At 65.1% G+C, this 54,989-nt stretch carries 45 protein-coding genes; 30 read left to right on the top strand and 15 right to left on the bottom strand.

Going from position 1 to position 54,989, the window contains the following annotated elements; all coding sequences use genetic code 11:
- Positions 1 to 177 precede the first annotated feature (177 nt).
- Entirely contained in the window at positions 178 to 654 is a 477-nt protein-coding gene (locus tag HK108_RS17340) for a hypothetical protein (RefSeq protein WP_181272438.1), read from the bottom strand.
- A gap of 9 nt (positions 655 to 663) precedes the next feature.
- Here HK108_RS17340 and HK108_RS17335 point away from each other — a divergent pair, with 9 nt between their 5' ends.
- On the top strand, positions 664 to 1,893 hold the full coding sequence (locus tag HK108_RS17335) for a UPF0158 family protein (protein WP_181272437.1): 1,230 nt from the start codon (positions 664 to 666) through the stop codon (positions 1,891 to 1,893).
- A gap of 40 nt (positions 1,894 to 1,933) precedes the next feature.
- On the opposite strand, the gene HK108_RS17330 is transcribed toward HK108_RS17335, so the two are convergent.
- A complete protein-coding gene (locus HK108_RS17330) occupies positions 1,934 to 2,965 on the bottom strand; it encodes an NAD(P)H-dependent flavin oxidoreductase (protein ID WP_181272436.1) in 1,032 nt (343 codons plus the stop codon).
- A gap of 267 nt (positions 2,966 to 3,232) precedes the next feature.
- Between HK108_RS17330 and HK108_RS17325 the strand changes: the two genes are divergently transcribed.
- Positions 3,233 to 4,813 carry an acyltransferase family protein gene (locus HK108_RS17325; protein ID WP_181272435.1) on the top strand — a complete coding sequence of 527 codons (1,581 nt, stop codon included), beginning with the start codon at positions 3,233 to 3,235 and terminating at the stop codon, positions 4,811 to 4,813.
- Here HK108_RS17325 and HK108_RS17320 read toward each other — a convergent pair.
- On the bottom strand, positions 4,782 to 5,273 hold the full coding sequence (locus HK108_RS17320; RefSeq protein WP_181272434.1) for an SRPBCC domain-containing protein: 492 nt from the start codon (positions 5,271 to 5,273) through the stop codon (positions 4,782 to 4,784). The genes HK108_RS17325 and HK108_RS17320 overlap by 32 nt on opposite strands.
- Complete coding sequence (locus HK108_RS17315) at positions 5,270 to 5,635, bottom strand: ArsR/SmtB family transcription factor (RefSeq protein ID WP_135810474.1); 366 nt, start codon at positions 5,633 to 5,635, stop codon at positions 5,270 to 5,272. Before HK108_RS17315 ends, HK108_RS17320 begins: the two co-directional genes overlap by 4 nt.
- Positions 5,636 to 6,147: 512 nt before the next feature.
- On the opposite strand from HK108_RS17315, the gene HK108_RS17310 reads away from it, so the two are divergent.
- The 14 genes from HK108_RS17310 to HK108_RS17245 all read left to right on the top strand — a co-directional run bounded on the left by HK108_RS17310 (position 6,148) and on the right by HK108_RS17245 (position 23,414).
- The gene (locus tag HK108_RS17310) at positions 6,148 to 7,782 is read left to right on the top strand and encodes an ABC transporter substrate-binding protein (protein ID WP_181272433.1); all 1,635 of its coding nucleotides are present in this window, start codon (positions 6,148 to 6,150) and stop codon (positions 7,780 to 7,782) included.
- Positions 7,782 to 8,852 (top strand): ABC transporter permease, encoded by a 1,071-nt coding sequence (locus tag HK108_RS17305; protein WP_181272432.1) that lies wholly within the window; start codon positions 7,782 to 7,784, stop codon positions 8,850 to 8,852. Before HK108_RS17310 ends, HK108_RS17305 begins: the two co-directional genes overlap by 1 nt.
- On the top strand, positions 8,849 to 9,787 hold the full coding sequence (locus tag HK108_RS17300) for an ABC transporter permease (RefSeq protein WP_181272431.1): 939 nt from the start codon (positions 8,849 to 8,851) through the stop codon (positions 9,785 to 9,787). The genes HK108_RS17305 and HK108_RS17300 overlap by 4 nt, the downstream gene beginning before the upstream one ends.
- Positions 9,784 to 11,625, top strand: coding sequence for a dipeptide ABC transporter ATP-binding protein (locus HK108_RS17295; protein ID WP_181272430.1), 1,842 nt, complete (start codon positions 9,784 to 9,786; stop codon positions 11,623 to 11,625). The genes HK108_RS17300 and HK108_RS17295 overlap by 4 nt, the downstream gene beginning before the upstream one ends.
- A complete protein-coding gene (locus HK108_RS17290) occupies positions 11,618 to 13,048 on the top strand; it encodes an NtaA/DmoA family FMN-dependent monooxygenase (RefSeq protein WP_181272429.1) in 1,431 nt (476 codons plus the stop codon). The genes HK108_RS17295 and HK108_RS17290 overlap by 8 nt, the downstream gene beginning before the upstream one ends.
- A gap of 1 nt (position 13,049) precedes the next feature.
- Complete coding sequence (ssuE, locus tag HK108_RS17285; protein ID WP_181272428.1) at positions 13,050 to 13,667, top strand: NADPH-dependent FMN reductase; 618 nt, start codon at positions 13,050 to 13,052, stop codon at positions 13,665 to 13,667.
- Positions 13,664 to 14,629 carry an LLM class flavin-dependent oxidoreductase gene (locus HK108_RS17280; RefSeq protein WP_181272427.1) on the top strand — a complete coding sequence of 322 codons (966 nt, stop codon included), beginning with the start codon at positions 13,664 to 13,666 and terminating at the stop codon, positions 14,627 to 14,629. The genes ssuE and HK108_RS17280 overlap by 4 nt, the downstream gene beginning before the upstream one ends.
- Positions 14,622 to 16,652: an FAD/NAD(P)-binding protein gene (locus tag HK108_RS17275; protein WP_181272426.1), complete on the top strand. Its 2,031-nt coding sequence runs from the start codon at positions 14,622 to 14,624 to the stop codon at positions 16,650 to 16,652. Before HK108_RS17280 ends, HK108_RS17275 begins: the two co-directional genes overlap by 8 nt.
- 263 nt (positions 16,653 to 16,915) lie before the next feature.
- Complete coding sequence (locus HK108_RS17270; protein ID WP_268236679.1) at positions 16,916 to 18,202, top strand: trans-sulfuration enzyme family protein; 1,287 nt, start codon at positions 16,916 to 16,918, stop codon at positions 18,200 to 18,202.
- A gap of 276 nt (positions 18,203 to 18,478) precedes the next feature.
- Complete coding sequence (locus HK108_RS17265) at positions 18,479 to 20,386, top strand: sensor histidine kinase (protein WP_181272424.1); 1,908 nt, start codon at positions 18,479 to 18,481, stop codon at positions 20,384 to 20,386.
- Complete coding sequence (locus HK108_RS17260; RefSeq protein WP_139909223.1) at positions 20,374 to 21,018, top strand: response regulator transcription factor; 645 nt, start codon at positions 20,374 to 20,376, stop codon at positions 21,016 to 21,018. The genes HK108_RS17265 and HK108_RS17260 overlap by 13 nt, the downstream gene beginning before the upstream one ends.
- Position 21,019: 1 nt before the next feature.
- Positions 21,020 to 21,955, top strand: a complete 936-nt coding sequence (locus HK108_RS17255) for a DUF4097 family beta strand repeat-containing protein (RefSeq protein WP_181272423.1) — start codon at positions 21,020 to 21,022, stop codon at positions 21,953 to 21,955.
- Positions 21,956 to 22,023: 68 nt separating this feature from the next.
- Positions 22,024 to 22,773 (top strand): SDR family oxidoreductase, encoded by a 750-nt coding sequence (locus HK108_RS17250; protein WP_181272422.1) that lies wholly within the window; start codon positions 22,024 to 22,026, stop codon positions 22,771 to 22,773.
- A gap of 101 nt (positions 22,774 to 22,874) precedes the next feature.
- Complete coding sequence (locus HK108_RS17245) at positions 22,875 to 23,414, top strand: DUF421 domain-containing protein (protein WP_181272421.1); 540 nt, start codon at positions 22,875 to 22,877, stop codon at positions 23,412 to 23,414.
- A gap of 3 nt (positions 23,415 to 23,417) precedes the next feature.
- Here the strand turns inward: HK108_RS17245 and HK108_RS17240 are convergent, their stop codons facing one another.
- The gene (locus HK108_RS17240; protein ID WP_308423782.1) at positions 23,418 to 24,428 is read right to left on the bottom strand and encodes an amidohydrolase family protein; all 1,011 of its coding nucleotides are present in this window, start codon (positions 24,426 to 24,428) and stop codon (positions 23,418 to 23,420) included.
- 86 nt (positions 24,429 to 24,514) lie between these two features.
- On the opposite strand from HK108_RS17240, the gene HK108_RS17235 reads away from it, so the two are divergent.
- A complete protein-coding gene (locus tag HK108_RS17235) occupies positions 24,515 to 25,357 on the top strand; it encodes a ribonuclease FAU-1 family protein (RefSeq protein ID WP_181272420.1) in 843 nt (280 codons plus the stop codon).
- Between the two features lie 75 nt (positions 25,358 to 25,432).
- Entirely contained in the window at positions 25,433 to 26,455 is a 1,023-nt protein-coding gene (curA, locus tag HK108_RS17230; protein ID WP_139469112.1) for an NADPH-dependent curcumin/dihydrocurcumin reductase, read from the top strand.
- A gap of 97 nt (positions 26,456 to 26,552) precedes the next feature.
- Here curA and HK108_RS17225 read toward each other — a convergent pair whose 3' ends face one another.
- Genes HK108_RS17225 through HK108_RS17215 form a run of 3 tightly spaced genes read right to left on the bottom strand, consistent with a single transcriptional unit; the run spans position 26,553 to position 30,388 of the window.
- Entirely contained in the window at positions 26,553 to 27,599 is a 1,047-nt protein-coding gene (locus HK108_RS17225) for a lactonase family protein (RefSeq protein ID WP_181272419.1), read from the bottom strand.
- Positions 27,596 to 28,948 (bottom strand): GntP family permease, encoded by a 1,353-nt coding sequence (locus tag HK108_RS17220; protein WP_181272418.1) that lies wholly within the window; start codon positions 28,946 to 28,948, stop codon positions 27,596 to 27,598. The genes HK108_RS17225 and HK108_RS17220 overlap by 4 nt, the downstream gene beginning before the upstream one ends.
- A gap of 51 nt (positions 28,949 to 28,999) precedes the next feature.
- On the bottom strand, positions 29,000 to 30,388 hold the full coding sequence (locus tag HK108_RS17215) for a CitMHS family transporter (RefSeq protein ID WP_181272417.1): 1,389 nt from the start codon (positions 30,386 to 30,388) through the stop codon (positions 29,000 to 29,002).
- 99 nt (positions 30,389 to 30,487) lie between these two features.
- Between HK108_RS17215 and HK108_RS17210 the strand changes: the two genes are divergently transcribed.
- Positions 30,488 to 31,216 carry a GntR family transcriptional regulator gene (locus HK108_RS17210; RefSeq protein WP_181272416.1) on the top strand — a complete coding sequence of 243 codons (729 nt, stop codon included), beginning with the start codon at positions 30,488 to 30,490 and terminating at the stop codon, positions 31,214 to 31,216.
- Between the two features lie 4 nt (positions 31,217 to 31,220).
- Here the strand turns inward: HK108_RS17210 and HK108_RS17205 are convergent, their stop codons facing one another.
- The gene (locus HK108_RS17205; RefSeq protein ID WP_181272415.1) at positions 31,221 to 31,523 is read right to left on the bottom strand and encodes a putative quinol monooxygenase; all 303 of its coding nucleotides are present in this window, start codon (positions 31,521 to 31,523) and stop codon (positions 31,221 to 31,223) included.
- Between the two features lie 87 nt (positions 31,524 to 31,610).
- Between HK108_RS17205 and HK108_RS17200 the strand changes: the two genes are divergently transcribed.
- The 3 genes from HK108_RS17200 to HK108_RS18710 are packed head-to-tail and all read left to right on the top strand — an operon-like array spanning position 31,611 to position 34,823.
- Positions 31,611 to 32,672 carry an Ldh family oxidoreductase gene (locus HK108_RS17200; protein ID WP_025778865.1) on the top strand — a complete coding sequence of 354 codons (1,062 nt, stop codon included), beginning with the start codon at positions 31,611 to 31,613 and terminating at the stop codon, positions 32,670 to 32,672.
- Between the two features lie 40 nt (positions 32,673 to 32,712).
- On the top strand, positions 32,713 to 34,086 hold the full coding sequence (locus HK108_RS17195) for an NAD-dependent succinate-semialdehyde dehydrogenase (protein WP_181272414.1): 1,374 nt from the start codon (positions 32,713 to 32,715) through the stop codon (positions 34,084 to 34,086).
- Entirely contained in the window at positions 34,083 to 34,823 is a 741-nt protein-coding gene (locus HK108_RS18710) for a cupin domain-containing protein (protein ID WP_219922530.1), read from the top strand. The genes HK108_RS17195 and HK108_RS18710 overlap by 4 nt, the downstream gene beginning before the upstream one ends.
- Before the next feature lie 110 nt (positions 34,824 to 34,933).
- Here the strand turns inward: HK108_RS18710 and HK108_RS17180 are convergent, their stop codons facing one another.
- The 5 genes from HK108_RS17180 to HK108_RS17160 form a co-directional block, all read right to left on the bottom strand.
- Positions 34,934 to 36,388 (bottom strand): rhamnulokinase, encoded by a 1,455-nt coding sequence (locus HK108_RS17180; RefSeq protein WP_181272413.1) that lies wholly within the window; start codon positions 36,386 to 36,388, stop codon positions 34,934 to 34,936.
- Positions 36,389 to 36,417: 29 nt separating this feature from the next.
- Positions 36,418 to 38,454 carry a bifunctional aldolase/short-chain dehydrogenase gene (locus HK108_RS17175; RefSeq protein ID WP_181272412.1) on the bottom strand — a complete coding sequence of 679 codons (2,037 nt, stop codon included), beginning with the start codon at positions 38,452 to 38,454 and terminating at the stop codon, positions 36,418 to 36,420.
- A 103-nt stretch (positions 38,455 to 38,557) separates the two neighbouring features.
- On the bottom strand, positions 38,558 to 39,727 hold the full coding sequence (rhaI, locus tag HK108_RS17170; RefSeq protein ID WP_139909213.1) for an L-rhamnose isomerase: 1,170 nt from the start codon (positions 39,725 to 39,727) through the stop codon (positions 38,558 to 38,560).
- 86 nt (positions 39,728 to 39,813) lie between these two features.
- Positions 39,814 to 40,167, bottom strand: coding sequence for an L-rhamnose mutarotase (locus tag HK108_RS17165; RefSeq protein WP_139469116.1), 354 nt, complete (start codon positions 40,165 to 40,167; stop codon positions 39,814 to 39,816).
- 1 nt (position 40,168) lies between these two features.
- On the bottom strand, positions 40,169 to 41,530 hold the full coding sequence (locus HK108_RS17160) for an MFS transporter (RefSeq protein ID WP_181272411.1): 1,362 nt from the start codon (positions 41,528 to 41,530) through the stop codon (positions 40,169 to 40,171).
- Between the two features lie 286 nt (positions 41,531 to 41,816).
- On the opposite strand from HK108_RS17160, the gene HK108_RS17155 reads away from it, so the two are divergent.
- Complete coding sequence (locus tag HK108_RS17155; protein ID WP_139469117.1) at positions 41,817 to 42,824, top strand: LacI family DNA-binding transcriptional regulator; 1,008 nt, start codon at positions 41,817 to 41,819, stop codon at positions 42,822 to 42,824.
- Between the two features lie 3 nt (positions 42,825 to 42,827).
- Here the strand turns inward: HK108_RS17155 and HK108_RS17150 are convergent, their stop codons facing one another.
- Positions 42,828 to 43,829 (bottom strand): asparaginase domain-containing protein, encoded by a 1,002-nt coding sequence (locus HK108_RS17150; protein WP_181272410.1) that lies wholly within the window; start codon positions 43,827 to 43,829, stop codon positions 42,828 to 42,830.
- 53 nt (positions 43,830 to 43,882) lie between these two features.
- Here HK108_RS17150 and HK108_RS17145 point away from each other — a divergent pair, with 53 nt between their 5' ends.
- From HK108_RS17145 to poxB, 7 genes are all read left to right on the top strand, one after another.
- Positions 43,883 to 44,317 carry an MmcQ/YjbR family DNA-binding protein gene (locus tag HK108_RS17145; protein ID WP_181272409.1) on the top strand — a complete coding sequence of 145 codons (435 nt, stop codon included), beginning with the start codon at positions 43,883 to 43,885 and terminating at the stop codon, positions 44,315 to 44,317.
- 55 nt (positions 44,318 to 44,372) lie between these two features.
- Entirely contained in the window at positions 44,373 to 45,836 is a 1,464-nt protein-coding gene (locus HK108_RS17140; RefSeq protein WP_181272408.1) for a DUF3375 domain-containing protein, read from the top strand.
- The gene (locus HK108_RS17135; RefSeq protein WP_373284092.1) at positions 45,833 to 46,642 is read left to right on the top strand and encodes a DUF4194 domain-containing protein; all 810 of its coding nucleotides are present in this window, start codon (positions 45,833 to 45,835) and stop codon (positions 46,640 to 46,642) included. The genes HK108_RS17140 and HK108_RS17135 overlap by 4 nt, the downstream gene beginning before the upstream one ends.
- The gene (locus tag HK108_RS17130; RefSeq protein WP_229664153.1) at positions 46,639 to 50,217 is read left to right on the top strand and encodes an ATP-binding protein; all 3,579 of its coding nucleotides are present in this window, start codon (positions 46,639 to 46,641) and stop codon (positions 50,215 to 50,217) included. Before HK108_RS17135 ends, HK108_RS17130 begins: the two co-directional genes overlap by 4 nt.
- Positions 50,214 to 51,575, top strand: a complete 1,362-nt coding sequence (locus HK108_RS17125; protein WP_181272407.1) for a Wadjet anti-phage system protein JetD domain-containing protein — start codon at positions 50,214 to 50,216, stop codon at positions 51,573 to 51,575. Before HK108_RS17130 ends, HK108_RS17125 begins: the two co-directional genes overlap by 4 nt.
- Positions 51,565 to 52,728, top strand: a complete 1,164-nt coding sequence (locus HK108_RS17120) for an MFS transporter (RefSeq protein WP_181272406.1) — start codon at positions 51,565 to 51,567, stop codon at positions 52,726 to 52,728. The genes HK108_RS17125 and HK108_RS17120 overlap by 11 nt, the downstream gene beginning before the upstream one ends.
- Positions 52,729 to 53,070: 342 nt before the next feature.
- A complete protein-coding gene (gene poxB / locus HK108_RS17115) occupies positions 53,071 to 54,786 on the top strand; it encodes a ubiquinone-dependent pyruvate dehydrogenase (protein WP_181272405.1) in 1,716 nt (571 codons plus the stop codon).
- Positions 54,787 to 54,989 lie beyond the last annotated feature (203 nt).

Genomic DNA, 54,989 nt, shown 5'->3' with positions numbered 1-54,989 from the left:
CGAAGGGCAATCGTGGACGTCTGGGTTGCGAGGTCATTGGGGGTGTTCCTTCGTTCAGTGGAAACACCCGGTCTGATAGTGCTGGTCAGACCGGGTGTTGCACTAGAACTTAGAAACCGCCGCGGAATTTCTTGACCATGTCGACCACCCAAGGGCAGTGAAAATCTGCATGTGAGGCTATGAAACTCCGTGCGGCGCCCTCAACCGGACGAGAGCGCGAATGATGATCCACAGTATGAGGACGATCCAGACTGCCAGTCCGCACAGCACCAGCAGGGCATCTCCGACCGATCCCGCAGATCCACTTGAGTAGAGCAGGGCCGTCCCGAGCGCACAGAGAGCGAGGCCCATGAGGCCGGTGATGAGCTGGCTCTTCGACAACGCGCCGCGGAAATAATGTAGAACCAAAGCCATTCCGGCGACACATTGCGCCACGATTCCGATGACCGTCGAAATCCACAGGTCCGTATGCGAGCTGACGATCGGAACCAGCCATATCTGCCAGGCGGCAAAGGCCAGGCAGGTCAATGACACCCACTTCATGCCGAGCTTCTTTTCACGCTGAACTCCTTCGCCGTGGCGCTCGAACCGACGTTGATGACCGGTGGACTCAAGTGTATGGGCAGCTCTCGCGGATCGGTGGTCACCGTCCATACTGGAGAGATGGCGAAGATATGGCTGTCCATCGACGTGGAACTGCTCAGCGGAAAGGGAAACTCTCTGTGGCCGCGGCCCGGACGAACGTTTGCCGTGGGGCCGGCGCACACCTTTGCGGACTTCGCAGAGGCCATCAATTCGGCCTTCGCGCGCTGGGATCTCTCGCATCTCTCGGTCTTCACCTTGGCCGATGGGCGAGTCATCACCGACGAGGCCAGCGCTGAGGAATTCAGTGCATCGGAATTCGGGCCGGTCCAGGAGACCTTCGATTTCGCACGGGTGAAGGTGGCGCGCGAGGTGAAGCCCGGTGACGAGTTCCAGTTCACCTTCGACCTCGGCGACAACTGGACTCATCGGTGTGCAGTCAGCGAGTGGAAGATCGACCCGAACCTGATCTTCGACGCCATGCCCGACCATCCTGTCGCGATCTGGGGGTGGGGTGCCATGCCCGATCAGTACGGCAGGCGGTGGGCGACCGATGACGGCAGCGAACCGACCCCGCCGGAACCGGACGCTGCAGACCCGATGACGCAAGTGGTCTGGCCGGACGAAGATGAACAGCCGTTCGTCGACGCCCGAGAAATCCGGGCGGCCACTGCGACGAAGGACGCCGACCGTCTCTTCACTGCGGTCCGCGGCAAGCACATCGACGAGGCACTCCACCTCCTCGGTGCAGGCCTGTCCATGGCGCTCGACCAGGACCGCGACAGTGCGAAGCCGATCGTGGTCTCGGTACTCAACCGGCTGACCTGCCGCGAATTTCCCGGCGACAGTGAACTCCTTGAGGCGCTGGCGGCCCGGCTGCGGGGCGAACCGACTCCCGGTATTGACCTGGATGTCGACATCGAAATGCTCTCAATGACTCACGAAGGGTCGTTCGACGAGTCCGACGGAGGCTATCTTGACCTCCGAACCGGTGAGGTCATCGACTCCATGGTGGTCGACTATGGTGATTCGGGCATCGACTTCGACGAGGACACGGACCGGTTTGTGAGGTTCGACGGCGCAGAGACCAAAGACGGTTGGAACGATATGTATGCCTTCGTCTCAGGACTGCGCGACCCGGAGGTCCGAGATCGGGGACTCATGGCGATCGAAGGCAGGGGAGCTTTCCGCCGTTTCCGCCGGTTCACCGACGACCATGACCTCGGCGACCGGTGGTTCCAGTTCTCTGAGGACCGGAAGTACGGACGAGCCCGCCTGATCCTCGCCGAGAACGGGATCAGAGTCGTCTGAAGAACCGAGGTGGTCGTGCTGTGGCGACTTGCCCGGCCGACTACTCGCGGGCGAATTGAGCGCCGAGGTCCTTGACTATGGTCTCTGCGGATCCGTCCTGGGCGCTGCGGTATCCGGTTCCGGCCCACAGGTGCAGGCCGTGCGGGTCATCGGCCTTCTTCGCCGCGGCGCGGAGCTCCTTCGTCAGATGGTGCACGGCCGGATAGGCGTCGACGGCGATCGGGTCGAACGTCCGCACGAAGTCATTGACCAGCGCACGCGCGGGGCGCCCGGTGAACGCCCTGGTCAGCTGGGTGTCCGTGAACTCGTCGTCGGCCAGTGCAGCCCGATGAGTGGGTGCCGTTCCTGCCTCGTCGGAGCGCAGAAGCAGGGTGCCGACGACGACTGAGCTCGCCCCCGCACCGAGGAGCTCTCCCACCATGGCCTCACCGTCGACTCCGCCGCCGGCTGCCACGGGCAGGTCCACCTCGGCGAGGATGTCACGGACGAGATCGACGGTCGCGCGGTCCTCGATGGTCCGCGTCGGATCGGCCGTACCCGAATGTCCGCCGGCGTGCGGACCTTGGACGATGAGCCCGTCGACCCCGACTTCGGCGGCCGCACGGGCCTCAGCAACCGAGGTCACCGTGGCGACGACCTGAGTGCCGACGGCGTGGAGGCGGTCGACCGCCTCGGCGGTGGGCAGATTGAAGGTCAGCGAGACCAGAGGAACGGGGTGCTCGGTGAGCCAGTCGAGCTTGTCGTCGAAGTTGTCGTCATCCTCGACCGGTTCGGGATCGAGCGTGATACCGCGAGCGGCAGCGGCCGGTTCGAGCGCACTGACGAACCCGTCGAAAGCCTCGCGATCGACAGGGACGGGATTCGGAGCGAAGAGGTTGACGCCGAAGTTCGAGGTCGTCTCGCGCATCCGTGTGATAAGAGGGGCGAGAGCCTCGGCGGTGAGATACCCGCCGGCGACGAAGGGGAATCCGCCGGCCCGGGCGACAGCCTCGGTGAGTTCGGGCGTCGTCGTCCCACCGGCCATGGGTGCACCGATGATGGGCAGTGAGGTCTTCGCGAAGGCGATCGTCACGGTTCTCTCCTATTATCGGCGGCCCGGGCTCGGCGTCTGTAGCCGAGCGAGGCGGCCGCGTGGTCGTGCGTGCTCATCGCCATTCTCACACGATCGGCCGCGGCGAGTATGAGGTGACCGGTCGAAGGTATCCCTCGGAAGTATCGGTCGGCGGGGGAGAGGTGGGCTCTCCGGCGTGATGTGCCGAGGCAGACGCGGTTCCTAACTTCGGTGTCATCGCCCCGATTCCCTGTGATCGGTACTGAACGACTCTGACAAGGAACTGCCATGACACTCATGCTCAACGACCCGGCCCTGCCCGCCGGCACCGAGGTCGTCCGAACCCCCGAGAGCGCGGTCGCCCCGCCCGCCGAACCTCGGGCTCGCGAAACCCACACCGCCGCCACACCCCACCGCGACCAGGCCATCGACCTCATCCGGTTCGGCTGCCTCGTCGTCGTGGTCATCCTCCACTCGATGATGAGCGCGGCCGTGCTCGGTTCCGACGGCACAGTGGCGCCGACGGTCGCGCTGTCGACGACCGCCGGATTCGCCGCAGCGTCCTGGTTCTTCCAGGTCATGCCCCTGTTCTTCATCATCGGGGGATACGCGGGCATCACCGGATGGCGGCGCACCCGTGCTCGAGGCGGAACTTGGACCGACTATCTGCGCGCCCGACTGCGCCGCCTCGCCGTACCCACAGCTGTCCTCGTCGTCATTGCCGGAATCGGACTGTCCGCGGCCGCTGACATGGGCGTTTCCTCCGAACTCATCGCCGAGGCGAGCCGCCGCATCGGCCAGCCGCTGTGGTTCCTCGCCGTCTATCTCGGCCTGTCCTCGCTGGTGCCGGTAGCGGTACATTTCCATGAAAGAGCGCCGAGGCGGTCCCTGGCAGTCCTCGCCGGTGCCGTCATCGCCGTCGACGTTCTCTCCGGAACGACAGGGATTGCCGGCCTCGGCTATCTCAACTTCGTCGTCGTCTGGCCGCTGATCCAACAGCTCGGGTTCTTCTTCGCCGAGGCCTCCGACCGCCCGATCAGCCGTCCCGTGGTGTGGTCGGCGCTTGCGGCCGCTCTGGGTCTCCTCGGCGGACTCGTGGCAGCCGGGGTGTACAGCCCGAATATGCTCGTCAACCTCAATCCGCCGACCGGCGCCCTCGTCCTGCTCGGCGTCGCGCAGCTCTGTGTGCTGCATCTGTTCCATGCCCGGCTGAATCAGGCGCTCAACGTCGATCGGCTGTCCGCAGAGTCGACGATGGTTCCAAGAGAAGCCCCCGCAGCCCTCGCCGAGGCGGCCCCCTCCTCCCGAATTCTGACCGCCCAGTTCTGGGCGCGGGTCATCGCCTGGGGCAATTCCTACGGAATGCAGGTCTACCTGTGGCATATGAGCGTCGTCATCGTCCTCATCGGCGCTCTCGGATGGCTGGCGCAGACAGTCGTCGGCTTCCCGACGGGGATTCTGCTCGACCTGCCGACCGGCACCGTCGCCGAGTTCATCCTTCCCGAGATCGAGTCGGGATGGTGGTGGGCGACGCGTCTGCCGTGGCTGCTTGCAGTCATGGGACTCTCCGCGCTGGTCGCCATGGCCGCGGAGCGGATCCCGTTCCCCTCCGAACAGCGACTGGCCGCAGTCGGTCGCAGCCTCTCAGCGCTTGTCCGTGCTGTCCTTCCGCAGGGTTTCCCGGTCCAGGCATTCAGCTCGCGGGCGCGCGCCATTGTCGCTGTCGGAGCGGCCACGATGGGCATTGCGATCGCCCTCCTCGTCGGAATCGCGCCGATGATCTGGACGGTCGTGGCGGCCGGCCTGCTGATGGGTTCGCTCGTCCTGTCGGCCGGGCTCACTCCACTGCGGCAGCCAGCTGGTCGGTGACAGTGCCCCAGCCGTCGAAGAACCCGAGTTCTTCATGCCGGGCGCGCTGCTCCGGGCTGCCGTGCCGCACGATGGCGCGGTAGTCGGTGCCGTCGGGATGATCGCCGAGGATGATCTCGGTGGTCATCGCCACCGGGTCCGGCAGCGAAGGGTGCCAGGAGCTGCTGACGGCGTTCGTGAACACGAGGCGGCTGCCTTCCTCGATGACGAGGAACACCGCATCGACATGCGGATGCCATTCGGTGCCGTCCTCGCTCATCCGGGTGACGAAGGCACCGCCCGGAGCGAGCTCGAGCGAATCCACGCGCAGACTCAGCGGTGCCGGAATCCACCATTGGGCCAGCTGATCCGGCGTGGTCCAAGCATCCCAGATCGCCTGCTTCGGGGCGCGGATGATCCGCTGGATGCTGAGGTCGAGGTCTGGATTCTGATTGCGGGTGCGAGAGAGCTGAGTGGTCATGATTCCTCCTTGGTCGGGGTGGGCCCGTCGGAGTCGACGGAACCCGTGGTGACGAACTGTTCGAGCCGGTCGGTGGCGCGTTCCCAGATGCGCCGCTGTTCCTCGAGCCAACCCGAGAGCAGATGGAACCGATCCTGGTTGAGCACACAGGTGCGCACGCGCCCGGACTTCTCGGTCCGGATGAGGCCGCACGATTCGAGGCTGCGCACATGTTTCATGAACGACGGCAGCGAGATCGACAACGGCTCGGCAAGCTCTCCGACGCTGGCCGGTCCCCGCCCGAGACGCGCGATCACGCTGCGGCGAGTGGGGTCGGCCAATGCCGAGAACATCGCATCGAGCTCATCCGAATACTTAACCATGAGGCTAAGTATTACACCCTGGGGCGGCCTATGGGAAGAGGGCGGCTGAAAGTTCTGTGACGAATGATGACGACGATCATACTCAACTATTGTTGAGCAAGTGAGTTTACTGATACGGTGTTGATCGTCAACATTCCACGACATCACTTCAGCAGAGGGCATGATGATCGCTTTCAAGAATTCGCAGACCTGGGCGCTGTCCGCACGGTTCGAAGCTCTTGACTGTTGCTTGCCCATGCCGATGTTCCGGCTCGTCAACGGCTGATTTACCGCCGATTCCGGGCGCCCGGGCTTTTCTGCGGCGGAGGCTGTCGGGCCTCGCTCGCCTCGCCCCGCCGGACGCTCCGCGTTCTCGCGTGATTCTGGGGCGCCGAACAGAAAGCGCTTGATCTTTCCGGCGATATGTTGAGCAATCACTGCCGAATGGTCGGCCCGTGATCGTCGCAACTCGCGCCGACACCTTCGCAATCACCTCTGATTCACATCCACCACTGACACCACCCAGGACACCCATGACCACCATCAGCTCTCCCGCCGCTCCGACCCGCTCGCCGCAGCGCCGCTCTCACTTCGCTCTCGCCGTGCTCGCAGCAGGTTCCCTCCTCCTCGCCGGGTGCTCCGGATCGGCACAGGCCGAGGACGAAGATGCCACACCTCAGGACGGCGGAACTCTGAAGATCGCCTACGACGTCGATCCGACCTGCCTCGACGGACAGCAGCAGGGCACGAACGTCACCCTCAATGTCACTCGTCAGATCACGGACTCGCTCACCGATCAGGATCCGGAGACCCAGGAGATCAAGCCGTGGCTCGCCGAGAGCTGGGATGTCTCCGATGATGCGAAGACCTTCACCTTCCACCTCCGCGACGGGGTGAAGTTCCAGGACGGCACGGACTTCACCTCCGCCTCGGTGAAGGAGAACTTCGAAGCGATCCAGGATCTCGGCGCGAAGGCTTCCCTGGGGCAGACCTACCTCGACGGGCTGAAGTCGATCGAGACCCCCGACAAGCAGACCGTGACATTCACCTTCGACAAGTCCAACGCCCAGTTCCTCCAGGCGACGTCGACGATGTCGCTGGGCTTCTACTCCTCCGACACACTCGCGAAGTCCCCCGAGGAACGCTGCACCGGAGACATCGTCGGCACCGGCCCGTTCCAGGTGAAGTCCTTCGAACACAACAAGTCGATCGAGCTCGCCCGGTTCGACGACTACGACTGGCCGTCATCGATCGCCGAGCACGAAGGGCCGGCCCACCTCGACGGCATCGAATTCTCCATCGTCCCCGAGGCCTCGGTGCGCAACGGTTCACTGCTGTCGGGACAGGTAGATGTCGACTTCTCCGTCCAATCCCAGGACGAGAAAACCCTCGAGGCGCAGGGACTGGGCATCGCCTCCCGACCGAACCCGGGCGTCGTCTACAACCTCGTGCCCAAGCTCACCGGGAACATCGCCAAGGACAAGTCGGTGCGTCAGGCGCTCGTCAAGGGCATCGACCGCGACCAGCTGCAGAGCGTGATCTCGCAGCACCAGGCTCCGGCCACCTCGGTGCTGGCGAAGTCGACCCCTGAGTACGAAGACCTCTCCGATCTGCTCGCCTACGACCCGGACGGGGCGAAGAGACTCCTCGACGATGCCGGCTGGAAGCCCGGCGACGACGGCATCAGGGTCAAGAACGGCAAGAAGCTGTCGACGACGCTGACCTACTGGCAGGACGCCCCATTCCTCGAGCTCGTCCAGCAGCAGCTGCGAGAGATCGGCTTCGACCTCAAACTCGAGAAGAAGACCACTGCCGAGGTGACCGCCCAGCAGGCCGAGGGCAAGGAAGAACTGACCTTCGGCAACCTCACCCGTGCCGACGGCGATGTTCTGCGCAACTACTTCGGCGTCGACGAACAGAACGGCAACGCGAGGAAGAAGAAGGAGAAGCTCGACGACATCCTCGCCCGCACGACCTCGACGCTCGACGAGAAGGAACGCACGGCGGACTTCACGAAGGCCGCGAAGATCCTCATCGACGAAGGCTACTCGATTCCGATCGTCGAACTCTCCGGAGTGATCGGCACCGGCAAGAATGTCCACGACTTCAAGTACGAGGCCTCCTCGCGCTTCCAGCTCTATGACACCTGGCTGGACGGTGAGCGGTGATGAGCCTGCGCTACCTGGCCTCCCGGCTGGCCCAAGGACTGCTCGTCCTGTGGATCGCGTTCACCTTCAGCTTCTTCCTCCTCTATTGGCTGCCCGGCGATCCGGTCATCACGATGCTCGGCGCCGGGGGAGAGCTGCAGAGCTTCGACCCCGCCGAGGTGGCCAGGCTTCGTGCCGAGTTCAACCTCGACCAGCCGTTGCCCATCCAGTACCTGCTCGCCCTCCTGGCCGTCGTCCGCCTTGACTTCGGCACCTCGATCCAGGCCGGCACCCCCGTCACCGAGGCGATCGCCGCCGCCCTGCCCCCGACGCTCGCACTCGCCGCGTTGGCCTTAGGTCTCGCGTTGGCGGTGGGGATCGTCATCGCGGTTGCCGCGACCCTGACCCGCCGCCCGTGGCTGCGCGACACCCTCGCGGCTCTGCCGGGACTGGGAGTGGCGTTGCCGACGTTCTGGGTCGGGCTGATGCTGCTGCAGGTCTTCTCCTTCCGCTTCCCGCTCTTCCCTGCAGTGGGCACCGGTTCCCCGGCCGCGATCGTGCTGCCGGCCGTGACCCTGGCGATCCCGCTGTCGGCGATCATCGCCCAGGTGCTCTTCCGCTCGCTGCAGAACGCGTGGATCCAACCCTTCGTTACGACCTTCCACGCCTCCGGATACACCCGCCTGCGGCTGCTGCTGCGCCAGGCGCTGCCCGTCGCGCTGCTGCCGGCGCTGACGATGGGCGGGGTGCTCTTCGGACAGGCGCTCGCCGGGTCCGTCGTCGTGGAGAACGTGTTCTCCCGCCAGGGCCTCGGCCGCCTCGCACAGACCGCTGTGACCGGGCAGGACATTCCGCTCGTCCAGGGCATCGTCCTCTTCGCCGCTGCAGTGTTCGTCCTCGTCAACCTCATCACCGACCTCCTGTACCCGCTGCTCGATCCGCGGCTGCGGGCCGCTCGTCGGAAGTTCGAATCGACGACTGGGCACACCCTCGCCGAGGCGGCCGACCGTGAGAACGCCACCGCCGGTGTGAACCCGGCGGGCTCGACGGCAGAGTCCGCATCGACGACGACCGAAGGAGGGCGCTCATGAGTCTGGTCACCGAACTGCAGAAGAACGATCAGATCGCACCGACCGGGCCCGGTGCAGACCGGCCCCACGAGGACCGGGTCCCTGGCGGCGGCACGCCCGGTCGGCTGCGTCGACTCACCTCGGCGGTGGGTTCCACCCGCATCGGGATCGTCGAAGTCATCGCGATCATCGTCCTCGGACTCGCCGCACTCGCCGCCGTCTGGCCGACCCTGCTCACCAGCGTCGATCCGCTCACCGGCAACCCGACCGACCGCCTCCTGGCACCCAGTGCCGAGCACGTCTTCGGCACCGATCAGCTCGGCCGCGACGTCTTCGCCCGCACCATCCACGGGTCCGCGCAGACCCTGTCGGCCAGCCTCGCCGCCGTGCTCATCGGGGTCGGCGCGGGCGTCCTCATCGGCCTCCTCGCCGGCTTCTTCACCGGGGTGCTCGACGCGATCTTCATGCGCACCGTCGATGTCCTCCAGGCCGTGCCCGGCCTGCTGCTGTCGATGGCAGTGATCACCGCGCTCGGCTTCGGCACCCTCAACGTCGCCGTGGCCGTCGGCGTGGCGGCCGTGCCCTCGTTCGCCCGGCTGACCCGCGCCGAGGTGATCCGGTGGCGCTCGACCGAATTCGTCCGCGCCGCCCGCGCCGACGGACTTTCGGCCGCATCGGTCCTAGCCCGGCACATCCTGCCCCAGGTCAGAGGCCCGATCGGGGCGCTGCTCGCACTCGAGTTCGGGTCCGCTGTGCTCGCCGTCTCCGCACTGAGCTTCCTCGGCTTCGGCGCCCCGCCGCCGCAGCCCGAATGGGGTCTGCTCGTCTCCGAGGGCCGCGACTTCCTCGCCGCAGCCTGGTGGATGACGACCTTCCCCGGACTCGTCGTCGCGGCGGTAGTGCTCGCGGCCAACCGTCTCTCCCACGCCGTCAACTCCGAGAAGGAATTCCGATGATCAACACCGATCTCCTCGCCTGGCCCGCAGCCGGTGCCGGCACCGAACTCCTCGACGATGCCGGTCTGGAGACCACCGAGGCCCAGCCGACACCGATCCGGGCCCGGTCGACCCTGTCGCCTCAGGACCCTGAGGTCCTCGAGGTTGCGGGACTGAGCGTCACCTACCCCGGTGCTCCCACCCCGGCGATCGCGGACATCGACCTCAGTCTCGCCCCCGGTGACACGCTCGCGATCGTCGGCGAATCCGGATCCGGCAAATCCACGACGGCAGCGGCCCTGACCGGACTCCTCCCGGCTGGGACGAAGGTTCACGCGCACACGCACAGCCACCTCGGCGAGGACCTCACCTCGGCGAAGCCGCGCACCTGGCAGCGGATCCTCGGTACGGGAATCGCGTACGTGCCGCAGGACGCGGGCGCCGGGCTCAACCCGGTGCGTACGATCGCCTCCGCCCTGGCCGAGACCCTGACCGTCAACGGTTATGCGAAACCGCAGATCAGACCGCGTATCGCCGAGGTTCTCACCGCCGTGGGACTCGACCCGCAGACCCACGGGCGACGGTACCCGCACGAACTCTCCGGCGGGCAGCGGCAGCGCGTGCTCATCGCCAATGCGATCGCCGCCCGGCCGGCGCTCATCATCGCCGACGAACCCACCTCGGCGCTCGACGCGACCGTGGCCAAACAGGTCCTCGACGTGCTGGGCGGCCTCGTCGCCGGTTCGCAGACCGCGCTCGTGCTCATCACCCACGACCTCGGCGTCGCGAAGGAACGCGCCGCAAAGCTGCTGGTCATGCAGGCCGGCCGCATCGTCGAAACCGGGCCCACCGAAGCCGTCCTCGCCGACCCCCAGCATGCCTATACGCAGTCGCTCCTCGCCGCGGCCCCGCACCTCGGGTGGGGGAGACTGCGGCCGAGCACCGACGCTGGCGCCACCGAGACCCACACCGGCGCCGAGGCGGTCCTGTCCGGCCGCGGCATCGTGCGGAACTTCGGCGGGGATCGTCCCGCCGTCGACGGTCTCGACATCTCACTGCGGGCCGGGGCGACCGTGGGAATCGTCGGCGAATCCGGGTCGGGGAAGACCACCTCGGCGAGGATCCTGCTCGGTGCCGACCGAGCGGATTCCGGCGAGATCACCCTCCACGGAAAGCCCGTCACCGATTACGGACGGAAGGACCTCGGACGGCGCATCCGGTACGTCCACCAGGACTCGAGCGCGGCTCTCGACCCGCACTACACGGTCGAGCGGATTCTCACCGAACCGCTGCGCGGCCACCGCATCGGCACCCGAGCCGACCGGCCGGGACGCGTGCGGGAGCTGCTCGACTCCGTCGCCCTCGATCACAGCCTGCTCACCCGCACGCCGCGGGAGCTCTCCGGAGGGCAGCGGCAGCGGCTCGCGATCGCCCGTGCGCTGGCCGTCGACCCCGAGGTGATCATCCTCGACGAACCCGTCTCCGCACTCGACGTCGGCGTGCAGGCGCAGATCCTCCAGCTGCTCGTCGACCTGCAGGATCGCCTCGGCGTCGCCTACCTCTTCATCTCCCATGACCTCGCCGTCATCGAGCAGATCGCCGACGAGGTGATCGTGATGAAGGACGGACGTGTCGTCGAATCCGGGCCGACTGCTCGTGTGCTGCACGAGAGCCGTGACGACTACACGCGGGCGCTCATCGACGCAGTGCCGTGCTTCGACGACTCCGCCGTGCGCACGGCCGAGCGCGCGACTTCGACAGAGACCACCGACACCGACCTGCGCGCGACGTCCACCGACACCGGCGACGTATCGCTGACCCCGAACCCCACCGAACTGACAGGAGCATCCCATGCCTGAATTCGACAGCAGCATCCCCGGCCAGCCGCGGCAGGTCCACCTCGCCGCGCACTTCCCGGGCGTGAACAACACGACCGTATGGTCCGATCCTGCCTCGGGCAGCCACATCGAATTCGACTCCTTCGCTCACCTCGCACAGACCGCCGAGGCCGGATTCTTCGACTTCTTCTTCCTCGCCGAAGGCCTGCGCCTGCGCGAACACCAGGGAAAGATCTTCGACCTCGACGTCGTCGGTCGTCCGAACACCACGGCCGTACTGTCCGCGCTCGCCGCCGTGACCAAGCGCATCGGCCTGGCCGGAACTCTGAGCTCGACGTTCAACGAACCCTTCGACATCGCCCGCCGGCTCGCGACGATCGACCACCTCTCGAACGGTCGCGCCGCCTGGAACGTCGTCACGACCTCCAACGCCTTCACAGGCGAGAACTTCCGCCGCGGCGGCTACCTCGACTACGCCGACCGCTACCGCCGCGCCGAGGACTTCATCGACGTGGCTCGGAGACTCTGGGACACCGCCGCCGGTGACGGGTCGTTCACGCATGCCAGCGACTTCTTCGACATCGCCGGACGCTTCCCCGCCGGCGCCCTGCCCGGCGGTCACCCCGTCGTCTTCCAGGCGGGGGACTCGGACTCCGGCCGTGACTTCGCCGTCGGCTCGGCCGACGTCATCTTCACCCGCCACTCCGACCCCGAATCCGGACGGAAGTTCTACGCGGACGTGAAATCCCGGCTGGCCCGCTACGGCCGAACCGAAGACTCCCTGAAGATCTACCCGGGAGTCTCCGTCATCCTCGGCGACACCCCCGCCGAGGCGGCCGAACGCTCCCGCGAGGTCGCCGCCCAGCAGGTCAGCGAGGCCGGTGCTATCGCCTTCCTTGAACGCGTCTGGGACCGCGACCTCTCCGCCTTCGACCCGAACGGACCTCTGCCCGATGTGCCGCCGGCCGGCGAATCGATCTCGCAGGGCCGGGTCAAGCACATCAAGAACGCGGAAGCCACGATCGCCTCCTGGCGGCAGATCGCCGAGGCCGAGAACCTCACCGCCCGAGAACTCGTCATCCGGGTCTCGACCCGTCACTCCTACGTCGGCACCCCGCACCAGGTCGCGACCGACCTCGCCGAGGCGGTCCGCACGAAGGCCGCCGACGGTTTCATCCTCGTCCCCCACCTCACTCCGGGCGGACTCGACGAGGTCGTTGAGAAGGTCGTGCCAGAGCTTCAGGAACTCGGGGTCTACCGCACCGAGTATCCGGACGGGTCCCTGCGGGAGAACATCGGACTGCCCGCCGCCCGCACCGCCGCTGACTGGGCCGCCGCCCGTCGCGAAGCCCGCAGCACCGCCGCCGCAGCAACCGACACCACAGAGATCGGTGTCGCCGGCACCCCCGACGCTCCGACCCGCGAACTCAAGGAGGTGGGCTGACATGTCGCGTGTCGTCCTGATCTCGGCCAGCCCCGCGGAGAACTCGAAGACCGAGGCACTGCTCGAGTTCATCGCCCGCAGGCTCGGCCAGTACGGCCACCGTACGGAGTTCATCAAACTCCGCCACCTGCCCGCCAGCCCCCTCCTGGCCGGTGACGGCAGTGACGGTCTCATCTCCTCGGCGCGGGCCACGGTCGCCGCGGCCGATGCCGTGGTCGTCGGGTCCCCGGTCTTCAAGGCCACGTACACCGGCCTGCTCAAGGTCTTCGTCGATCTGCTGCCGATGGACGCCCTGCACGGCAAACCTGTGCTGCCGTTGCTCACCGGCGGATCCGCCGCCCACGTCCTCGCCCTCGACTACGGCCTCAAACCGCTGCTGGCCACGCTCGGGGCGAGCTCGATCGGCCGCGGACGCTTCGTCGTCTCGAGCAACGTCCTCCCGGCCACGGACACGACCCCGCCGCGCATCGATGAGTCCGTCGAACGCGATGTCATCGATGCGATCGACCAGTTCGATTCGGAACTGACCGTCCGTGCGCGGTCGTGCTCCCACGCCGAGGCGGCCGCCGCCGAATCCCTCATCACCGCCCCGATCACGACCGAACGGAATCCCTCATGAGCGTCATCATCGCCACCACGCTGACTCCCGATCCGATCTCCGGCCCGGCGACCGCGAAGACCCTTGACGGGCATGCGGACTTCGCGCTCATCCCCGATGACTTCACCGGGCTCGACGCGCTCGAGTTCGCCTCCTGGCTCGGCCCGCTGACCAGTCGGCTCGGGATCGTCCCCGAGGTCCGCGCCACTCACCTCGAGCCCTTCCACCTGGCGACCGCCTCGGCGACGCTTGACTATACGGCCCGCGCACGTGCCGGACTGGCCGTGGGAATCTCATCCACCCCCGCCGAGGCGGTCCTCTTCGGTCGACGCGGCCCCGCCCCGGCACCCGCTGCCTGGGCCGAGGCCGCATCCGTCATCGACGTCATCCGCCGACTCTGGGACTCCTGGGACAACGACGCGATCATCCGCGACGAGGCCACCGACCGGTACATCGATCGCGACCGCCTCCACTACATCGAAGCGCAGGTCCAGGACTCGACGGGAGTCGACTACTCGGTGCTCGGCCCCTCGATCACGCCGCGCCCGCCGCAGGGCCACCCGCCGATCATCGTCCGTGCGGAGGCCTGCAACGAGGCGGCCCGCGGCGCCGCCGACGTCGTTCTCGCCGACGAGGCCGCCGGCACCATCTCGCTCGAGGATCTGCGCACCGAACTCGACCCCGGGGTGCCGGTGCTCACCGTCCTGCCGGCACCGACGACCCGCGCCGAGGTGGCCGAGCTCGTCAGCTCCGTGCGCATCCTCGTCGAACGCGGGGCCTCGGGGGTGCTGCTGACCGCGTCAGCTGAGAATCAACTCGACTTCAGCGTCCGCCTCGTCTCCGAGATCCTGCCCGCCCTGCACGCGGCGGGACTGCGTGACACCCCTGAGGTCGTTGCGGCACTGGGCGGCGGCAACGACGCGAGCGATCTGCGCGGCCGCCTCGGACTCGCCCCGGCCGTGAACCTCTATGCCGATGCGTAAGACGTCGGCTGCGGCGGACCTCACGACCGGCGGTGATGCGTCGACGGCATCCGATTCGGGCGGGCACCGCGCCGACCTCACCTTCATCGGGGCCGGGCCGAAGACCCTGGGCATCCTGCTCGCGATCGCCGCGAACACGGACGCCGGGGCAGGCCTGCGCATCCACCTCGTCGACCCGTATCCGGCCGGAGCCGGGCGGATATGGCGGACCGAACAGTCGCCGCACCTGTGGATGAACTCGCGCACCGAGGACATCACGATCTTCCCGGACGAGTCCTGCCTGCTCGAGAATCCCGGCATCATGGGACCGACCCTGCACGAGTGGATCCACGGGCCCGGTCGGGAGCGCCTGACGCAGGCTGGCCTCGGCGCCGAGGCGGCAGGGCTCGACTCCCAATCGTTCGCCAGCCGCCGGGTCCAGGGACACTACCTGTCGGCTGCCTTCGAGCTCGCTCTCGATCGGCTCGGCACCGAGGTGCACATCCACCGTGCCCGCGCCGAGGCGGTGCGCCGCGGCGAAGGCGACCGCGGCTTCGTGGTCACCACCTCCGACGGTGCGGAGATCGCCACCGACGTCCTCGTCTCGGCTCAGGGGCATCTCGATATGCACACCGCCGAGCAGGATGCGGTCCTGGCCGACCGCGCTGCCGCCTCGGCGGGACATGACCTGTACTACCAGGCTCCCGGATACACGGCCGACCTCGACTTCAGCGGCATCCCTGCCGGCGCAGAGGTGCTCACTCGCGGCTTCGGACTCGCGTTCCTCGACTTCATGGTCATGGTCACCGAGGGTCGCGGCGGTGAGTTCGTCGACGACGGGGAACGGCTTCGCTACCGGCCCTCCGGCACCGAACCGGTGCTGTGGGTGGGATCCTCCCGCGGGGTCTCCTACAGTCCGAAGCTCGGCTACAGTCAGGTCGATGTCCCCGGCGCACCGGCCGTGGCACTGCGGTACTTGGACCGTGTGTCTGAGAGAACCGGCAGCGTGGGAGGGGACCGTCGCGGAAGCGGGCAGCGCCTCGGCGAGAGTTCCCGGTTCATCGAGTTCGATGCGGTGCTCGGTCCGCTGTTCGAACTCGAACTCACCTATGCCCACTACGAACACGTGCTGTGGAAGCGCGGCATCGACGCTCCCGAACTGCTCGAGCGCATCGATGCAACCGCCGAGCGGGTCCGCGCGGGCCGCATCGGTGCGGACGGGGCAGAAGCCACCACCGGCGCCGTCTTCGAGACCATCGCCGAGGCCGCCCGCGACGTCATCACAGACGAGGCCGATCTGTTCGACCTGGACCGCATCAACCGTCCGCTGGCCGATCTGCGCTGCGATGATCTCTCTTCTGCAGAGGCGAGCGTGCGCGACCACATCTCCGGGCAACTCAAGCGCAGTGCCGATGTGCACCACTCTGCCGACCTCGCCGTCTTCACCGCTCTGGTCAAGGCATATGTGCAGATCAGGATGCTCGTCCGCGACGGTCGAGTCAGCAATGGCGATCGCACGGAGTTCGTCGAAGGCAGCTTTCATTCCCTGTTCTCGTTCATCGGCAGCGGCCCGCCGCCGAAGAGAGTCAGACAGATCCTCGCTCTCCACGAAGCCGGTTTCGTTCGGTTCCTCGGTCCCGGGTTGAGCATCGACGCCGCTGCTGCCGGTTTCACCGCCCGCTCCACCGCTTACCCGGAGGCGAAGACCTTCACTCATCTCGTCGATGCGCGCCTGGCTCGGCAGAGTGCGGAGAAGGCAGCCGATCCGGTCCTCGAAACACTGCGGGCGGACGGCCGACTGCTGCTCGAGACCGCGGCTCACGCGAAGCTGCGCACCGACGGTGCCGGTCGCGCGCTCGACGCACATGGTCGGGCACAATGCGATCTGTTCCTGCTCGGTCCCGCGGTCTCCGGATCGACCGCCGAGGCCTTCACCCGACCGCAGACGGGCGCCCCCGTGTTCGCTGACAACGAGCGCATTGCCGGAGCGATCCTCGACGCCGTGGCGGCAGGATCCGACCGGCGGGAGCTCCTGGCCGGGTGACCGGCGACCGACAGTGGGACTGCTCGATCGTCACAGAGAGCTGCCGCGGTGGGAACGAACGACGGTCACGTCGCGTGCGTACGAGTCGGCGGACCGCCTCGGCGAGGGATGCCGACTTTCTACGTCGAAAAATGACATTCATCGACGACATATGACGCGACGTGACCATCCGAGACGGCGCGTTCGCGCGAGCGCATCTGGGGCACTCACACTGAATCACACCGCAGATGCAGCGGTGCCCATCAGTGAAGGAAGGATCCGCCGTGAGTTCACCCCGTTTCGAACCCACCACACCCGCCGGAATCTCGACCCGATCGGTGCACTCGGGAGCCATGCCCGAGGCACACACCGGTTCGGTCGTGGCCCCGATCTTCCAGACTTCGACCTTCATGATGGACACTCCGGGAGAGACTCGCGCCGGCTTCGACTACGCGCGCACGGGCACGCCTAACCGCAGCGACCTCGAACAGGCTCTGTGCGAATTGGAGGGCGCGTCGTTCGCCGCGGCCGTCAATTCCGGAACCTCGGCCGAGGTGGCCGTGTTCTCTTCTCTGCTGCGTCCCGGGGACGAGGTCATCCTGCCCCGCGACGTCTACGGCGGGACCTTCCGGCTCCTGCAGAATGAATACGTCCGCTGGGGCGTGGTCATCCGCACCGTCGACCTCACGGACACCGCGGCGCTCGCCGCCGCCATCAACGACAACACCGCGATCATCTGGGTCGAGACCCCGAGCAACCCCGGGCTCGACATCATCGATATCGCCGAGGCGGCCCGCCTCGCCCACCGAGCGAACGCGCTCCTGGCCGTGGACTCGACCTTCGCGACCCCGGTGCTCCAGCGTCCGCTCGAGCTCGGCGCCGATATCGTCGTGCACTCGACGACGAAGTTCATCAATGGCCACTCCGATGTCATCGGCGGGGCGGTCCTCACCGGTGACGGGACGAGCTGTCCCCGCGCCGCCGAGGTGGTCGACCGTCTCGAAAACCACCTCGCTTCCGTCGGGCTGGGCATCTCCCCGTTCGACGCGTGGCTGACCAGGCGCGGGATCAAGACCCTTCCGGTGCGGATGAAGGCGCACTGTGCCAACGCGCAGGCGGTGGCCGAATGGCTCGAGACCCGCGACGAGGTGGCCGAAGTGATCTATCCGGGCCTGCCCTCGCACCCGGGCCACGAGGTGGCGAAGCGGCAGATGAGCGGGTTCGGAGGAGTGGTGTCCCTGCGCACCGACACCGAGGAGCGGGCACTGTCCCTGGTGGCGAACACGAAGCTCGTCACTCTGGCCGAATCGCTCGGAGGAGTCGAGTCCCTCATCGACCACCCGGCGACGATGACGCACCTGTCCGTGGCCGGCAGCGAGGTGAGCGTCTCCGGCAGGTTCATCCGCCTGTCCGTCGGGATCGAAGACGTCGAAGACATCCTCGCCGACCTTGCGCAGGCGCTCGACGCCACGTCCGGTGATGCGGGCACGAGTTCTGCCGACGGAGCCGCACATACCGCTCCTGCGGGAAAGCACCACGTCTCGTCTCGAGCGGCTGCGGTCCCCGTATAGCCGACGGCATCACGTACCGGGAGCGACACTTCCTCCCGGTACGTCGGCACACCTCACCCTTCGTGGCAGACCACCTCGTTGCAGCGGGGTGATTCGTCGCGAAGGTTGAGGGACGCTCAGACACGTCGTGCGCAAAGGCGCGGCTGATGCGGTCCGGGGCTCCAGCGCCCACCTGGAAATCCAGTGGGGCCGGTCACAGGGTGTCGGGAAAACCCGACGTGGGGTCGGAGGTCTTCGTGCTGTTCGCGAGCCCGCGGCTCCCGTAGCGTATTTGCTATGAGTGAGAAGACCCCCGAGAACCCGCAGGATCAGGAGCCGCTCGGCCCCGATCCGCAGGAGCCTCAACCCCCACAGCGCGAAGAGTCGATCAGCGCCGAAGCGATCGTCAATGCACCGCCGACCACCGAAGTCGACGCAGCAGCGGTCGACGTACCGACCGCTCGCGAAGCAGGAGAGTTCCGGACGAAACCCGTCGACCTCGACGTGCCGTTCGCGACGGGCTCGACCCGAGTGATGGGAGCCGGCGAACAGGCCCAGCGTCCTGACTACCCGCCGATGAACCCCACCAGGCCGGTCACCTACACTCATCCGACGGCTCCTGCGCAGCCTGGCCCCCGCACCCATCCCTCGGCGCAGGCCGCACCATCCGGGTACGCGCCCTCAAACAACGCGAACTACCCCACCCCGCCCGGCCACGCCCCTCAACCCGGATCGCGCCCAGCACCACAACCCGGCCCCCAGTTCGGTCGGCCCGCGCCGCATGCACAACCCATGCCGACAGCGCAGCCCATGCCGATGCCACAGCCGATGCCGCGTCCGCGGCCGCCTCGGCGGATGAAGCCCAAACGTGACCCTGTTGCGTACGCACCGGTCACCGGCTCACTGCCGCTGAGCCGGGACGAGGTCACCGAGATCCCCGCCGACGGGCCCATCACCTGGCCCAAACGCCCCACCGGAATCATCGGTGTCGCGAACCTCGTGCTCTCCGCCGTCCTCGCCCTGATCTGGGCGTGGATCCCGCTGGGTCTGCTGTTCACCGGAATCGGCGGCATCTTCGCCCTCGGTCTCGGCGTCCTCGCCCTCCTCGTCTGGGTCCTCGTCCAGCAGGGCGCGAACAACGCCGAACGCTACCGGGCCGAACTCATCTACTCCGATAAGATCCCCGTCCCGAAGATCGAAAGCAGCAATCGCGATCCCGGCATCGGCCGCTTCCTCCACAACCGTTGGCTGCAGGTGAAATCCGGTGCGTTCTGGCGCTCGACCGCCCACCACTACATCAAGATGCTCCTCGGCCTGATCGTCGTCGCCGGCACCATCGCCGCAATCTGCGGATCGATCTTCGGCATCTTCGCAGCCATCAACCCCCATGGAGTGAATACCTTCTTCATCGGCGAAACCATCGACGGACCGGCCCGCATCGGTGTGGCCATCGGTTCAGTCATCGTCCTCGCCAGCTCCCTGGCCATCCTGTGGTTCGCCCCGCTGCTCGACCGCGCCCTCGACCGGGCGTTGCTCGCCCCGGCCCGCACCGTGGCGCTGCAGGCCGAGGTCACCGAACTCGATCGGGCTCGCATGGCCGGCCTCGAGGCGGCCGCGGCGGAACGTCTGCGTATCGAACGCGACCTCCACGACGGAGCCCAGCCCCGCCTCGTCGCCCTGACCATGACTTTGGGAATGGCGAAGACGAAGATCGACTCCGATCCGGAGAAGGCGAAGGAACTCGTGGCCGAAGCCCATACCGAAGCCAAGGGCATCGTCAACGAACTCCGCCAGCTGGCCCGCGGAATCCACCCCGCTGTCCTCACCGACCGCGGACTCGACGCCGCCGTCTCCGCCCTGGCCGGACGGTCGACGATCCCCGTCGACGTCGATGTCCGCCTCGAGGGGCGGATCGGACGCGAAGCCGAGGCCGTGTCCTACTTCGTCGTCGCCGAATGCCTGACGAACATCGCCAAGCACTCCGGTGCCACCCGTGCCAGTGTGTTCATCGCCCCGACCGAGACCGGTGTGCAGATCGTCGTCACCGACAACGGCCACGGCGGTGCACGTGTCGACCGCACCGGGCGTCACACCGGGATCGCAGGTCTCATCGACCGGGTCGAAGCCGCTCGTGGCACACTGAACCTGACCAGCCCCGCAGGTGGGCCAACGACTGTAGTTGTGGAGGTGCCATGCGCATCGTAATCGCTGAAGACTCTGCCGTCCTGCGGGCCGGACTCGAAAGGCTGCTCGCCGACGCCGGACATGAGGTCATCGCCGCCGTGCCCGACGCCAACGAACTCCTCGCCGTCGTTCACAACGATCCGCCGGACCTCGCCGTCATCGACGTGCGCATGCCCCCGACGTTCACCGATGAAGGCATCCGCGCCGCCGTCCTCATCCGCAAGCAGAACCCGGACGTCAAGGTCCTCGTGTTCAGCCAGTACGTGGAGGAGCAGTACGCGTCCGAACTCATCGCCGAGAACACCGGCGGCTTCGGCTACCTGCTCAAGGACCGAGTCGCCGACGTCGAAGACTTCCTCACTGCCGTCGACGAGGTCGCAGGCGGCGGCACCGTTCTCGACCCGGAGGTCGTGTCCCAGATCCTTGTGCGCACGCGCAAGAAGGACGGACTGTCGACCCTGAGCCCCCGCGAGATCGAAGTCCTCCAGCTCATGGCCGAAGGCAAGTCCAATGCCGCGATCGCCGGCACCCTCTACCTCAGTGCCGGTGCCGTAGAAAAGCACATCTCCTCGGTGTTCACGAAGTTCGGCCTCACCGCCGACACCTCGGAGAACCGCCGAGTCCTCGCCGTCCTCACATTCCTCGGAGCCTAGAATGCCTGCCACAGTGCGCATCAGCGAATCCGCCCGCGTCGGTCTGCGCGCGGTCCTGATCATCCTCGCCGCCGTCGTCCTCCTCGTCCCCGTCATCGTCAGCACCGCCCAAGGTGCTTCCCGCCTCGACTACGGGCGGATCGAATCGTCTGAACCGCTGCCGAAGGCGATGAAGGAACTCAAGATCGGCCTCGACTCCGGTGGTGCCGTCGACATCAAGACCGCCGACGTCGCCGAGGCGACCGTGAAGCTCACCGGCACCGGTCCCCGCGACAGCTCCGCGAACCTTGAGGTCGACAGTCGAGCCGATACCGCCGAGGTGGCCGTGAAGAACGGCGGGAAACTCGAGAACACCAGGTTGACCGTCACCATCCCGACCAGTGAGGCGAAAGACCTTGCGCTGGACTTCGACGGCAACTACGGCCGGTTCGATGTCACCGGTGACTTCGCCGAGATCAACGCCGACACCGGCGGTGGAACCGCAAACGTGACCGGTTCGGCTGAGAAAGTGCGGACCACGAGCGATTGGGGTGCGACCTACCTGGACGGTGACTTCGGGACGGTGTCGGCCAAGACGGGGGTCGGCGCCATCGAAGGAGAGAATCTCACCGTCAGCGACCGCATCGACGTGGTCAGTTCGACGGGAACCGTCGATCTCGACTTCACCAATCAGGCGATGCCCACCGGCGGAATCATCGCGAAGACAGAAGAAGGCTCGATCGACATGCGAGTGCCGAATCTCAAGCTCACCTCAGAAGAGCTTGATAAGGACTTCTTCTACCGGATCAACGCGAAGTCCAATGACGGCTCCGTCGACCTCGCCTCCGATCTGAAGAAGTACGATGTGGCGGACGACCCGAAGGAAGCCAAGGGCAAGATCCTCGTTCCGATCTCGGCCACAGCCGATACTGGTACCGTCACAGTCAACCAGAACTGAGAAACGACCGGCGCACGGGCGGGCTCGACTTCGGGCCCGCCCATGCGGCGTCTGAGGGGTCGACGAGCATGCAGATCACAGTCTATGGAGCCACCGGAACCTTCGGCGCGCAGTTGGTGCCCCAGCTGCGCGAACGCGGCCACACTGTTATCGCCGCCCATCGCGGGAGCGGGGTCGACACGGTGACTGGGCAGGGCGTCACCGAGGCAGCGGAAGGCAGCGACGTCCTCGTCGATTGCGTCAACCAGCTGACGATGAACGCCCAGAAAGCCATCGACTTCTTCTCACGCAGCTCCCGTTCGATCGCCGAGGCGGCCGCCGAGCAGCCCGGCACCTCCGTGGCCGTCCTGTCGATCGCGTTCCGCCCCGAGGCCGCCGAGTCGCGGATGATGGGCTACTACCAGGGCAAAGCCATGCAGGAGCGCATCTTTCGCCGGCTCGTCCCAGGCGAGCAGCTGCTGATGTTCCGGTCGGCTCAGTGGTTCGAACTCGTTGACACGATGACGGTCAAGGCCGGGCCGCTGCGCTTCGTGCCGAAGATGCGCGTGCAGGCCCTGGCTGTTGCCGAGGCGGCCCGCATGATGGCCGAAGCCATCGACGCACGCGAGCGCGGCACCATCGAGGTCGCCGGTCCCGAGATCAGCGACTTCGCTGAGATCGCCCGCAGACTTGCCGCTGCACGTGCCCGAAAGGCGGGTGTGAAGCCGTCGAAAGTCGTCGGTATTCCCCTGCCCGGGCCGATGGCCCGCGACGGCCTCATCCCACCGTCACCGAGGATGTCCGACGTGACCGTCGACGAATGGCTGCGCTCGGTCTGAGTCCCAGACGAGGTGCTGAACCGGGTGCGAGGCGCTGAACTCCAGGCGCAATACAGAGCCCCGATTCCGGGGCAGGCGTATCATCCGTTCCGGAGGTTCTCATGGATTGGATGGAATACGGGCTCAACTGGGTCGACGCAGTCAGGATCGTCGTCTCATGTGTGGCCTTCTACTTCGGGATCATTCTGCTCTTGCGCATCTTCGGCCAGCGCACTCTGGCGAGCCTGTCGAGCTTCGACGTGGCCGCGATCATCGCGATGGGAGCGATCATCGGGCGGTCCATCCTCGGCGATACCCCGACCCTGGCGGCCGGAATCCTGGGTCTGGCGACCCTGCTGATCCTGCAGGCGCTCAGCGGATTCGGCCGACGCTTCGGATTCGTGCGCAGCGTCGTCAACTCCCCGGCGGTGGTGCTCATGGCCGGTCGTGAGATCCTCAAGGACAACCTGTCGAAGAGCCACGTCGACCACGACGAACTCATCGCCAAACTGCGATCTGCCGGCATCCGCAACCGCGATGAGGTGGCATGCGTGATCCTCGAATCGACCGGTCAGATCAGCGTCATCCGACGCGGTGCACCCATCGCCGAGGAGATGCTCACCGGGGTCGTCGGCGCCGACCGAGTGCCCCGCGACGGCTGAGACTCAGTCGAGCCCGAGCACCTTCGCGCCGTTGGTCCACAGCACCGAGCGCATCCAATCATCGCCGAGGCCCAACCCTGCCAGTCCGGAGATCTGATCGACATAGGGATAGGGGATGTTCGGGAAATCAGAGCCGAGGATGACCTTGTCCTCAAGCCTGGCCAGGCGTTCACGGTAGGCGGGGGTCACCTCGGCGGGGGTGGAGAAATACCCGGAGGCGAACATCGTCGTATCGAGATAGACGTTGTCGAATCTCTCTGCGAGATCGGCGAACTCGTCGTACTCGGGCATGCCCATATGGGCGATGACGAACTTCAGCCGTGGGAACTTGGACAGAACGTTCGCCACCGCCTGCGGCCCGGTGTACGTGCCCGGCAGGGGAGCGGATCCAGCGTGGATGACGATCGGCACGCGGGCCTCTTCGAGGGCTTTCCACGCAGGGTCGAGGACCTCGTCGTCGGGGGAGAACGCACCGACCTGGACGTGGACCTTGAACAGCGTCGCCCCGGCGGCAAGTGCGGCCTGGACGTAGTCGGCTGATTCGGGTTCGGCATAGAGGGTGCCGCAGTGGATGACGTCGTCGTGGGCGGCGGCGAACTCGGCGTTCCATTCATTCAGCCACGCGGCCATTCCGGGTTTGTGCGGGTAAGTCAGGGCCGGGATCGCGCGCAGGCCGAGCTCGCGGACGATTTCCAGGCGGGTGTCCGCGTCGTACCGGTAGGTGATCGGCCAGTCGCGGCCGTAGTTGTCCGCGGCATTGTCGAAGTACTCCCACACCTTGTCGAGCACGTTCTGCGGAAGGAAGTGGACGTGGATGTCAGCGAGGCCTGGCAAGCCGAGGGCGCGGACGTAGTCGGGGACTTCGGCATCGGTGCGCGGTGGAGCGGTCATCGTTTCCGGGACCTCGAAGGCGCGACCGATCGTCGTCTCCGGGGCAGGGTTCGCGGTCGGGGCAGTGGGTGCGGTCTGGGCTGCCGAGGGGGTCTGAGCCGCTGCGTCATCGGAGTCGTTCATGGCCCCACTCTATGACCTCGCCGCCCAGGTCTTCACGGGTGGTCGGTCTTCAGCGCTCGCCCATGCCCGACGCATAGACTGCCCGCATGAGCCTGCGCGATCCGTTCACGATCCCCACTCCGTCCCAGGTCAGACCCGTGGGGAAGGCGCCGTACTGGACTCCGGGGCAGACCGTGACCTGGACGTTCCGGCGTTTCGACTTCAACCGCGACCTCGCCGAGGTGGCACGACCGATGCGTGTCATCGCCGACGGGCCGTCCGGCTCTGTTCTGTGGTTGGCAGGGGGTACGCCGACGCAGGAGACCCGCATCGTCGGGTGGGAAGACACGAACGCCCACGATGTGCCGTTGAAGGCACGGTTTCGTCCCATCGCCGAGGCGCCGACGAGGATCAATGTCGAGGGCACGTGGCGGGGTCGTGGAGTGCTCAAGATCGTCCCGACCGAAGCTCCGTTCTCCGTATGGGTGCTGCTCAAAGATGCTGGGGATGATGTCGATCGTCCAGAGTCCGGCGCCGTGCGGGTCGAGTGGTACATCAATCTTGAGACCTCACACCGACGCAGCGATGATGCGCTGTTCACCAGCGATCACATCCTCGATATCACCTTCCCGATCGCGTCTATGCCCCTGCACGCCGAGGACGGTCGGCTCGATCCGACCGGTGCCGTGTTCAAGGACGTCGACGAACTCGCCGCGGCGGCGAACTACGGCGCGTGGCCGAAGGAGTGGTCGGAGATCATCCGAGACAATGGCAGCCATCTGCTCGACCACCTCGGCGATTTCGGGTGGGCCTTCGATCCCGAATGGGAGACGGTGGCCCGCGATCTGGTGGGGAAGGTTCGACTGGGTGCCGCCTCGGTGTCAGAAAAATCGTTCGATCAGGAACATCGGGCGATCCCGAATGGTTGTTATGACCGACAGCATCGGTGATCGTCGCGGATGCACCTGTCGCCCCAATGAAGCACACAAGCGAAGAATGATCTGCTGCTGAAAGGAACCGTCTCCATGACGACCAACCATCGGATTCGCCTGAACTCGCGCCCTGTGGGCGCTCCCACTGCAGAGAACTACCTGCTCGACGAGGTGCCTGTGCCGACCCCGGGCGAGGGGCAGGTGCTGCTGCGCACCCTCTATCTCTCGCTCGATCCGTACATGCGCGGGCGGATGTCGGACGCGAAGTCTTACGCCAAGCCCGTCGAGGTCGGCGATGTCATGGTCGGCGCCACCGTGTCCGAGGTCGTCGAATCCAATGCCGAGGGCTTCACCGTCGGTGAGATCGTGCTCGGCTACGGCGGTTGGCAGGAGTATTCGGTCGAGTCGACCGGACACCTGCGCAAGATCGACCCGGAGATTGCGCCGATCTCCACCCACCTCGGTGTGCTCGGCATGCCCGGGTTCACTGCGTACGCGGGTCTGCTCGAGATCGGTCAGCCCAAGGAGGGTGAGACCGTGGCCGTGGCCGCTGCGACCGGTCCCGTCGGATCCGTCGTCGGTCAGATCGCGAAGATCAAGGGAGCGACTGCCGTCGGCATCGCCGGCGGACCGGACAAGGTCGCTCACCTTCGTGAGCTCGGCTTCGACGTGGCACTTGACCACCGCACGGGGAACCTGCGGCAGGAGCTGAAGGAGGCGGTGCCGCAGGGCATCGACGTCTACTTTGAGAACGTCGGCGGGGAGGTCTTCGACGCTGTGCTGCCGCGGCTCAATACGTTCGCTCGCGTGCCCGTGTGTGGTCTCGTCGCCAACTACAACCTCACCTCGCTGCCCGAGGGGCCGGACCGTTCGGGTGCGCTCATGGGCAACATCCTGACGAAGTCTCTGCTGGTCCGCGGATTCATCCAGACCGAGTTCGCCGAGCGTCTGACCCCGCAGTTCCTTGAGGACATGAGCGGCTGGCTCAAGGAGGGCAAGGTTCGCTTCCGCGAGGACATCCGCCCCGGACTCGAGAAGGCTCCCGAGTACTTCAACGATCTGCTCACCGGTGGAAACTTCGGCAAGATGGTCGTGGCTGTCGGTGCCGAGAGCTGAGGCTTCTAGCATTGCGGACTTGCCTGGCGGTCACTTGACTGTGGGTGCCGGGCAGGTCGCTTGCTTGCCGCGCTGCGTCTTGCAGACCGTCGAGTTGTCAGACTGATCGCTCAGGGTCGATCGCGATGACGGAAACGGGGCTGCCTGTCTGTGCCGCTGTTCGCGGCGGCGAAATCTCACCAGTTAAGGGGTTGATGTCGGAGACCGACACCGAATCACTGTCTTCGTGTGCAGTCACCAGCTGATCGTCGATGACAGTAATGAAGCGCGGTGTGCGTCCCGAACATTTTTCGAATCCGGCAGCTTTAGGGGCGCCATCTTGCGTAACCAAGAATGCGGCGAGTGAATCGTCTCCTCGGTTGGAGACATAAATCCGAGACCCACTTGTGGTTCTGACTCCGACGATGCCGGCGGCTGTTGAATCGTGGCCCCAGCTCTCCCCGGGTAAGGTCGACGAGACTGCAACAGGAGAGAGCGAGTGGCTCTCTTTGATTTCGCAAGTACGCAAAGTCGAGTCGAGTTCACCGACGAGGTGAAGCCGAGATGGGTGGCAAACGTCGAATATCGCGTGCCTGGGTCCCGTACCGGATTCGAAGGTGAGAACGTCGATGACTCGGGGCGTCGAGCGGTTGAGGTCGATAGTGAAGACTCGGTCTGTCCCCTTATCCGGGACGTATGCGAAACCGTCGTCGGTGAGGAGTATTTGGTGCGGATGCGATTCTGATGCACCGCGGCTCTGCCCGAGCGAATTGAGGTCGACGACAGAATCGACTTCGCCGAGGCTTCCATCGTCATCGATGGGCAGTGCAGCCAGGGTGCCCGAAGCGTAGTTGGCGATGATGAGCCTACGGTCGGTGGTGACAACGGCGTGGACTGGATTGCTTCCGCCACAGTCCAAGGTCGAGGTCAGTGAGAGCATTCCTTCGGGATCGCAGCGGAGAGCGGAGACGTGGTGACCATCACCGTGCAGCGCATATACGATACCGGGATCACCCGCCGTGAGCCAGGACGGATTCGTCAGCGGCAGATTGGCCAGATAGGTCCACGGTCTCTGCGAGCCGGAGCGCGACCAAGAGGAGACTCCGACGCCTCGAGCGTGTCGCTGTTCGGTCGTTCTCGAGCCGATGAGGATCAACTCGGTCATACGAAGCTCACTACGGTGGCAAGGAGAATCGTGATCAGCAGTGCCACGACTGAGACGACCGCCGTCATCAGTGTCATCGACTTCAAAGCTCCACGTGTGGTGAGGCCGAGAAGCGAAGAGAACATCCAGAAGAAGTTGCTGTTGAAATGGACCGCGAATACGGCGCCGGCGGAGATCGCCAACCCGATGATGACCGGCGGAGCGTCGATGCCCGCAGTCGCAGGGCCGATGATCCCTGCGGCGGTGATTGCGGCGACATTGATCGACCCGATCGCCACGTGCAAGACCGCGGCGATGATCCACGAAAGGACTACGGCAGCAATGATTCCTATTCCGGCTTCGGCCGAGAAAAGGCCCGTGAGCACGTCGCTGAGTTCGGTCTTCTTGATCACTGCCGCGAGCGAACCACCGAGTCCGGTAATGAGAAGGATGTTGCCGGAGGTCTCCAAGCCCGTGCCGAATGCGAAGTCCGTTGCTTTGCGACCGGCGGTGAAGCGAGAGAGCACATACGCATAGACCAGACCGACGAAGAGGGCGAACACCGGTTCGCTGAGGAACTCGAGGACCGTGTTCTCGATTCCGAAGGTCCGAGCTATTGCACCGCCGGCGATGAAGACGATGGGAATGAGCACCGACAGCATGGAGACTCCGAGAGGAGGGTTTCGGCCCGACCCTGTCTCCGAAACGGCGCTGCCGGGCTCAGCTAAGACGTCATCAGAAGTCTCGTCTTTCTCCGTATTCCACCACCCGCGGCGCAGAAGCTCCGCGTAGAGCAGCAGGCTGAGCAGAGTAGATGACAGTGCGACGATGAGACCCCAGAGCAGCGAAGTGCTCAACGGGACGTTGAGAAGCCCTGCAATGGATACGGCACCTAGGCCGGGCGCGACGAAGACGACTCCGACAGGTATTCCGACCACCAGGGCACCGGCCATCAGCCCGAGGCCGTTTCGTCCCAGTCGAGATGACGCATTGCGCGCCAGCGGTGCGGCGAGCACCAGCTGAACATCTGGATAGATAGACGGGAAGAAGGCGTTGAGCGCCAACGCCATGGCATAGGGAAGTCTCCTCGGCCCGAAGAATTGGACGAGCAGATCGACGGTCTTTCGAAGTGCGCCGAGCTGATTGAGCAGTGCTCCTATGAGCACCCCGAACCCGATGAGGAGGCCGACATCGACCATGATGTCGCCGAAGCCTTCGGCGAGAGCGGTGACGGATCCGGCGAGACCGAGGCCGCCGGCGATGCCGATATAGAGCGCGCCGACGACCAGCGCAATCACCGGATTGACCTTGGCCCAGATGATCATTGCGACCATGATGATGATGGCGATAGCTGTGTGGATGACGATCATCGTTCGTTCCTTTGAGTTGAGATGTGGACGATCACGGCCCGATCCTTGGGGTCAGAAGATCTGGTAGGCACCGATCAGCCCGGCGACGGCGAGCATGACGAGTGCGACGACGGTGCCGGGAATGAGTACCTTGCGGAAATGATCGCCGAGGTTGACGTTGGCCAATCCGATGAGCAGAAGGAACGATGCAACCAGAGGGCTTGACTGGTGCAGCGACTGCCCGACGAGCGAGGCCCGTGCCATCTCGACTGGGGAGATTCCGAAGTGGCTGGCGGTCTCCGACAGGATCGGCAGGATGCCGAAGTAGAAGGCGTCGTTGGTGAGTATGAACGTCAGCGGAATGCTGAGGACGCCGGCGATCACCGGCATGAAACCGCCGACTCCGTCCGGAATGATCGAGACCAGCCATCGTGCCATCGCATCGACCATTCCCGTGCCGCCCATGATTCCGGTGAGAACCGAGGCGGCGAAGATCATGCCCACGACGCTGACCACACTTTCTGCATGAGCGACGATCTGCTCCTGCTGCTCCTTGATCCGTGGGAAGTTCACACCGAGAGCGATGGCAGTTGAAGTCATGAAGATGACCGCCGGCTCGGTGAAGTCGAGCACGAGAACGACCATGACAGAAATGACGAGCGCGAGGTTGAACCAGATCAGCTTCGGCCGCGCCTTGGGACGCTCGAGGAGGTCGACGGTGCCCGGTTCACTCGTTGCGCCGTCACCTGAGCTGTTCGGAGGGCCGGTCTCCGCGCGCGCAGTCCATCCACTGTGCCCAGCAGAATCATCAGAGGACGCGTCACCATAGTGAGCCTCGAGGCTGACTGTTCCGATCCGTCGCCGTTCGGACAGTCCCAGCAGATAGGCCACGACGATGACGGCAATGAGCCCCGCGGCGATTGCCGGGGCCATCGGTATGAAGATGTCGACGGGGGAGACGTTGAGTGCCGCCGAGGCCCGTGAAGTCGAACCGCCCCACGGCACGGTGTTGAGCACACCATTGGACAGAGCCGCGACGACTGTGAGCACGACCGGACTCAGGCCCAGCCGCAGATAGAGCGGCAGCATTGCTGAGGTGACGATGATGAACGTCGTCGAGCCATCCCCATCCAGAGACACGACCGAGGTCAGCAGAGCTGTGCCTACGACGAGCCTGACCGGGTCGCCCTTGACGAAGCGCAGGATCAGTCGCACCAGTGGGTCGAAGAGTCCGGTGTCGATCATCGTGCCGAAGAAGATGATTGCGAAGAACAGCAAGGCTGCGGTCGGTGCGAGTTCGAGGACAGCGTCGACCACCATGTCGCCCATGCCGAGTCCGGCGCCCGTGAATGCACCGAAAATCAGCGGGATAAGTATGAGCGTGGCAATCGGAGTGGCTCGTTTGCTCATGACCAGATACATGAACACGGCAACCATGGCGAAGCCGAGGATGACGAGCATCGTTGCTCCTTTTCGAGTCGGTGTCAGGTCGTCGGCACAATCGCTTTGGACCAGTAGGTATTCAAATAGGTATACGCAAGCGCGTACTACAATATACACATGAGTGATTTGGAGCACCAGTCCCCGGTCGGAGGTCGACTCGCGAAGACCGATGTGGTCTATCGGGACCTGCGGGAGGCGATCGAGTCCGGAGAACTGGTTCCCGGGCAGTCGCTGCCGGAGGCGTACATCGTTGAACGGACCGGAGCCTCACGGACGCCCGTGCGCGAGGCTCTGCGCCGGCTGGCTGCCGAACAGCTCGTTGAGATTGCTCCGCGCAGGGCCCCGGTCGTATCTCGTCTTTCGCTGCGGCAGGCGCGAGCGATCTTCGAGTATCGCAGGCTGCTCGAGCCTGCCGCCATCAAGCTGATCGTCGGTCGACTCGCGGATGAGCCGGGCCTGACTGCCCGATTCAAGGCGCTACGTGAACAGTTTGCCGAACTGGTCGGGCGCCCCTATTCCACCGAGTTCGCCGAGGAATTCGCGAAGCTGGCCAAAGCCTTCGATGAGCTGGTGATCGAGCTGACGCCGAATGAGTTCCTGGCGCGCGGAATCGTTGATCTCCGCCCGCAGGCGCGCCGATTGCGGCGTATGGCGCACGCCGACATCGCCCGTCTGCAGGAATCTGTACGGGAACACATCGATATGTGTGCCGCCATCGTGGACAAGGATGCCGAACGCGCGATGAGTGCGTGCCAGCAGCATCTCTTCCACGTTGATCGAGCGATCTTCGACGCGCTCCTGAAATCGACTGCCGGGCGTGGTGCGGACGTCGATATCGCGCCCTAGCTGATTACTTCTGCAACCACAGATTTCCGGTCGTCACGACCTGGGATCCGGGGACCACGTCGGTCTCCACTGCCTTCCGCCATTCACAGTAGTGCGGAGTCTGTCGATGCGCTTCGTGGAATGCCTCGGGGCTGGCATAGCGCTCATAGAAGGCGAAGACGAGCTTCTCTGGGTCGAGCTCGATGACGTCGAACGACAGGCAGCCGGGCTCGTCGGTGATCGACGCTGCGGCATTGGCCGCGATCGCCTCGCGGAAGTGCGTTTCTCGTTCAGCTATGACCTGCAGGGTGACCCATACGCTGTACATGATCTTCCTTCCATCTTGAATTAGGTATACCCAAGTGTGTACCGTAATGGTCGAGTGGACAAATCATCACGTTCGAAAGTGAGCCCCATGAGCACAACAACGACGTCGTCGCGAGCACGGACCGACGCGGAACGGTGGATCGAGTTCGCCGCATCTGTCCTCCGCTTCCACGGGGTACCGGACGCAGATGCGAATCTCGTCGCCGGCTCTCTGGTCCAAGCTGACCTATGGGGGCACCAGTCCCATGGTCTGCTCCGTCTGCCCTGGTACGTTGCTCGCCTGCGCACCGGCGCGATGAAGGCGAAGTCGGAACCGAGCGTGGTGGCGGACACCGGTGGCATGCTCCTCCTCGACGGAGACGACGGCATAGGTCAGGTACTCACGGACAGGATCGCACGCGAAGCTGCTGACCGAGCACGTACGAACGGGATCGGCGCAGTGGGAGTGCGGAACTCCAACCATTTCGGCATGGCCATGTACTACACCCGACGCATCGCTGCAGAAGGATTCGCCGCCATGCTCTATACCAATGCCTCACCCGCCATGGCTCCCTGGGGCGGCCGTGAAAAGCGGATCGGTACGAACCCCTGGTCGATGGCCGCACCCTATGGCGACAGCCAGATCGCCCTCGACATCGCAAACACGGCCGTGGCCCGCGGGAAGATCTACCTCGCCGACCAGCGTAGAGAAGACATCCCCGACGGCTGGGCTCTCGACGCCGAAGGGCGGAGAACCACGAACGCCGCCGAGGCGATCAACGGGGTGATCCTGCCGATGGCCGGACACAAGGGGTATGCCATCAGCCTGATGATGGACATCTTCACTGGTGCGCTCCTCGGCGGTGCCGTGGGCACTGACATTCACGGTCCTTACGAGGCCGACAAGAAGAGCGGTACCAGTCATCTCTTCATCGCCGTCGATCCTCGCGCACTGGGAACGGCAGAAGAATTCGACGCCCGCATCGCCGAACTCGTCGGACAGATGCACTCGACACCTCTCGCCCACGGACACGACCAGGTCTTCCTGCCGGGCGAGATCGAAGACCACAACGCCGCAACGACGATCCGCCTCGGCGGAATCGAATATCCGGAACAGACCTGGAAAGACATGGAGGAACTCGGCAGTGAGGCCTCTGTCGATCTTCCCTGACCTCTGACCGACCAATTCCACCTCTGACAAGGAGCTGCCAGTGCCGACATCCATCAACCCCGCTACCGGGGACGAGCTGACCACCATCGACCTGCACACTGCGGAGTACGTAGACCACGCCCTCGACGCCGCAATGCGAGCCCAGGCGAGTTGGGGTGAGCAGCCGATCGCGAAACGTACGCAGCTGCTCACTCGCATCGCTGAGGAACTGCGCACCCGCGTCGATGAGGCGGCCGAACTCATCACCTCGGAGATGGGCAAACCCATCACCGAGGCGCGGGCAGAAGTCCTCAAGTCCGCGAAGACTCTTGATTACTACGCGGACAATGCCGCCCGATTCCTCGACTTCGAAGAGATCGAATCCGACGCCGAGACGTCGGGAGTCGTCTTCGATCCGCTCGGAGTCGTGCTGGCGATCATGCCGTGGAACTACCCGTTCTGGCAGTTCTTCCGATTCGCCGCCCCTGCCCTTGCGGCAGGCAATGCGGCCATCCTCAAGCACGCGAACAACGTCGCCGGCTGTGCCATGCTCATCCAGGAGATCATGGACGCCGCGGGCACTCCGGAAGGCCTGTTCCGTGCCATCATCGTCGACTCGAGCGACGTCCGCGGAATCATCGAGGATCCCAGGATCGCGGCTGTGACTCTAACCGGTTCGACCGAGGTCGGTGCGTTCGTGGCATCGCAGGCCGGCGGAGTGTTGAAGAAGCAGGTTCTCGAACTCGGCGGCTCTGATCCCTTCATCGTCCTCGCCGATGCCGATATCGACGAGGCAGCCCGCGTGGCTGTGAAATCGAGGTTCAATACGACCGGACAGTCGTGCGTGAACGCCAAACGCTTCATCGTCGAAGAAACGATCGCCGAGGCGTTCGTCGAGAAGTTCACCACACGGGCCAAGGCCCTTATCGTCGGTGATCCGCGGGATCCCGATACGCAGATCGGGCCGATGGCCAGAGAGAATCTGCGGACCGAACTCCACAATCAGGTGGAGCGGACCATCGCCGCCGGTGCGACCTGCCTGATCGGCGGGGAGCTGCCCGACGGCCCGGGGTTCTTCTACCCGCCGACGATCCTCGATGGAGTCGAACCCGGCAGTGCCGCGTTCAGTGAGGAGACGTTCGGTCCGGTCGCTTCGGTGACTCGTTGCGCTGATACCGAGGAAGCGGTCCGTCTGGCCAATGACACCGAATTCGGTCTGGGCGCGACGATCTTCTCCGGTGACGTCGAAAATGCCACTGCGATTGCTCGAAAGATCCAAGCCGGAGCTGTATTCATCAATGGCCAGGTGGCCTCGGACCCCCGCCTTCCATTCGGAGGGATCAAACGCTCGGGATATGGCCGCGAACTATCGAGCTACGGAATCCGCGAGTTCGTCAACATGAAGACCCTCTGGGTCGGAAAGGAATCGGTATGACTGCAAGGATCACTTCTCAGCCGACACAGATCTTGCGCCCTGCAGAGCTGCCGCAGAAGAACCGGGGCGGCGGTGCCCGCACTGTGCCGCTGGTGACCTATGGCCGTGGAGCTGCGAGCTTTCTCAACGGTACGACGCAGTTCGACCCGGGTTCGAAGATCGGTCACCACACCCATAATGTCGCCGAATCCGTCATGGTCGTCGAAGGTACTGCCGTCGTCGACATCGACGGAGAGCGGACGGAACTTTCTACTTACGACACGACCTTCGTGCCCGCAAACATTCCTCACCACTTCGAGAACGCGTCGGACGAGGAACCGATGCGGATCTTCTGGACCTACGGTTCGATTGATGCCACTCGAACAATGACAGAGACCGGCGAATACGGACGCATCGACGGTGAATCCGCCGACAGCAGCGGGCCGTCGGGAACCGAATCGGTCGAGGAATCAGCCGTCTTCACCATCAAGGAAGGCTGCGAAGCCGAGTTCGAAGACGGCGTCCGGCAGGCCGTGCCTCTCTTTCAGAGGGCAACCGGGGCACGTACGCTCACTCTCAAACGCTCAGTCGAACGTGCCGGGATCTATCACCTTAGTATTCGATGGGACTCGGTCGACGACCACAACGTCGGATTCCGGAAATCCGAGGCGTACAGCAAGTGGCGAGAACTCGTCAGCGACTGCTTCGCAGCTGACCCGCAGGTCGAGCTTCTGTCAGAGGTGCTGACAGGATTCTGAAGAAGAGGTACTGCGTCTCCTGACACCGTTTATCTTAGGCATGGAAAAGGCGGCGTCGACCAGAATTGGTCGGCGCCGCCTCTTTCTTGCGTTGCGGGTCGCAACGCTGTTCAGACGGGCAGGTATTCGGTGACGGAGAACGAGTTCCTCACGACCTGACGCAGCTCGTCCAAGCTGCTGGTCGGATCGACCTGACCGACCGCTCGCGCTTGGATGAGCAGATTGCCGATCGCCGTCGCCTCGACAGGACCGGCGAGCACTCTGAGGCCGGAGTGATTCGCGGTGAGCTGGCAGAGCAGAGTGTTCTGCGAACCGCCGCCGACGATGTGGATCGTCTCCACACTCCGTCCCGTCAGCTTCTCGGCCGTCGCAATGGTCTGAGCATAAGCGGCAGCAAGCGATTCGAGGATGGATCTGACCACCTCGGCGCGGGTGTGGGGAGGGTCGATGCCGTGCTCACAGCACCAGTCGCGGATGCGTGTGGGCATGTCCCCGGGTGGGGTGAAACGTCCATCGGACGGGTCGAACACAGCCACAGGCGTCGTGATTGCGGCCGCCTCGGCGAGCAGGCTCTCAAGGTCCGAGCTGCGCTGAGCATCGGTGGCGTCGTGTTCCCACTGGCGCATCGATTCGCTGAGCAGCCACAGACCGGACACGTTCTTGAGGAACCGGATCGTTCCGTCGACTCCGCCTTCGTTCGTAAAGTTCGCTCGGCGCGCCTCCTCGGTCACGACCGGTTCGTCGATCTCGAGACCGACCAAGGACCAGGTTCCGCTGGAGATATAAGCAGAGTTCTGCCCCTCCATCGGCACGGCCACCACCGCCGAGGCGGTGTCATGGCTGCCCACGGCCGTGACCTGGATCGGTTCGACCGCACCGAGACGTTCAGCCACCGGTGCTCTGAGTTCACCGATGCTCTCACCGGGAGAGACGAGAGCGGGCAGAAGATCGGCCGGCAGTCCGAGCCGTTCCATGAGGTCGGCGTCCCAGTCTCCGTTGCGGACCGACAGAAGCCCGGTCGTCGAGGCGTTCGTGCGTTCGGTGCGCATCTGCCCGGTCAGCCAGAATCCGATGAGATCGGGAACGAGCAGTGCCGCGTCGGCGAGGTTGAGGAACCCGGATTCGGCTTCGACCGCGAACTGGAACACGGTGTTGAAGTCGAGGTGCTGGAGGCCGTTGTGGGTGAAGAGCTCATCAGGGGCGACGAGTTCGTGGACGATTTCGACACCGCGCAGATTCCGTCCGTCCCGGTAATGGTGCGGAATCCCGAGCAGTTCTCCGCCGCGGAGCAGCCCATAGTCGACGGCCCACGAATCGATGCCGATGCTCACGAGTCCCGGACTTCTGAGGATGGCTTCCCGGAGGCCCGTACTCAGTTCGGCAAACAGCGACTGGATGTTCCAGTGCATGCTCTCGCCCAAGAACTGCGGCACATTCGCAAACCGTGCCACGGGTTTCATCCGCAGCACACCGTCGGCGACCCCGCCGAAGATGACACGTCCGCTCGTGGCGCCGAGATCGACCGCGGCGAGAGTGAGGCCGACAGCGGAATCAGTGGTGTCCATTTGCGTGTGTTTCTCCGTTCGCACGTGGCTCAGCGCAGGAAGGCCGCGGCGACACCGGCGTCGACGGGTACGTGCAGGCCGGTCGTATGCGAGAAGTCGGAAGTGCACAGCGCGTAGACGGCGTTGGCCACATTCTCCGGAACGACCTCGCGGCCGAGAATGGTCCGCTGAGCATAGAACTTGCCCAGGTCCTTCTCCTCCACCCCATAGGTCTTCGCGCGCTGCGCACCCCAACCGCCGGCGAAGATTCCTGAACCGCGCACAACGCCGTCGGGGTTGATGCCGTTGACACGGATTCCGTGTTCGCCGAGTTCAGCCGCGAGCAGACGCACCTGATGAGCTTGATCGGCTTTTGTCGCCGAGTAGGCGATATTGTTCGGTCCAGCGAAGACGGAGTTCTTCGAGGAGATGTAGACGATGTCACCGCCGAGCCCTTGGTCGACGAGGATCCGGGCGGCGTTCTTCGACACGAGGAACGACCCCTTGGCCATCACGTTGTGCTGGAGGTCCCAATCGGCTTCGGTCGTGTCGAACAGCGACTTCGACAGGGACAGCCCGGCATTGTTGACGATGAGATCGAGACCGCCGAAGGCGAGGACTGCCTCATTCAAGGCCGCCTGCACTCCGGCCTCATCGGAGACATCGGCTGCGACGCCGATGGCGACATCGGTCGACCCGAGTTCGGTCGCAACCTCCTGCGCTTTGGTCCGGTCGAGATCGGCGATGACGACGCAGGCCCCCTCGGCGACGAGGCGAGTGGCGATCGCCTTGCCGATCCCCGAAGCGGCGCCAGTGACGAACGCGATGCGACCGGCCAGCGGCTTAGGTGCAGGCCTCCGCTGCAGCTTGGCTTCCTCGAGAGCCCAGTATTCGATGCGGAACTTCTCCGCCTCGCTGATGGGAGCGTAGGTCGACAGCGCTTCGGCTCCGCGCATGACGTTGATGGCATTGACGTAGAACTCGCCGGCCACCCGCGCTGTCTGCTTGTCCGCACCATAGGAGAACATGCCCACCCCCGGAACGAGGATGATCGCCGGATCCGCCCCGCGCATCGCAGGTGAATCGGCATCGGCGTGGCGGTCGTAATAGGCCGCATAATCGGCTCGGTAGGCCTCGTGCAGTGCCGGGAGTGCGGCGATGGTCTCTTCCACCGAGGTGGCCGCCGGCAGATCGATGACCAGCGGCTTCACCTTGGTGCGGAGGAAATGGTCCGGGCAGCTCGTGCCGAGTTCGGCCAGAGCGTTGAGCTTCTCCCCGGCGAGGAATTCGAGCACCGCCGGTTCATCGGTGAAGTGCCCGACCATCGTCCTGTCCGCAGAGGCGAGACCACGAAGGTGCGGAGCCAGGGCCGCGGCCTTGGCCTGACGCTCATCGGCAGGCAGAGCGGCGAAGTCCGTGCGCTCTGCGCCGAAAGGTTCGGGGCGGCCGTGTTCGGCGATATAAGCGGCCGCGGTGTCGATGATCCACCGTGAGTTGGCTTCGGATTCCGCCGAGGTGGCTCCCCAGGCCGTGATCCCGTGACCACCGAGGATGGTGCCGATGGCCTGCGGGTTCTCCGCCTTGATCGCGGCGATATCGAGGCCGAGTTGGAAACCGGGACGGCGCCACGGCACCCAGACGACCTTGTCGCCGAAGATCCTTGTGGCCAGTTCCTCACCGTCTGCCGCAGTGGCGATGACGATGCCCGAATCCGGGTGGAGGTGGTCGACGTGGGCGGCGTCGACGAGTCCGTGCATGGCGGTGTCGATCGAGGGTGCGGCACCGCCCTTGCCGTGCAGGGTGTAGTCGAAGGCCGCGACCATCTCGTCTTCGCGGTCGACACCGGGATAGGTGTTTTCCATCGACCGCAGCCGGTCGAGGCGGAGGACCGCGAGACCTTCGGGAGTCAGCGTTCCGAGGTCTCCGCCGGAGCCTTTGACCCACATGAGTTCGACGTCTTCGCCGGTCACCGGGTCGATGTCGGTGCCTTTGGCGGAGGTGTTGCCACCGGCAAAGTTCGTATTGCGACGATCGGCGCCGAGCGAGTTCGAGCGGGTGATGAGTTCGTTGACGGTCGGATGGGTCATGGTTCTCCTTGAAAAGGATGGTGCGGGTGTCGAAGTGCGTGATGCAGCGAGGTGGGTCGAGACAGTGGGCGCCGCGATTTCGGGACGCCCACTGTCTCCGAGTTCAGGCGCCCCAGCCGGCTTGGGTGCCGCCGACGCGGTCGACTGCGATCTGCTCCTGGTAGCCGGATTCACGGAGGGCACGGATGGGGTCGGCCGGCAGTCCGCGGGAGACGCGCCAATCAGCGAGGTCGCTGCGAACATCGGTGTAGAACGCATCCATGAAGATGTCGTTGGCGGTGATGACATCGCCTGCTCGCTGAGCCGCAGTGAGCGCCTCGGTGTCGATGAGGAGGGCTCGGGCGGTCATCTCCTGGACATTGAGCACCGAGCGGATCTGTCCTTCGATCTTGTTCTCCACGTTGTGGCACTGGTCGAGCATGAACGCGATATCGGGACTGTTGAGGCCGCCTCCGCGAATCACTTCGTGGATGATTCGGAAGAGCTGGAATGGATCGGCGGCACCGACCATGAGGTCGTCATCGGCGTAGAAGCGGGAATTGAAGTCGAACGAGCCGAGCTTGCCCAGGCGCAGCAGCTGCATGACGATGAATTCGATGTTCGTGCCCGGAGCGTGGTGGCCGGTGTCGAGGCAGACCAGCGCCTTGTCGCCCAGGGCTGCGACCTGGGTGTAGCTAGTGCCCCAGTCGGGGACGTCCGTGTGGTAGAACGAGGGCTCGAAGAACTTGTATTCAAGCACCATCCTCTGTTCCTCGCCGAGGCGGTCGTAGATCTGGGAAAGTGACTCGTGGAGTCGATCTTGCCGACCCCGCATGTCCGCTTGGCCAGGGTAGTTCGAACCTTCGGCCAACCAGATCTTGAGGTCCCGTGATCCAGTGCGATCCATGACGTCGATGCATTCGAGATGAGCGTCGATGGCCTTGGCGCGGATAGCCTCGTCCTCGTGGGTGAGGGCACCGAATTTATAGTCGTCGTCCTGGAATGTGTTCGAGTTGACCGTGCCCAAACGGACTCCGAGTCCGGCAGCGTGGGCAGCCAGCTCATCGAAATCGCAGAGGTCCCACGGAATGTGCAGGGCCACCTGTGGAGCGAGTCCGGTGAGTTCGTGGACCTTTGCAGCATCGGCGATCTTCTCGAACGGGTCCCGCGGAGTGCCCGGGGTGCCGAAGACCTTGAAGCGGGTGCCGGAGTTGCCGAACGCCCAGGAGGGCAGCTCGATCTCCTGCGCGGCGAGCTTATCGGTGATGTCGGAGAAGGTGGGGCGAGTGCTCATGAGAGTTGGTATTCCTTAATGTTGCGGTGGTGCTGGGTGCATTGTGGGACTGAAGAATCAGCGAGTCGCTGGATCCGATGCAGTGGTCACTCGGGGTGAACTTCGGCCCGGGCCGCAGCGAGTTGGTCCTCGAGGTGGAAGACCTCGCGGATTCGTTCCGGTCCTGCGTCGAACGACCCGCCGGCAGCGAAGTACGGAGACATCGACTGCTGCCAAGCAGCGTTGATCTCCGTCAGCTCCATCCCCTTCTGCGCGGCCTCGTAGTCGTCCGTTTCGAGATAGCCGATGACCATGCCGGTCGGATCCGCGAACAGGGAGTAGTTGCGCCAACCGGTGGATTCGAGAGCCTCGAGCATGTCCGGCCATACGGCCCGGTGTGCCGCGACGTACTCATCGAGGCGGGCAGGATCGACCTGCATGCGGAAACACACCCGCTCCATCTCAGCGTTCCCTGACTGAGGTGGAATCGGTCGAACCGGATGTTGCGGTTCCGTCGGTGTGGATATTGCCCGCGACCACCTCGGTGGCGTGATCGGCATCGAGGAGTCGGCCGTAGCGTTCGATCTCGATCTCTTCGAGGGTCTTGTTCTGGGTGTTCGGGGCCCAGATCATGCCGATGAGCAGGGCGGCGACGAGGAGTCCGACGATGAGGAATCCGACGCCGTGGATGCCGGTCTTCTCGAGCATGAGAGGGAACCACAGGGACAGGACGCCGACCATGACGCGCACGATCATGAACATGAAGCCCTGTGCTGAGGCACGGTAGCGGGTGGCGAAGAGCTCGGCTGCCCACAGCCCGTAGAAGGCCTGAGCGCCCAGTCCGGACGAGATGCCCCAGCCGATGGCGAAGACGAGGAGGGAGAACCAACCGGCCGGTCCCCAGATGAGCACGGCCCAGGCGATGACGCCGAGTCCGGCGCCGAAGCCGTAGAGCCAGCGGCGGGAGACCTTGTCGCCGTAGCGCATAAAGCCGAAGAAGGTTGCGGCGCTGGTCAGACCCCAGACGAGGACCTGCAGCAGGTATTGGGAGCGGGCATCGGTGAGTCCGGTGGCCTCGTAGATGCGGGGCTGGAAGATTCCGGCCTGACCGGCCACCGTGTTCCACAGGCCGTAGACGCCGATGAGGAAGAGGAGTGCTGTGATGTTCTTCTTCTTGGTGAACATCTCGAAGATTCCGCGGTAGGTGCCCACGGTGTTCGGGTTGGCCTGCTTCTTCGTCCAGCGACGCGATTCGCTCAGTCCGCGGCGGACCCACCAGGTGATGAAGGCGACGACGAAGAGGTGGGCGAAGATGATGCGGGAGCCGAGCAGACCCATCGGTTCGAGCAGGGCGGCAAGGAGGAAGCCGATCATCGGCCCGATCGACCAGGCCAACTGGGCCACACCGACATGGCCGGCCCTACGGCCGTCGGGGGCTTCCTCGGCGATATAGGTCCATGCGGCGGTGACACCGGCACCGACGGCGATGCCTGTGAGGACGAAGCCGATGAGCAGCGAGGCGAAGTTGAACGCGAAGATCGCGAACAGCGTGCCGAACATGTACAGGAGCAGGTCGTAGGTGTAGATGAACTTCCGGCCGTAGCGGTCACAGAGCGGACCGCCGATGGCTGCACCGATCGCAGCACCGAAGGCGTTGGCACTCAGTGCACTGAGCAGGCCGACGGCCATGCTGTCGAGGCCGAATTCCGTCTGCCACAGGCTGATGCTCGTGGCGATCGCGATGATCGAACCGGCTTCGATGTAGTTCGACATAGCCACGGCGACCGTGGCCTTCCATTTGGACGACGTCGTTGTGTCCTTCATAGGTTCCTCCAGGATGGCTCGGTGATCGCGACTTCGCGAATCGGCCGGGTGAGATGAAGTGATTGAAACGTTTCAATACTGTTGCTCGGAACACTAGCATGTCGTTCGGGTCACATCAAGACGGCCGTTGGCGGTTGTGGAAGTTGGGGTGGGAGCGGCGGCCGGAATGACGGTGCGTCAGGCACAATGAGACATGCCTGCCCGCGAAATTGCGGAGTGCCGCGGAGCGGATAACGGACGGCACAGCGCAGGTGACGTAAGTACAACGGATGACAGAGGGAGACTCATGGCGAAAGTGAGCATGCGCGAAGTCGCCGACCGCGCAGGAGTCTCGGTCGGCACGGTCTCCCATGTCGTCAACGGTTCGTCGAAGGTCGCCGAGGCGACGGCGGCGAAGGTCAACGCCGCGATCGAGGAGCTTGGTTTCGTTCGCAATGCCGCGGCCAGGCAGCTGCGATCTGGGCACAGCAGCAGTTTGGGCCTCGTCGTCCTCGACACCGCGAACCCGTTCTTCGCGTCTGTTGCGCACGGGGCCAGACAAGCCTGCGACGAGGCAGGACTGTCACTGCTCATCGGAGACTCGGGGACCGATGAGGCCCGGGAATCGAAATATGTCGACCTCTTCGCCGAACAGAGAGTGAACGGTCTGCTCGTCACCCCGACTGGCTCAGACCTGTCCGGGCTCGAATCGATTGCGTCCAGAGGCACGCCCGTCATGCTCGTCGACCGTGACTCGAACGGCTACGCCCTGTCGTCAGTGACCGTGGACAATATCGCCGGAGGGCGGTTGGCACTCGACCACATCATCGCCGGTGGCTGCACGAGACCAGCGTTCATCGGCGGACAGCAGTCGCTGCCGCAGGTCGCCGACCGTTTGACCGGAGCGCGAGAACGAGCCGGTCAAGCAGGACTCGAGTTGCCGGTCTTCGACACCGCCGAACTCACCATCCTCGCCGGACGGGACGCGGGGGAGAAGGTCGTCGCGCTGACCGACGATCAGCGGCCCGACGCGGTCTTCTGCGCCAACGATCTGTTGGCGGTCGGATTCATGCAGGCAGTCATTATGTTCAGCGATCTGCGGATCCCCGAGGACATCGCGATCGTCGGCTACGACGATATCGACTATGCGTTCTCAACGATCGTGCCCTTGACTTCCGTGCGGCAGCCGGCGGAACTGCTCGGACGCACGGCGGTGGAGGCGCTCCTGCAGGAGAACGCATTGGCCTCGGATGAACATCACGACCGCCAGTTCACCCCGGAACTCGTGGTGCGGGGGTCGACCAGGCCGGTGTGACGCTCAGTTGAATTGACCAAACACCTTGGCGGGGTCAAGGCCGAAGCTCAGCGCCAGGTTGAGCACGATGCGGGCCTTGCGGGCATCGAGGATGCCAGCGGGCACGAGTCCCGCTTCGAGTAGGCCGATCTCTCCGCCCGGATAGCCGTAGGTGCGGTGCAGGCTCGCACCCGAACCGGTGCGTGAGGCCAGCACCACGGGCATCCTCTCCGCCAGTCGAGCGACAGCGGGCAGCAACTCCTCGGGGACGTGGCCCCCGCCGACCCCGGAGACCACGGCGCCGGCGAACCCGGACCCGGCGATGAGATCAAGGGCCTCTGCCGGTTCGCCCATCCCCACCTCGGCGAGGGCGCTCTTAGTCAGCTGAGACGGACGGGGAAGTCCGGCGAACGGGGATTTCGGAGCCTGGGGCGCGTGGGGGAGGTGAAGGTCGTCCTCGCTCAACCAGCCGATCGCGCCGAGGACGGGACCGGAGGAGAACGCGGCCGTCGAGGTCGTGTGCGACTTCGTTACGAACCTCGGATCGTGGACTTCGTCGTTGAAGACCAATGATGACGGCAGATCGCTGACCTTGTCGGACAGAGCAGTGAGCGCGGCGGAACGGACGTTGGCCGGTCCGTCGGCGCCGGGCAAGGTCGGATTGCGCATGGCCCCGGTGACAGAGATATGCGTGCCCGAGTCATTGAGCAGCCAGAGCCCGAACGCGGATTCCTCGAGGGTGTCGGTGCCTTGGGTGAGGACGATTCCATCGGCCTCGGATGAGCGGGCGAGCTCGACGACGTCGAAGAGCATCTCCAGGGTGACATTCGCGCTCGAAACCTGAGCAACCTGAGTGAAATCGGCCTGCAGATCCGGCCAGACCTGATCGAGACCCGCGGCCGCAGCGATCTCCGCGCCGCTGAGCGCTGGAGCAACCCCACCTGCGGCATTGGCGGTCGACGCGATGGTCCCGCCGAGAGCGGCCAAGAGCAGGTGAGGGGCGGTGTGGAGTGAGGTCTCAGGCATGATTCGAGTCTAACGTCAGTTCCTACGTCAGTGGCCTTTGCTAGTCTCCACGCATGGACTCCGCCACCGTGCTCCGCTTGGCCAACGACCAAGCCATGCAGTACCCCTCGGTCGAGCTCGACCACCCGTTCGGGCCGGACAATGCCGTGTACAAAGTGCGCGGAAAGATGTTCATGATGGCATACGAGCTGCGGGGAGTTCCGAGTCTCAACCTCAAGATCGATCCCCTCGACGGTGAGGTGCTGCGCGACGCCTATGCGGAGATCTCACCCGGCTATCACATGAACAAGAAGCACTGGATCACCGTGGCCGGGGAGGGAAGCGATGACGGCGGCGAACCCGGCGCCGCAACTGGCGGCGATCGTCTCGATCCCGATCTTCTCCACGACCTCGTGCTCGAGTCCTATTGTCTTGTCGTGGCCAAGATGCCCAAGAAGGACCGACCTGTTGACCCTGACACTTTCGGAGGGAGGAGCGACAGCCGTTGACCTCACTCGACTCGCGAATTGGCGCGCACCCGCCTAGGCGCAGAGAATAGTTCCTATGTCCGCCCTGTCATCCGCGCTCGCCTACCGGCGACTGCTCGAATCGAATGCCACCCTGCGCATGCTCCGGGCCGACAACCTCGCTGTCATGGCAGGAACCCTCGACGCTCATCTCGGCAAGCCCGGCACCAGGATGAACACCGAGGATCTGCACGAAGGCATCGACGCCGACCTCGAGGAGCTGCGCGACCACTTCGACCTCTCGCTGCGGACGGCGAAGGCCTACTGTGATGACTGGCGTCGCGCCGAAATCCTCGTCCGCCGTCCCGCCACCGCCGCCAGAGGCGAAACCTACGAACTCTCCGCCGCCGGCTTCGATGCCATCCGCATGCTCGAACAGCTGCGCACCCCACCACAGACCGCCACCGAATCTCGGCTGGTCAGCCTCGCCCAATCCGTGCGACAGTTGGCCATCGACACCGACCCGGACAGCTCCCGCCGCCTCGCCTCCTTGCGCGCCGAACGCGATCGCATCGACGCCGAGATCGCCCGGGTCCGCCGCGGCGATCCGCGCTCCGTCGTCCTCGACAGGCGCCGCGCCAACGAACGCGTCTCCGACATCCTCCAGCAGGCGCAGGGACTGCCCGCCGACTTCGCCCGCGTGCGCGCACGCTTCGAAGAACTCAATCAGGAACTGCGGGTCTCGATCCTTGCCGCCGAGGACTCCCAGTCCCAAGTACTCGACGAAGTGTTCCGCGGCGTCGACCTCATCGAGTCCTCTGACGAAGGTCGGACGTTCTCGGCGTTCTCCGCCCTCGTCCGCGACCCCGAACAGTCCGCGGCCTTCGACGACGACATCGCCGCCATCCTCGACCGGGACTTCTCCGCCACCCTCTCTCTGGCCACCCGCCGTTCCCTGCGCACCCTGATGCGCCAGATGAAGGACGGGTCCCACGAGGTTTCGGACATCCTCACCGAGTTCGCCCGTGGCCTGCGCCGCTACGTCCACTCCCACGAATTCCAACGCGACCGCGTTATGCGCACTCTCCTCCAAGAGGGTCTCGCCGCAGCCGCGCCCGTGTCGCAGGAGGTCAAACCCTACGACGAGATCGGCATCGACCTCGAACTCTCCAGCGTCTCACTCGGCAGCGTCGGCGAGGTCATCCTCCACGACCCCGAGGAGTTCGACGCCGGAGCAGAACTCGGCGAGGCCACGGACTCCGAGATCGACTTCGCCGAACTCATCGCAGTCGCCCGCGAATCCGAAATCGACTTCGCCGAACTCACCGAGAACATCAACTCCGTCGTCACTTCCGCCCACGAAGCCTCCGTCGCGGAGGTGCTCGAAACCTTCCCCGCCACACAGGGCCTGGCCAGCGTCGTCGGCCTGTTGTCCCTGGCCAGCACCTATGGCCACGTCGATGTCGGCAACCGCGAAATCCTCACCTGGGCCGGTATCGACGGCATCGTCCGCACCGCCGCGATCCGCCGCCACTACTTCACCGAAGGCATCACCCTATGAGCCCCACCCACCACGACAACGACACAGCCCCCGCCGAGGTGGGGGCCGCCTCGGCGATGGAATCCACCGACTCCGCGGACGACCTCAGCCACAACCCCAGCGGTCTGTGGTCCGGTGACACCGGAACGCTGGGAGAGCGCACTCGCCGAGTGCTGCTCGAACTGCTCAAAGGCCCGTATGTGTCCGGGACGCAGGCCCCGCAGCTGTGGGCAGCCCTCGTCGCGGACGAGAGCCTCGTCCGTTCGCGCCTGCACGATCTGTTCCTCGACCTCGTCATCGACCGGGTCGACGAATTCGCATTCACCCGCAAGATCGTCACCGACGAGATCGACGCGCCCGCCGCGGTACGCAGCGAACGACTCACCTTCCTCGACACGGCAATGCTGCTGGTGCTCCGGCAGCTGCTGTTGGCCGCGCCGGGGGAGAAGCGCGTCATCGTCGATCGCGAAGAGGTCTATGAACGACTCGCGATCTACCGCACAGGGGACGAATCGACCTTCCAACGCAATCTCAACGGCGCATGGTCGCGGATGAGCAACCGACTGCGTGTGCTCCACAAAGCCGGTGACGACCGCTTCGAGATCTCTCCCATGGTGAAGTTCCTCATCGACGAGGATCGCGTGCGCGAGCTCATCGCCGTCTACGAACGCATCGCCGCTGGTGAGACCGATACCGGTGAGATCCATGACGGCAATTCTGATGACGGCGGGGACTCCATCGCCGAGGCGGTCGTCGACAACACCGACACCGACGCATCCGAAGCCGATAGCGACATCGACGCCGACACCGAGGAGGACGACGCGTGACCGAGGCACTCTTCCCGCTCGACGCGGCGTTCGTCGCCGACCAGGCGCGTGCTCGCGGAGCGAACCGGCCCGACGTCGGCAGTCAGTGGCGCCTGAGCGAGATCCAGATCGCGAACTGGGGCACCTTCGACGCCGACATCCACCGCATCCCCGTCTCCCACAAGGGCCACCTCATCACCGGGCCCTCGGGCTCGGGCAAGTCCTCCCTCCTCGACGGAATCGCCGCAGTCCTCACCCCGGACAAGTGGCTGCGCTTCAACGTCGCCGCTCAGACCGCGGGCGCTCGCCTCGACCAGCGCAGCCTCGTCAGCTACGTCCGCGGGGCCTGGACTCGCACCGCGGATTCCGAAGAGGACCGGGTCGTCAGCAAATATCTGCGCCCGCGCGCCACCTGGAGCGGAGTCATCCTCCGCTACGACAACGGCAGCGACAAGCCCCTGTCGTTGGCCCGACTCTTCTTCATCAAGGGTTCGGGCACGAAAACGACGGACCTCTCCGACGCTTGTGTCCTCGAGCGCGCGGACCTCGACCTCTCCGACCTGCAGCACTATGCGCGCTCCGGACTCGAGACCCGCAAACTCAAGGCCGACCATCCTGATGCGGTGGTCACCTCGAACGGCCACCACGGGAAGTTCTATGCACGGATGCGCAAGACCTTCGGCATGGCCGACGAGTCCGCACTCCAACTGCTGCACAAGACACAATCGGCGAAGAGCCTGGACAGCCTCGACCGGCTCTTCCGCGACCATATGCTCGAAAGTCCGGTGACCTTCGACCTCGCCGAGACTGCCGTCGCACAGTTCGGTGACCTCAAGGACGCTCATGACCATGTCGTCGAACTGCGCAAACAGCGCGATCATCTGCTGCAGCTGCGCGAAGCCGCCTCCCGTTTCGAGACTGCCAACGACATCGCGGCGAAGTCGATCGCGCTCAGCGAAGCTCTGCTGCCGTACCAGAAGCGGCGCGAGCTCGATATCCTCCGCGCCGACCTTTCGGCGCTGACCAGGCAGATCGTCGAACTCGAAGTCACCGCCGACCGCGCCAAACGTGACTTCGACGCCGCAGTCGACGAATACGACTTGGCCCGACGGGCCACTTTGGAACTCGGTGGTTCCGAGGCCGAACACCTTCAGCAGCGCATCGACACCGCTGAAACCGAACGCCGCGCCATCGCCGAACGTTGGTCTGGGCTGGCTCGCCAGCTTGAGCAGGCCGGCATCGAGCACGCCCCGACCACGGCCGCCGAATTCGCCGAACTGCAGGCTCAGATCGCCTCCAACCTCGACGACGACACGCAGGTCGCCGGACCCAGCCACGCCGATCACGACCGGTTCTCCCAGGCGCGGGCGAAGGTCCGCGAACTCGAAGGGGAGATCGAATCCCTGCGGCGGTCCGGATCGACCGTGCCGAACAACCTCATGACGATCAGATCCGAGCTCGCCGCCGGCACCGGACTGAGCGAGAAGGCGCTGCCGTTCGCGGCCGAACTCATCGAAGTCGACCCCGACGAGGCCCGGTGGACGGGTGCCATCGAGAGGGTGCTGCGGCCCATGGCACTGACCGTCCTCGTCCGTTCTGAGAACCTCTCGGCCGTGCGCACCTGGGTGGATTCCCACCGCATCCGCGGACGCTTCGTCTTCGAGGAGATCCCGCGTTCAGTGCCGAGCCCCCGCCCCGTGGGCAGTGAGAAGTCGCTGGTCAACAAGGTGAATGTCAGCGACACCGGTTTCGGCGACTGGGTCCGGACCACCTTGTCCGAACGCTTCGACTTCGCCTGTGTCGACCACCCGGACGAACTCGACGACCATCCGCGCGCCGTCACCGTCAAGGGCCAGGTCAAGACCTCACGCACCCGGTACGAGAAGGACGACCGGCGGGCCATCGACGATCGCAGCCAATGGGTCCTCGGCGACCGCGAAGCGAAACTCGAAGCCCTCGTCGAATCCCTCAAGGAGGCTCAGTCGGAACTGGCCGCGGCCGAACAGGTGGTCGCGGCGGCTGACGCCGAAACCGCACAGGCCCACCGTCGCCGCGGCATCCTCGCCGGTATTCGCGAACAGTCCTGGCGCGACGTCGACCGAGACGGAGCGGCCGAGAAGGTCGCGACTCTCGAGCGGCAGCTGGCCGAACTCGAAGATGCCGACGGCGACCTGCAGCAGGCGATCGGCGCCGAACGCGAATCCAAGGCGGTCAAGGACGCGGCCGAGACGGCGAAGAACGAAGCCGACTATGCCCTTCGCCGGGCGAACGAGGAATCGACGGGTCTGCGCTCGAACCTGACCCGGATCGAGGACGACGTCAACTCAGGTCGGGTGGCGGAAGTCGAGGGCCACCTCGGCGAACAATTGGACGAACGGTTCCGGAAGATCCAACGCAGCATCAAGCGGGAGAACCTCGCCGAGGTGGGCCAGCAGGTCTCGCAGGTGCTGCAGGAAGAGAAGGACCGGGCGCAAGCCGATGCAAGTCGGTCGGGGCAGTCCGTGACACGGTTGGCTGCCGAGTTCAAGGCCGCATGGCCATCGGTATCGTCCCAGCTCACGGCGGAAGTCGATGATCGGCGCGCCTACCTGTCGATGCTCGATGAGATCCTCGCGCACGGCTTGCCCGATCATGAGAACCGTTTCCGGGATCTGCTGCAGCTGCGGTCCCGGGATCTCATCGGCGAACTCCTCAACGAGATCCATGCCGCCCCGCGTGAGATCGAGGATCGGGTCGCGCCGATCAACTCCTCCTTGCTGCGGTCGCAGTTCGACGAGGACCGGTACCTGCGGCTGAAGGTCAAGACCCGGCGGTCCGAGACCGTCAACGCCTTCATCGCCGATCTCCGCCTCGTGGCAAGCGGAAGCTGGGGTGAGGACGATATGGAGACTGCGGAGAGGAAGTACGACACCCTCGCCGAGGTGATGCGCCGATTCGCGTCCAGCGAGCACGTCGACAAGGTCTGGAAGACCCAGTGCCTGGACACACGCCTGCACGTGAGCTTCCTCGCCGAGGAGATCGACGATCATGGTCGTGCACATGCCACCTACGATTCGGGTGCGGCGATGTCCGGTGGTCAGCAGCAGAAGCTCGTGATCTTCTGCCTGGCGGCAGCGCTGCGCTATCAGCTCGCCGACCCGGATGAGGCGATCTCGAAGTACGGCACGATCATCCTCGACGAGGCCTTCGACAAAGCGGATACGCGGTATACGCGTATGGCCTTGGACATCTTCATCGAGTTCGGATTCCACATGGTGCTGGCGACTCCGCAGAAGCTGCTGCAGACGATCGAACCCTATGTGGGTGCGGCGACCTCGATCGAGAATCCGAGCAGGCAGAAGACTCTGACCTCGACGATGGTGTGGGACGAGACGGAGCTGGACGGGGCTGGAGCGGAGTCGGTCTCGGAGTCAGTATCGGAGTCGGAGTCAATCGCTGGCGCTGGCGAAGAGTCGAGCAGCGCCGGAGCGGACACGGAAGCTGAGGGATCGGACGGTGCCGGTGGGGCAGATGGGTCTGAGAAGGCGGCCGGCTCCGACAGCATACGTGTGGCCGGTGAAGTCGAGCTTGAGTTCGAGGAGTCGGACGCCCGATGACGATGCTCTCCGTCGCCGAGGCTCGGATGAAGGCACGTGCTCGCCTGAGTTCGTCCATGGCCTCGTGGGCGGCGGAGGCAACAGGTGAGGTGCGTGTTGAGATCGCCCTCAAACCACCGACGGAGAAGCAGGTGCTCTCCGATCAGGCTGCTGCCGCCGACTGGGCCGGCAGTTGGCGGGCGGTCCGGGAGCTTGCGGGGGCGACAGCCGCGGGCGCACCTGCAGAGCTCGAGGTCGATTGGGAAGAACGCAGCTGGGCCCGCGTCGGAAGTCAACGCGTTCCGGTCCGACTGCGACTGATGACCCCTGATGCAGTGGCCGCTTTCGTCGGCGGCGACACCGCTCGAGACTGGCGGAGACTGCGAGACCGTGCCGTCAGCATCCGGCAGCGACTCGGGTCCGAATCGAACAACATCGCGGCGACTCGCGACGCGGACGCGGAGGTCAGCTCGGACGGGGACTCCCTTGCCGCAGCGATACGTTCCCAGTCGAAACGGATCCTCTCCTTGTCCGACGCTGCGTTCGTTACTGTCATCGATGTCGTCGACTGGCTGTGCACCCATCCGCTCGGATCGCTGCGACCCAGACAGCTGCCCATCCGCGGGGTGGACTCGAAATGGTTCGAGACCTACCGCAGCCTCGTCACCGCCCTGCTGGGAGGGATCGGCCACGCCGATGTGGTGACCGTCCTCGACGCCGAACCGCGACTGCGGCTGCGTATCCTCGACGGGACCCTGATCGCCGCTGCGGATTCCGCAGCCACTGGCGACCGTGCTTCGAACAGCGCTCCAGCCGTGTACCTCGACGATGTGACCGCTCCGATCTCCCAATTCGGTCGACTGCCCATATCGCCGAGGCTGGTCTTCGTCTTCGAGAACCTCGAATCCGTGCTCGCCATGCCGGATTGGCCGGGTGCCGTGGCCGTACACGGCTCCGGCTATGCCGTCGACGGGGTCGCTCGATTGGACTGGATCGCCGGTGCGCGCGTGATCTATTGGGGCGACCTCGACTCCCATGGTTTCGCGATCCTCAACCGCCTGCGCAGCCACCTGCCGGAGGTCGAATCCGTGCTCATGGACGAAGCAACTCTGCTCGCGCACCAGGATCTCTGGGTACCGGAACCGAAGCCGAGCATCGGCACTTTCGCGCATCTCTCCGGCACCGAAGCGCGTGCCCTCGAACGGATCCGCGCCGAAGGAGGCGTCCGGCTCGAACAGGAACGCATCCCGTGGGAGACGGCTCTGAACCGGCTGCGGACCGCGGCCGAGGGGGCGACCTCGGGTCACCTCGGCGAAGGAACAGGTCGTGGCGTGGGAACGGAGCACCGCCTCGGCGAGGGCCTCGATGATGACCGATAAACCCCGCGGGGGACTGGCCGCGCTGTGCGTTGCCGAACTCGTCTGCTGGGGCCTGCTCTACTACTCTCTGCCGGTGGCGGTCACCCCGATCTCTGACGATATGGGGTGGAGCCACACGATGGTGACGGCGGCGCTGACAGTCGGGCTCATCGTCTCAGCGCTCATGGGACCCAGCGTCGGGCGGATGCTCGACCGGCACGGCCCGCAGCTGATCATGGGCGCGGGCACGGCCATCGGGGTCGTCGCCCTCGGACTCGTCGCGATCGCGCCGAACCTCTTCGTGTTCTTTGCCGCTTGGATCCTCGCCGGGTTCGCCCAGGCAGCGACGCTCTACCCGCCGGCTTTCGCCGTCATCACCCGCTGGTACGGGGCGGAGCGGACGAAGCCCCTGACGACGATCACGCTCGTCGGCGGGCTCGCCTCGACGGTCTTCGCCCCGATCATCGCGTGGCTCATCGACAGCCTCGGCTGGCGGGGAACCTACGGTGTGCTCGCCGGATTGCTCGCCGTCCTCGCGCTGCCGATGCACCTGTTCTTCCTCAACCGCACCTGGACCGACGAGGCGGCCGCATCCACGGTGAAGCCGAGCCGGGCCGAACTGCGCCAAGTCACTCGTCACCCGCGTTTCATCACCCTGCAGATCGCCGTTGCGATCGCCACGTTCACCCTGTTCGCGGTGACGATCAACATCATCCCGCTCGTCATCGAACGCGGTGCCGATTACAGTCTGGCGGCCATCGCCCTCGGCCTCGTCGGCTTCGGCCAGGTGGCGGGACGATTCGGCTACCCGAGTCTGGAACGGCACTCGTCGACGCGGTCGCGGACAGTCATCCTCTTCGCTTCGGGAGCGGTCGGACTGTGGCTGCTCGCCTTGGTCCCCGGCCCGGTCTGGCTGCTCATCGGCATCGCCATGCTCGGCGGTGGTGTGCGCGGCTGCATGACATTGCTGCAGGCCACGGCGGTGTCCGACCGGTGGGGAACGAAGAATTTCGGGGCCGTCAACGGCGTCTTCGTCGCCCCGATCACCGCAGGCACGGCGCTCGCGCCGGTCGCCGGCCCCGCGTTGGCCGGGGTGCTCGGCGGGTACCCGATGATGGCGGTGGCCATGGCCGGGCTGCTCACCCTGGCGACCCTGCTGTCGGCGCGGACGTGAGCGCCGCCTCGGTGAGGGGCACACTCTACGGGCAGAGAAACGTGTAAAGAAGTCGGCGATTTTTTTACACGTTTCGAAGATGTGGCAAATTGCTTGACACATCATTTGGGCGCTTCTGCGAACCTCACGGCAAGCACCTCGTCGGAGGATTCCGTGCATGCGAACCCATCCGTTAGCGCCGCCTCGGCGAGGTTATTCCTGCATCCGAGGGTGAGGAATCGGACAGCCGCCCTGGTGGACTTCGGGACTAGACTGAAAGCGCGGTCAAGGCCCCAAGCGTGGGGCCGCCCCTGCCGGGGCTGTGAATGCACCCCGGTGCCATGGTTCAACGGAAGGAAGTCAATGCCCACCGTCGCCAGAAACATCGTCGATACCCTCGTCGCGAGCGGAGTCAAGCGCGTCTACGGCATCCCGGGAGATTCGCTCAACGGATTCACCGATGCCCTCCGCGTGAACCCGCAACTCGAATGGGTTCACGTCCGCCACGAGGAGGCCGCTTCCTTCGCCGCCAGCGGCGAGGCCGCCCTGACCGGTGAGCTCGCGGTCTGCGCCGGCAGCTGCGGACCCGGCAACCTCCACCTCATCAACGGTCTCTTCGACGCCCAGCGTTCGCGAGTTCCCGTGCTGGCCATCGCTGCCCAGATCCCCAGCGATGAAATCGGCTCGAACTACTTCCAGGAGACCCACCCGACCGAGCTGTTCCGCGATTGCAGCGTCTACGTCGAGAACGTCTCCTCGGCTGAGCAGATGCCCCGCCTGCTGCGCATCGCCATGCGAGAAGCCATCGAGAAGCGCGGCGTGGCCGTGCTCGTCATTCCCGGTGACGTCGGCCTGGCCGACATCGATGCCGCCGCCGAGGAGGTCCGGGCCTACCCGTCGCACATGATCCCTGCGGATTCCCAGATCGAAGCCGCTGCCAAGGCGCTCAACAAGGGCAAGAAGACGACGATCCTCGCTGGCGCAGGCACCGAGGGCGCCTATGATGAGCTGCTCGCCATCGCCGAGAAGCTCCAGGCCCCGATCGTCCATACGATGCGCGGCAAGGAATTCGTCGAACCCGACAATCCCTACGACGTAGGCATGACCGGTCTGCTCGGATTCTCCTCCGGCTACGCCGCGCTCAAGGACTGCGACACTCTGCTCATGCTCGGTACCGATCTGCCCTACCAGCAGTTCTACCCCGAGGACGCGACCGTCATCCAAGTCGATGTGCGCGGGTCCCAGATCGGACGGCGCACGAAGGTCGACATTCCGCTCGTCGGAACGGTCGCCGACACCGTCGAGGCGCTGCTGCCGAAGATCAAGGCCAACCGCAGCAGCACGCATCTGAAGTCCCTGACCAAGCACTATCAGAGGACGCGCAAGGACCTCGACGAGCTGGCCACACCGTCGAAGCGGACGATCCACCCGCAGTACCTGACCCGGCTCCTCGACGAGATGGCCGATGACGACGCCGTCTTCATCCCCGACGTCGGATCACCCGTGGTGTGGGCGGCCCGCTACCTGACGATGAACGGCAAGCGCCGCCTCATCGGATCCTTCAGCCACGGATCGATGGCCAACGCCCTGTCCCAGAGCGTCGGCGTGCAGTCGGCGTTCGAGGACCGGCAGACCATCGCGCTCGCCGGTGACGGCGGACTGGCCATGCTGCTCGGTGAGCTCATCACGCTCACGCAGAACAAGCTGCCGGTCAAGACGGTCGTGTACAACAACTCCTCGCTCAACTTCGTCGAGCTCGAGATGAAGGCGGCCGGTTTCGTCACGTTCGGAACGGACCTCGACAACCCCGACTTCTCCACCATCGCCGAGGCGGTCGGGATCAAGGGATTCCGTGTCGAGAAGTCCAAGGACCTGCCGAAGGTCGTCAAGGAATTCCTCGCCTACCCGGGGCCTGCGGTCCTCGATGTCGTCACCGAACGCCAGGAGCTGTCGATGCCGCCGTCGATCACCGTCGAGCAGGCCAAGGGCTTCGCTCTCTACGCGATCCGCACGGTGCTCTCGGGCAAGGGCGACGAACTCATCGACCTCGCCCGGACGAACATCCGCCAGCTCTTCTGAGCTGAGTCAGGTCGCGGGCCTGCGCCGCCGGCGCAACCTGCCGCACAGCACGATAAGTGTGCGCAGATTGCCACTTGGGACAGGTGGGCTCAGTGTTCTAGTGCAACAGTGGGCTGGTCTCAGGCTACCTGCTCATGCAACAGATCAGCCAGGACCTCGGCCGGGGTCGCGAACCCGAGGACCTTCCGCGGCCTGCGGTTGAG

The sequence above is a fragment of the Brevibacterium sediminis genome (assembly GCF_013623905.1).
Taxonomy (GTDB): domain Bacteria; phylum Actinomycetota; class Actinomycetes; order Actinomycetales; family Brevibacteriaceae; genus Brevibacterium; species Brevibacterium sediminis.
The sequence above is the reverse complement of the archived record's forward strand: the minus strand, read 5'-3'. Positions and strand labels throughout refer to the sequence as shown.

Excerpts from the sequence above, each read along its gene's own strand:
- HK108_RS17340 (WP_181272438.1), bottom strand. The coding sequence starts at position 654 with ATGGACGGTGACCACCGATCCGCGAGAGCTGCCCATACACTTGAGTCC.
- HK108_RS17335 (WP_181272437.1), top strand. The coding sequence starts at position 664 with ATGGCGAAGATATGGCTGTCCATCGACGTGGAACTGCTCAGCGGAAAG.
- HK108_RS17325 (WP_181272435.1), top strand. The coding sequence starts at position 3,233 with ATGACACTCATGCTCAACGACCCGGCCCTGCCCGCCGGCACCGAGGTC.
- HK108_RS17320 (WP_181272434.1), bottom strand. The coding sequence starts at position 5,273 with ATGACCACTCAGCTCTCTCGCACCCGCAATCAGAATCCAGACCTCGAC.
- HK108_RS17315 (WP_135810474.1), bottom strand. The coding sequence starts at position 5,635 with ATGGTTAAGTATTCGGATGAGCTCGATGCGATGTTCTCGGCATTGGCC.
- HK108_RS17310 (WP_181272433.1), top strand. The coding sequence starts at position 6,148 with ATGACCACCATCAGCTCTCCCGCCGCTCCGACCCGCTCGCCGCAGCGC.
- HK108_RS17305 (WP_181272432.1), top strand. The coding sequence starts at position 7,782 with ATGAGCCTGCGCTACCTGGCCTCCCGGCTGGCCCAAGGACTGCTCGTC.
- HK108_RS17300 (WP_181272431.1), top strand. The coding sequence starts at position 8,849 with ATGAGTCTGGTCACCGAACTGCAGAAGAACGATCAGATCGCACCGACC.
- HK108_RS17295 (WP_181272430.1), top strand. The coding sequence starts at position 9,784 with ATGATCAACACCGATCTCCTCGCCTGGCCCGCAGCCGGTGCCGGCACC.
- HK108_RS17290 (WP_181272429.1), top strand. The coding sequence starts at position 11,618 with ATGCCTGAATTCGACAGCAGCATCCCCGGCCAGCCGCGGCAGGTCCAC.
- ssuE (WP_181272428.1), top strand. The coding sequence starts at position 13,050 with ATGTCGCGTGTCGTCCTGATCTCGGCCAGCCCCGCGGAGAACTCGAAG.
- HK108_RS17280 (WP_181272427.1), top strand. The coding sequence starts at position 13,664 with ATGAGCGTCATCATCGCCACCACGCTGACTCCCGATCCGATCTCCGGC.
- HK108_RS17275 (WP_181272426.1), top strand. The coding sequence starts at position 14,622 with ATGCGTAAGACGTCGGCTGCGGCGGACCTCACGACCGGCGGTGATGCG.
- HK108_RS17265 (WP_181272424.1), top strand. The coding sequence starts at position 18,479 with ATGAGTGAGAAGACCCCCGAGAACCCGCAGGATCAGGAGCCGCTCGGC.
- HK108_RS17260 (WP_139909223.1), top strand. The coding sequence starts at position 20,374 with ATGCGCATCGTAATCGCTGAAGACTCTGCCGTCCTGCGGGCCGGACTC.
- HK108_RS17255 (WP_181272423.1), top strand. The coding sequence starts at position 21,020 with ATGCCTGCCACAGTGCGCATCAGCGAATCCGCCCGCGTCGGTCTGCGC.
- HK108_RS17250 (WP_181272422.1), top strand. The coding sequence starts at position 22,024 with ATGCAGATCACAGTCTATGGAGCCACCGGAACCTTCGGCGCGCAGTTG.
- HK108_RS17245 (WP_181272421.1), top strand. The coding sequence starts at position 22,875 with ATGGATTGGATGGAATACGGGCTCAACTGGGTCGACGCAGTCAGGATC.
- HK108_RS17240 (WP_308423782.1), bottom strand. The coding sequence starts at position 24,428 with ATGAACGACTCCGATGACGCAGCGGCTCAGACCCCCTCGGCAGCCCAG.
- HK108_RS17235 (WP_181272420.1), top strand. The coding sequence starts at position 24,515 with ATGAGCCTGCGCGATCCGTTCACGATCCCCACTCCGTCCCAGGTCAGA.
- curA (WP_139469112.1), top strand. The coding sequence starts at position 25,433 with ATGACGACCAACCATCGGATTCGCCTGAACTCGCGCCCTGTGGGCGCT.
- HK108_RS17225 (WP_181272419.1), bottom strand. The coding sequence starts at position 27,599 with ATGACCGAGTTGATCCTCATCGGCTCGAGAACGACCGAACAGCGACAC.
- HK108_RS17220 (WP_181272418.1), bottom strand. The coding sequence starts at position 28,948 with ATGATCGTCATCCACACAGCTATCGCCATCATCATCATGGTCGCAATG.
- HK108_RS17215 (WP_181272417.1), bottom strand. The coding sequence starts at position 30,388 with ATGCTCGTCATCCTCGGCTTCGCCATGGTTGCCGTGTTCATGTATCTG.
- HK108_RS17210 (WP_181272416.1), top strand. The coding sequence starts at position 30,488 with ATGAGTGATTTGGAGCACCAGTCCCCGGTCGGAGGTCGACTCGCGAAG.
- HK108_RS17205 (WP_181272415.1), bottom strand. The coding sequence starts at position 31,523 with ATGTACAGCGTATGGGTCACCCTGCAGGTCATAGCTGAACGAGAAACG.
- HK108_RS17200 (WP_025778865.1), top strand. The coding sequence starts at position 31,611 with ATGAGCACAACAACGACGTCGTCGCGAGCACGGACCGACGCGGAACGG.
- HK108_RS18710 (WP_219922530.1), top strand. The coding sequence starts at position 34,083 with ATGACTGCAAGGATCACTTCTCAGCCGACACAGATCTTGCGCCCTGCA.
- HK108_RS17180 (WP_181272413.1), bottom strand. The coding sequence starts at position 36,388 with ATGGACACCACTGATTCCGCTGTCGGCCTCACTCTCGCCGCGGTCGAT.
- HK108_RS17175 (WP_181272412.1), bottom strand. The coding sequence starts at position 38,454 with ATGACCCATCCGACCGTCAACGAACTCATCACCCGCTCGAACTCGCTC.
- rhaI (WP_139909213.1), bottom strand. The coding sequence starts at position 39,727 with ATGAGCACTCGCCCCACCTTCTCCGACATCACCGATAAGCTCGCCGCG.
- HK108_RS17165 (WP_139469116.1), bottom strand. The coding sequence starts at position 40,167 with ATGGAGCGGGTGTGTTTCCGCATGCAGGTCGATCCTGCCCGCCTCGAT.
- HK108_RS17160 (WP_181272411.1), bottom strand. The coding sequence starts at position 41,530 with ATGAAGGACACAACGACGTCGTCCAAATGGAAGGCCACGGTCGCCGTG.
- HK108_RS17155 (WP_139469117.1), top strand. The coding sequence starts at position 41,817 with ATGGCGAAAGTGAGCATGCGCGAAGTCGCCGACCGCGCAGGAGTCTCG.
- HK108_RS17150 (WP_181272410.1), bottom strand. The coding sequence starts at position 43,829 with ATGCCTGAGACCTCACTCCACACCGCCCCTCACCTGCTCTTGGCCGCT.
- HK108_RS17145 (WP_181272409.1), top strand. The coding sequence starts at position 43,883 with ATGGACTCCGCCACCGTGCTCCGCTTGGCCAACGACCAAGCCATGCAG.
- HK108_RS17140 (WP_181272408.1), top strand. The coding sequence starts at position 44,373 with ATGTCCGCCCTGTCATCCGCGCTCGCCTACCGGCGACTGCTCGAATCG.
- HK108_RS17135 (WP_373284092.1), top strand. The coding sequence starts at position 45,833 with ATGAGCCCCACCCACCACGACAACGACACAGCCCCCGCCGAGGTGGGG.
- HK108_RS17125 (WP_181272407.1), top strand. The coding sequence starts at position 50,214 with ATGACGATGCTCTCCGTCGCCGAGGCTCGGATGAAGGCACGTGCTCGC.
- HK108_RS17120 (WP_181272406.1), top strand. The coding sequence starts at position 51,565 with ATGACCGATAAACCCCGCGGGGGACTGGCCGCGCTGTGCGTTGCCGAA.
- poxB (WP_181272405.1), top strand. The coding sequence starts at position 53,071 with ATGCCCACCGTCGCCAGAAACATCGTCGATACCCTCGTCGCGAGCGGA.